48 protein-coding genes (2 of these 48 only partly in view) are annotated in these 57,671 nt (G+C 69.2%); 26 read left to right on the forward strand and 22 right to left on the reverse strand.

From position 1 onward, the window contains the following. From ACGH7X_RS32555 to ACGH7X_RS32565, 3 genes are all read left to right on the forward strand, one after another. A protein-coding gene (locus ACGH7X_RS32555; protein WP_399897490.1) for a carbohydrate ABC transporter permease crosses the window boundary here: on the forward strand, positions 1 to 116 show its 3' end. 724 nt of this gene lie to the left of the window's left edge; 116 of the gene's 840 nt are visible here — the last part of the coding sequence; the start codon falls outside the window, past its left edge; it ends in the stop codon at positions 114 to 116. Beyond that, positions 113 to 1,525 carry a GH1 family beta-glucosidase gene (locus ACGH7X_RS32560; RefSeq protein ID WP_399892041.1) on the forward strand — a complete coding sequence of 471 codons (1,413 nt, stop codon included), beginning with the start codon at positions 113 to 115 and terminating at the stop codon, positions 1,523 to 1,525. The genes ACGH7X_RS32555 and ACGH7X_RS32560 overlap by 4 nt, the downstream gene beginning before the upstream one ends. A 122-nt stretch (positions 1,526 to 1,647) precedes the next feature. After that, entirely contained in the window at positions 1,648 to 3,552 is a 1,905-nt protein-coding gene (locus ACGH7X_RS32565; protein ID WP_399892044.1) for a discoidin domain-containing protein, read from the forward strand. Positions 3,553 to 3,566: 14 nt separating this feature from the next. Here the strand turns inward: ACGH7X_RS32565 and ACGH7X_RS32570 are convergent, their stop codons facing one another. Beyond that, on the reverse strand, positions 3,567 to 4,385 hold the full coding sequence (locus ACGH7X_RS32570) for an SAM-dependent methyltransferase (protein ID WP_399892047.1): 819 nt from the start codon (positions 4,383 to 4,385) through the stop codon (positions 3,567 to 3,569). 166 nt (positions 4,386 to 4,551) lie between these two features. On the opposite strand from ACGH7X_RS32570, the gene ACGH7X_RS32575 reads away from it, so the two are divergent. The 3 genes from ACGH7X_RS32575 to ACGH7X_RS32585 all read left to right on the forward strand — a co-directional run bounded on the left by ACGH7X_RS32575 (position 4,552) and on the right by ACGH7X_RS32585 (position 8,191). Further along, positions 4,552 to 5,337 (forward strand): SAM-dependent methyltransferase, encoded by a 786-nt coding sequence (locus tag ACGH7X_RS32575; protein ID WP_399892049.1) that lies wholly within the window; start codon positions 4,552 to 4,554, stop codon positions 5,335 to 5,337. 102 nt (positions 5,338 to 5,439) lie between these two features. Continuing rightward, complete coding sequence (locus ACGH7X_RS32580) at positions 5,440 to 7,083, forward strand: phosphodiester glycosidase family protein (protein ID WP_399892052.1); 1,644 nt, start codon at positions 5,440 to 5,442, stop codon at positions 7,081 to 7,083. A gap of 85 nt (positions 7,084 to 7,168) precedes the next feature. Then, positions 7,169 to 8,191 carry an alpha/beta hydrolase gene (locus ACGH7X_RS32585; RefSeq protein WP_399892055.1) on the forward strand — a complete coding sequence of 341 codons (1,023 nt, stop codon included), beginning with the start codon at positions 7,169 to 7,171 and terminating at the stop codon, positions 8,189 to 8,191. 94 nt (positions 8,192 to 8,285) lie between these two features. On the opposite strand, the gene ACGH7X_RS32590 is transcribed toward ACGH7X_RS32585, so the two are convergent. Together ACGH7X_RS32590 and ACGH7X_RS32595 are read right to left on the reverse strand one after the other, a co-directional pair. After that, the gene (locus tag ACGH7X_RS32590; RefSeq protein ID WP_399892057.1) at positions 8,286 to 9,383 is read right to left on the reverse strand and encodes a tetratricopeptide repeat protein; all 1,098 of its coding nucleotides are present in this window, start codon (positions 9,381 to 9,383) and stop codon (positions 8,286 to 8,288) included. 49 nt (positions 9,384 to 9,432) lie between these two features. Then, a complete protein-coding gene (locus ACGH7X_RS32595) occupies positions 9,433 to 12,312 on the reverse strand; it encodes a CHAT domain-containing protein (RefSeq protein WP_399892060.1) in 2,880 nt (959 codons plus the stop codon). A gap of 21 nt (positions 12,313 to 12,333) precedes the next feature. Here ACGH7X_RS32595 and ACGH7X_RS32600 point away from each other — a divergent pair, with 21 nt between their 5' ends. The 3 genes from ACGH7X_RS32600 to ACGH7X_RS32610 are packed head-to-tail and all read left to right on the forward strand — an operon-like array spanning position 12,334 to position 14,143. Next, positions 12,334 to 12,702 (forward strand): hypothetical protein, encoded by a 369-nt coding sequence (locus ACGH7X_RS32600; RefSeq protein ID WP_399892063.1) that lies wholly within the window; start codon positions 12,334 to 12,336, stop codon positions 12,700 to 12,702. Continuing rightward, on the forward strand, positions 12,699 to 13,619 hold the full coding sequence (locus ACGH7X_RS32605; protein WP_399892066.1) for a hypothetical protein: 921 nt from the start codon (positions 12,699 to 12,701) through the stop codon (positions 13,617 to 13,619). The genes ACGH7X_RS32600 and ACGH7X_RS32605 overlap by 4 nt, the downstream gene beginning before the upstream one ends. Continuing rightward, positions 13,616 to 14,143: a hypothetical protein gene (locus tag ACGH7X_RS32610; RefSeq protein WP_399892069.1), complete on the forward strand. Its 528-nt coding sequence runs from the start codon at positions 13,616 to 13,618 to the stop codon at positions 14,141 to 14,143. Before ACGH7X_RS32605 ends, ACGH7X_RS32610 begins: the two co-directional genes overlap by 4 nt. 105 nt (positions 14,144 to 14,248) lie before the next feature. Here ACGH7X_RS32610 and ACGH7X_RS32615 read toward each other — a convergent pair whose 3' ends face one another. Together ACGH7X_RS32615 and ACGH7X_RS32620 are read right to left on the reverse strand one after the other, a co-directional pair. Further along, positions 14,249 to 14,809, reverse strand: a complete 561-nt coding sequence (locus ACGH7X_RS32615) for a pyridoxamine 5'-phosphate oxidase family protein (RefSeq protein ID WP_399892072.1) — start codon at positions 14,807 to 14,809, stop codon at positions 14,249 to 14,251. A 51-nt stretch (positions 14,810 to 14,860) separates the two neighbouring features. After that, positions 14,861 to 15,751, reverse strand: coding sequence for an alpha/beta fold hydrolase (locus tag ACGH7X_RS32620; protein WP_399892075.1), 891 nt, complete (start codon positions 15,749 to 15,751; stop codon positions 14,861 to 14,863). Positions 15,752 to 15,895: 144 nt separating this feature from the next. Between ACGH7X_RS32620 and ACGH7X_RS32625 the strand changes: the two genes are divergently transcribed. Continuing rightward, complete coding sequence (locus ACGH7X_RS32625) at positions 15,896 to 16,294, forward strand: winged helix-turn-helix transcriptional regulator (protein ID WP_399892077.1); 399 nt, start codon at positions 15,896 to 15,898, stop codon at positions 16,292 to 16,294. 5 nt (positions 16,295 to 16,299) lie between these two features. Here ACGH7X_RS32625 and ACGH7X_RS32630 read toward each other — a convergent pair whose 3' ends face one another. Both ACGH7X_RS32630 and ACGH7X_RS32635 read right to left on the reverse strand, forming a co-directional pair. Then, positions 16,300 to 18,120, reverse strand: coding sequence for an SMI1/KNR4 family protein (locus tag ACGH7X_RS32630; RefSeq protein ID WP_399892080.1), 1,821 nt, complete (start codon positions 18,118 to 18,120; stop codon positions 16,300 to 16,302). Between the two features lie 129 nt (positions 18,121 to 18,249). Next, the gene (locus ACGH7X_RS32635; protein ID WP_399892083.1) at positions 18,250 to 18,639 is read right to left on the reverse strand and encodes a nuclear transport factor 2 family protein; all 390 of its coding nucleotides are present in this window, start codon (positions 18,637 to 18,639) and stop codon (positions 18,250 to 18,252) included. An 86-nt stretch (positions 18,640 to 18,725) separates the two neighbouring features. Between ACGH7X_RS32635 and ACGH7X_RS32640 the strand changes: the two genes are divergently transcribed. From ACGH7X_RS32640 to ACGH7X_RS32650, 3 genes are all read left to right on the forward strand, one after another. Next, positions 18,726 to 19,544 (forward strand): helix-turn-helix domain-containing protein, encoded by an 819-nt coding sequence (locus ACGH7X_RS32640; protein ID WP_399892086.1) that lies wholly within the window; start codon positions 18,726 to 18,728, stop codon positions 19,542 to 19,544. 699 nt (positions 19,545 to 20,243) lie between these two features. Next, a complete protein-coding gene (locus ACGH7X_RS32645; protein ID WP_399892089.1) occupies positions 20,244 to 21,386 on the forward strand; it encodes a hypothetical protein in 1,143 nt (380 codons plus the stop codon). 101 nt (positions 21,387 to 21,487) lie between these two features. Next, a complete protein-coding gene (locus tag ACGH7X_RS32650) occupies positions 21,488 to 22,600 on the forward strand; it encodes a hypothetical protein (RefSeq protein ID WP_399892092.1) in 1,113 nt (370 codons plus the stop codon). A 363-nt stretch (positions 22,601 to 22,963) separates the two neighbouring features. Here the strand turns inward: ACGH7X_RS32650 and ACGH7X_RS32655 are convergent, their stop codons facing one another. Both ACGH7X_RS32655 and ACGH7X_RS32660 read right to left on the reverse strand, forming a co-directional pair. After that, positions 22,964 to 23,320 (reverse strand): hypothetical protein, encoded by a 357-nt coding sequence (locus ACGH7X_RS32655; protein WP_399892095.1) that lies wholly within the window; start codon positions 23,318 to 23,320, stop codon positions 22,964 to 22,966. 171 nt (positions 23,321 to 23,491) lie between these two features. Next, positions 23,492 to 24,322 carry an SDR family NAD(P)-dependent oxidoreductase gene (locus tag ACGH7X_RS32660; protein WP_399892098.1) on the reverse strand — a complete coding sequence of 277 codons (831 nt, stop codon included), beginning with the start codon at positions 24,320 to 24,322 and terminating at the stop codon, positions 23,492 to 23,494. A 127-nt stretch (positions 24,323 to 24,449) separates the two neighbouring features. Between ACGH7X_RS32660 and ACGH7X_RS32665 the strand changes: the two genes are divergently transcribed. The 3 genes from ACGH7X_RS32665 (at position 24,450) to ACGH7X_RS32675 (ending at position 28,284) form a co-directional block, all read left to right on the forward strand. Continuing rightward, positions 24,450 to 24,881, forward strand: coding sequence for a MarR family winged helix-turn-helix transcriptional regulator (locus ACGH7X_RS32665; RefSeq protein WP_399892101.1), 432 nt, complete (start codon positions 24,450 to 24,452; stop codon positions 24,879 to 24,881). Between the two features lie 220 nt (positions 24,882 to 25,101). Continuing rightward, the gene (locus ACGH7X_RS32670; protein WP_399892104.1) at positions 25,102 to 26,382 is read left to right on the forward strand and encodes a PQQ-binding-like beta-propeller repeat protein; all 1,281 of its coding nucleotides are present in this window, start codon (positions 25,102 to 25,104) and stop codon (positions 26,380 to 26,382) included. A gap of 276 nt (positions 26,383 to 26,658) precedes the next feature. Continuing rightward, positions 26,659 to 28,284 (forward strand): class I SAM-dependent DNA methyltransferase, encoded by a 1,626-nt coding sequence (locus tag ACGH7X_RS32675; protein WP_399897493.1) that lies wholly within the window; start codon positions 26,659 to 26,661, stop codon positions 28,282 to 28,284. A 7-nt stretch (positions 28,285 to 28,291) separates the two neighbouring features. On the opposite strand, the gene ACGH7X_RS32680 is transcribed toward ACGH7X_RS32675, so the two are convergent. From ACGH7X_RS32680 to ACGH7X_RS32700, 5 genes are all read right to left on the reverse strand, one after another. Beyond that, positions 28,292 to 30,430, reverse strand: a complete 2,139-nt coding sequence (locus ACGH7X_RS32680; RefSeq protein WP_399892107.1) for a UvrD-helicase domain-containing protein — start codon at positions 30,428 to 30,430, stop codon at positions 28,292 to 28,294. An 80-nt stretch (positions 30,431 to 30,510) separates the two neighbouring features. Beyond that, a complete protein-coding gene (locus ACGH7X_RS32685; protein ID WP_399892109.1) occupies positions 30,511 to 31,767 on the reverse strand; it encodes an McrC family protein in 1,257 nt (418 codons plus the stop codon). Next, positions 31,764 to 33,560 (reverse strand): DUF4357 domain-containing protein, encoded by a 1,797-nt coding sequence (locus ACGH7X_RS32690; RefSeq protein WP_399892112.1) that lies wholly within the window; start codon positions 33,558 to 33,560, stop codon positions 31,764 to 31,766. Before ACGH7X_RS32690 ends, ACGH7X_RS32685 begins: the two co-directional genes overlap by 4 nt. Before the next feature lie 76 nt (positions 33,561 to 33,636). Continuing rightward, positions 33,637 to 34,035 carry a hypothetical protein gene (locus ACGH7X_RS32695; RefSeq protein WP_399892115.1) on the reverse strand — a complete coding sequence of 133 codons (399 nt, stop codon included), beginning with the start codon at positions 34,033 to 34,035 and terminating at the stop codon, positions 33,637 to 33,639. Then, entirely contained in the window at positions 34,032 to 36,500 is a 2,469-nt protein-coding gene (locus ACGH7X_RS32700) for an AAA family ATPase (RefSeq protein WP_399892117.1), read from the reverse strand. The genes ACGH7X_RS32695 and ACGH7X_RS32700 overlap by 4 nt, the downstream gene beginning before the upstream one ends. A gap of 152 nt (positions 36,501 to 36,652) precedes the next feature. Here ACGH7X_RS32700 and ACGH7X_RS32705 point away from each other — a divergent pair, with 152 nt between their 5' ends. Both ACGH7X_RS32705 and ACGH7X_RS32710 read left to right on the forward strand, forming a co-directional pair. Then, the gene (locus ACGH7X_RS32705) at positions 36,653 to 38,851 is read left to right on the forward strand and encodes a PrsW family glutamic-type intramembrane protease (protein WP_399892120.1); all 2,199 of its coding nucleotides are present in this window, start codon (positions 36,653 to 36,655) and stop codon (positions 38,849 to 38,851) included. A gap of 6 nt (positions 38,852 to 38,857) precedes the next feature. Beyond that, complete coding sequence (locus tag ACGH7X_RS32710; RefSeq protein WP_399892123.1) at positions 38,858 to 39,448, forward strand: hypothetical protein; 591 nt, start codon at positions 38,858 to 38,860, stop codon at positions 39,446 to 39,448. A gap of 168 nt (positions 39,449 to 39,616) precedes the next feature. Here the strand turns inward: ACGH7X_RS32710 and ACGH7X_RS32715 are convergent, their stop codons facing one another. Continuing rightward, positions 39,617 to 40,135, reverse strand: coding sequence for an ATP-binding protein (locus ACGH7X_RS32715; protein WP_399892126.1), 519 nt, complete (start codon positions 40,133 to 40,135; stop codon positions 39,617 to 39,619). A 319-nt stretch (positions 40,136 to 40,454) separates the two neighbouring features. On the opposite strand from ACGH7X_RS32715, the gene tgmA reads away from it, so the two are divergent. The 5 genes from tgmA to ACGH7X_RS32740 all read left to right on the forward strand — a co-directional run bounded on the left by tgmA (position 40,455) and on the right by ACGH7X_RS32740 (position 43,179). Then, on the forward strand, positions 40,455 to 40,706 hold the full coding sequence (gene tgmA, locus ACGH7X_RS32720; RefSeq protein ID WP_399892129.1) for a putative ATP-grasp-modified RiPP: 252 nt from the start codon (positions 40,455 to 40,457) through the stop codon (positions 40,704 to 40,706). Then, on the forward strand, positions 40,703 to 41,251 hold the full coding sequence (locus tag ACGH7X_RS32725; protein WP_399892131.1) for an MvdC/MvdD family ATP grasp protein: 549 nt from the start codon (positions 40,703 to 40,705) through the stop codon (positions 41,249 to 41,251). Before tgmA ends, ACGH7X_RS32725 begins: the two co-directional genes overlap by 4 nt. Next, positions 41,155 to 41,586, forward strand: coding sequence for a hypothetical protein (locus tag ACGH7X_RS32730; RefSeq protein ID WP_399897781.1), 432 nt, complete (start codon positions 41,155 to 41,157; stop codon positions 41,584 to 41,586). The genes ACGH7X_RS32725 and ACGH7X_RS32730 overlap by 97 nt, the downstream gene beginning before the upstream one ends. 69 nt (positions 41,587 to 41,655) lie before the next feature. After that, on the forward strand, positions 41,656 to 42,798 hold the full coding sequence (gene tgmC / locus ACGH7X_RS32735; RefSeq protein WP_399892134.1) for an ATP-grasp peptide maturase system methyltransferase: 1,143 nt from the start codon (positions 41,656 to 41,658) through the stop codon (positions 42,796 to 42,798). 165 nt (positions 42,799 to 42,963) lie between these two features. Beyond that, entirely contained in the window at positions 42,964 to 43,179 is a 216-nt protein-coding gene (locus tag ACGH7X_RS32740; RefSeq protein ID WP_399892137.1) for a hypothetical protein, read from the forward strand. Between the two features lie 68 nt (positions 43,180 to 43,247). Here ACGH7X_RS32740 and ACGH7X_RS32745 read toward each other — a convergent pair whose 3' ends face one another. Further along, positions 43,248 to 44,108 carry an NAD(P)H-binding protein gene (locus ACGH7X_RS32745; RefSeq protein ID WP_399892138.1) on the reverse strand — a complete coding sequence of 287 codons (861 nt, stop codon included), beginning with the start codon at positions 44,106 to 44,108 and terminating at the stop codon, positions 43,248 to 43,250. A gap of 114 nt (positions 44,109 to 44,222) precedes the next feature. Here ACGH7X_RS32745 and ACGH7X_RS32750 point away from each other — a divergent pair, with 114 nt between their 5' ends. Continuing rightward, on the forward strand, positions 44,223 to 44,822 hold the full coding sequence (locus tag ACGH7X_RS32750) for a TetR/AcrR family transcriptional regulator (RefSeq protein ID WP_399892141.1): 600 nt from the start codon (positions 44,223 to 44,225) through the stop codon (positions 44,820 to 44,822). Between the two features lie 132 nt (positions 44,823 to 44,954). On the opposite strand, the gene ACGH7X_RS32755 is transcribed toward ACGH7X_RS32750, so the two are convergent. Beyond that, positions 44,955 to 46,049: a PASTA domain-containing protein gene (locus tag ACGH7X_RS32755; protein ID WP_399892144.1), complete on the reverse strand. Its 1,095-nt coding sequence runs from the start codon at positions 46,047 to 46,049 to the stop codon at positions 44,955 to 44,957. A 235-nt stretch (positions 46,050 to 46,284) separates the two neighbouring features. On the opposite strand from ACGH7X_RS32755, the gene ACGH7X_RS32760 reads away from it, so the two are divergent. Both ACGH7X_RS32760 and ACGH7X_RS32765 read left to right on the forward strand, forming a co-directional pair. Beyond that, the gene (locus ACGH7X_RS32760) at positions 46,285 to 47,148 is read left to right on the forward strand and encodes a Scr1 family TA system antitoxin-like transcriptional regulator (protein WP_399892147.1); all 864 of its coding nucleotides are present in this window, start codon (positions 46,285 to 46,287) and stop codon (positions 47,146 to 47,148) included. Beyond that, on the forward strand, positions 47,145 to 47,330 hold the full coding sequence (locus tag ACGH7X_RS32765; protein WP_399892149.1) for a DUF397 domain-containing protein: 186 nt from the start codon (positions 47,145 to 47,147) through the stop codon (positions 47,328 to 47,330). Before ACGH7X_RS32760 ends, ACGH7X_RS32765 begins: the two co-directional genes overlap by 4 nt. Positions 47,331 to 47,379: 49 nt before the next feature. Here ACGH7X_RS32765 and ACGH7X_RS32770 read toward each other — a convergent pair whose 3' ends face one another. The 5 genes from ACGH7X_RS32770 to ACGH7X_RS32790 form a co-directional block, all read right to left on the reverse strand. After that, complete coding sequence (locus tag ACGH7X_RS32770) at positions 47,380 to 49,026, reverse strand: hypothetical protein (protein WP_399892151.1); 1,647 nt, start codon at positions 49,024 to 49,026, stop codon at positions 47,380 to 47,382. 287 nt (positions 49,027 to 49,313) lie between these two features. Continuing rightward, the gene (locus tag ACGH7X_RS32775; protein WP_399892154.1) at positions 49,314 to 50,441 is read right to left on the reverse strand and encodes an EcsC family protein; all 1,128 of its coding nucleotides are present in this window, start codon (positions 50,439 to 50,441) and stop codon (positions 49,314 to 49,316) included. A gap of 45 nt (positions 50,442 to 50,486) precedes the next feature. Continuing rightward, a complete protein-coding gene (locus ACGH7X_RS32780) occupies positions 50,487 to 54,566 on the reverse strand; it encodes an Eco57I restriction-modification methylase domain-containing protein (protein WP_399892157.1) in 4,080 nt (1,359 codons plus the stop codon). Then, positions 54,566 to 57,532 (reverse strand): helicase-related protein, encoded by a 2,967-nt coding sequence (locus tag ACGH7X_RS32785; protein WP_399892160.1) that lies wholly within the window; start codon positions 57,530 to 57,532, stop codon positions 54,566 to 54,568. Before ACGH7X_RS32785 ends, ACGH7X_RS32780 begins: the two co-directional genes overlap by 1 nt. Before the next feature lie 38 nt (positions 57,533 to 57,570). Then, on the reverse strand, positions 57,571 to 57,671 hold the end of the coding sequence (locus ACGH7X_RS32790) for a protein kinase (protein WP_399892163.1). Its footprint extends 6,217 nt past the window's final position; only the last 101 of its 6,318 coding nucleotides appear in the window; its start codon lies beyond the right edge, outside the window; its stop codon occupies positions 57,571 to 57,573.

Consider the following 57,671-nt stretch of genomic DNA (forward strand, 5'->3'; position numbering starts at 1 on the left):
TGTACTGGAACCAGATCATGGCCGCCTCCCTGGTGGTGAGCGTCCCCGTGGTCGCGGGCTTCCTGCTCCTCCAGCGCTACCTGGTGGCGGGCCTGACGGCCGGAGCCGTCAAATGACCCGCATCCCCCCACCCGCTCCTGCCCAACCCGAAAGGACCTTCGTGACCATCGACTTCGCCGCACTCCCGGACGACTTCCTGTGGGGCACGGCCACATCGGCGTACCAGATCGAGGGAGCCGTGGCGGAGGACGGACGTTCGCCGTCGATCTGGGACACCTTCTCGCACACCCCCGGGAAGATCGACAACAACGACCACGGCGACGTCGCCTGCGACCACTACCACCGCACTCACGAGGACATCGGGCTGATGCGGCGACTGGGCACCAACGCCTACCGCCTCTCCGTCGCCTGGCCACGCGTCCTGCCGGGCGGCGACGGCCCCGTCAACGCCAAGGGCCTGGCCTTCTACGACCGGCTGGTCGACGACCTGCTGGCGGCCGGCATCACCCCCTCCGTCACCCTCTACCACTGGGACCTGCCGCAGGTGCTCCAGGACCGCGGCGGCTGGCCCGAACGCGCGACCGCCGAGCACTTCGCGTCGTACGCCTCCGTCGTCGCCGAACGCCTCGGCGACCGCGTCGACCACTGGGCCACCCTCAACGAGCCCCTGTGCTCTGCCTGGATCGGCCACCTGGAGGGCAAGATGGCCCCCGGCTGGACCGACCTCACGGCCGCCGTCCGCTCCTCCTACCACCTGCTCCTCGGCCACGGCCTGGCGATGGAGGCCATCCGTGCGGCGGCCCCGAACGCCCAGGTGGGCATCGTCAACAACCTCTCCACCATCCACGCCGCCACCGACCGCGACGAGGACCTCGCCGCCGCCCGCCGCATGGACGGCCACACCAACCGCTGGTGGCTCGACCCCGTCCACGGCCGCGGCTTCCCCGAGGACATGCGCGAGGTCTACGGCGTCGAACTCCCCGAGCAGCCGGGCGACATGGACCTCATCGGCGGCCGGCTGGACTGGCTGGGCCTGAACTACTACTTCCCCCAGACCGTCGCCGCCGATCCCACGGGACCGGCCCCCCACGTCCGCACCGTCCGCCGCCTCGGCGTCCCGCGTACCGGCATGGACTGGGAGATCGACGCCGGCGGCATCGAGGACCTGCTGCTGCGCCTGACCGAGGAGTACGGGGCGCGCAAGCTGTACGTCACCGAGAACGGCTCGTCGTTCCCCGACGTGATCCGCCCCGACGGCACGATCGACGACCCCGAGCGCCAGGAGTACCTGACGGCCCACCTCGCGGCCTGCGCCTCCGCGGCCCGCAGGGGAGCGCCGCTGGCCGGCTACTTCGCCTGGTCGCTGCTGGACAACTTCGAGTGGGCGTACGGCTACGACAAGCGTTTCGGCCTGGTGCACGTGGACTACGACACCCAGGTCCGCACGGTCAAGGGCAGCGGACGGCACTACGCCGACCTCATCCGCGAGGCCCGGGAGCGGGCGGGGGAGCGCGAGGCCGCCTGATCGCCCGGTGGGCGCGGACGCGGGAGTCCGCGCCCACCAGGGCGCGCGTTGCAGGTAAGTGACTGACAGGTGCATGACAGCAAGCGTCCGTCAACGGATCCCAACGTCCGGAGGAGAGCCGCATGACACCCCGCATCCCCCACATCCCCCGCACGCCCCGCACAGTCCTGACCGCTCTGACCGCGCTCGCCCTGCTCGCGGCGGGCCCGGTCCTCACCACCCCCGCCGCCGCCGAACCGTCCGCCGCGGCGGCAGCGGCCTGGGACACCGACCGCGCGGCCTCCGCGTACACCGCGAACCCCGCCGCGGTCACCGCCTCGGCCAGCGAGAACGCCGGCACCGCTCCCGGCCTGGCCTTCGACGGCAACGGCGGCACCCGCTGGTCCAGCGACTTCACCGACGGCGCGTGGATCCGCGTCGACCTCGGTGCGACGATCCGCGTCGACCGCGTGACACTGGACTGGGAGGCCGCCTACGGCAAGAGATACGTCCTGGAGGCCTCGAAGAACGGCACCGACTGGACCCCCTTCTACACGGAGACCGCGGGCACGGGCGGCTCGGTCACGGCGCACACCTACCCGCAGGAGGTGACGGCCCGCTACGTCCGCATGCGCGGCATCGAACGCGCCACCCCCTACGGCTACTCCCTCTACTCCTTCAAGGTCTACGGCGGCGAACCGGCCCCCGCGTCCACCACCCGCACCAACCTCGCCCTCAACCACCCGGCGTACACGAACGTCTACCAACACGCCGGCAACTCACCGGCGTTCGTCACCGACGGCGGCTGGCCGGCCGGCCTGAAGACCGACGCGACCCGCTGGTCCAGCGACTGGAACGCGGACCGCTGGGTCTCCGTCGACCTCGGCGCGACCTCGACCATCGACACGGTGGACCTGTACTGGGAGGCCGCCTACGCGGTCGACTACGAACTCCAGGTGTCGGACGACAACCGCACCTGGCGCACCGTGTACCGGCCCTCGGCGGACGAGGCCGCCGCCCGCCGGGCCGACGTGAAGTCCCCGGGCGAGGCGACGGGCCGGCACGACAGCGTCCGCCTTCCCCAGCCGGCCACCGGCCGCTACGTCCGCATGCTCGGCAAGGAACGCCGCTCCTTCTACAACCCGGCCCCGGCGACCGCCCAGTTCGGCTACTCCCTCTACGAGTTCCAGGTGTGGGGCACGGGAGGCAGCGCGGCGGCGGCGTACCCGGCGCTGCCGGGCGAGCAGTCCGGCGCGTACCGGACCACGTTCTTCGACGACTTCACGTCCGGATCGCTGGACCGCGGCAAATGGCGGGTCGTACGCACCGGCACGGAGATGGGCTCCGTCAACGGCGAGTCACAGGCGTACGTCGACTCCGCCGACAACATCCGCCTCGAGAACGGCGCCCTCGTCCTGCGCGCCAAGTACTGCAAGGGCTGCACCACCCCGGCAGGCGGCGGCACCTACGACTTCACGTCCGGCCGCATCGACACCAACACCAAGTTCGACTTCACGTACGGCAAGGTCAGCGCCCGCATGAAGTTGCCGGTCGGCGACGGCTTCTGGCCCGCGTTCTGGCTCCTGGGCAGCAACGTGGACGACCCCTCGGTGTCCTGGCCCGCCTCGGGCGAGACCGACATCATGGAGAACATCGGCTACGGCGACTGGACCAGCACCGCCCTGCACGGCCCGGGCTACTCGGCGGACGGCAACATCGGGGCGCGCCAGGTGTACCCGGGAGGCGGCCGGGCCGACCAGTGGCACACCTACGCGGTGGAGTGGACTCCGACCGGCATGAAGTTCTACGTCGACGACCAACTGGTCCAGGAGACGACGCGCAACAAGCTGGAGTCGACGCGCGGCGCATGGGTCTTCGACCACGACCAGTACGTGATCCTCAACCTCGCGCTGGGCGGCGCGTACCCCGCCGGCTGGAACCAGGTCACCAGCCCCTACTGGGGGCTGCCGCAGTCCAGCGTGGACCGGATCGCCGGCGGGGGAGTACAGGCCGAGGTGGACTGGGTGCGGGTGGAACAGAAGGGGTAGCCACCCGCCGCCCGTCAGGCGCCCTTCCGCCCCACCGCGCCGTAGATGCCGATCGGCGGGGCGTCGGGCCGCCGCACCTCGTCCGGGCGCCAGTCGGTGACCCGGACCAGGCCGGGATCGACCAGGGTGAAGTCGCCGAAGAGGTCGAGGACCTCGGCGTGCGGGCGCAGGTTCATGGACGCGGTGGCGCTCTTGTAGACGGCCGCCGCGTCCTCGCGCCGGTCCTCGTGGACGTCGCCCGTCGCATGCGACAGCACGAGGTACGAGCCGGCGGGCAGCGCGTCGCGCAGGGTGGCGACGATGCCCGCCGGGTCCTCCGCGTCGGAGACGAAGTGCAGGACGGCCACCAGCAGCAGCGCCACCGGCCGGTCGAAGTCGATGACCCGGCGCACCTCGGGATGGTCGAGGATCGCACGCGGGTCGCGCAGGTCGGCCAGGACGACCGCGGTGTCGGGGTCGTCCGACAGCGCACTGGAGTGGGTGCTGACGATGGGGTCGTTGTCGACGTAGGCGACCCGGGTCCCCGGAGCGACGGCCCGCGCGATCTGGTGCACGTTGGGCTCGGTGGGCAGCCCCGTACCCACGTCGAGTATCTGGCGCACGCCGCCCTCGGCGACCACGTGCCGGACCGCGCGGTGCATGAAGTGCCGGTTGGCGAGGACACCCTCCCGCACCTCCGGAGCCGCCTTCATGAACTCTTCGGCGGCCCGCTGGTCGACCTCGTAGTTGTCCTTGCCGCCCAGGAAGTAGTCGTACATCCGGGCAGGGTGGGGCCTGCTCGTGTCGATCCGGTTCGGGTGGGCGGCGCTCTCGCCACCACTCAGGGAGGTCATGCAGCCTGACTCCGTCCTCAGCTCGCGGGCCACCCACGGCACAGGCGTGGCCGGTGACAGTCGGGACATCATCTTGGCATGCCCGCGGGCGCACCCCCACTGACCAGGGCGGGATCCGGTTAGGCTGGCGACCGCGCATGCCTTGACTGTTTCGGAGGAGGGTCCTGTGACCGCCGGTATACCCAGACCCCGCATCGACACCAGCAAGCCCCACCCCGCACGCGTCTACGACTGGCTGCTGGGCGGAAAGGACAACTACCCCGTCGACCAGCGGGTCGGCGAGACACTCCCCGAAGAGGCGCGGGGCAACGCGGCACGCAACCGGGCGTTCATGCACCGCGCGGCAGCCTGGCTGGCGCAGCGCGGTGTCGACCAGTTCCTCGACCTCGGCACGGGCATCCCCACCGAACCCAACCTGCACCAGATCGTCCAGGCGATCAGACCCGACGCCCGGATCGTCTACGCGGACAACGACCCGATCGTCCTGCGCCACGCGGAGGCGCTGCTGACCAGCAGCCCGGAGGGTGCGACCGACTTCCTCCACGCGGACGTGCGACAGCCCGCCGCCATCCTCGAACACGCCGGTGCAGTCCTGGACTTCGGCCGCCCCGTCGCCCTCTCCCTCATCGCCCTCCTGCACTTCCTGCCCGACGACGAGGACCCGTACGGCCTGGTGCGCACCCTGGTGCGGGCGCTCCCCTCCGGCAGCTTCCTGCTCCTCTCGCACGGCACCGCGGACCAGCACCCGGAGCTGAAGCGGGAGACCGAGGCCGCGTACAAGAAGGGCGCGATCCCGCTGCGGATGCGTACCCGCAGCGAGGTGGAGCCCTTCTTCGAGGGACTGGAACTCGTCGCACCCGGCCTGGTGTTCGCCACCGAGTGGTACCAGGAGGAACCGGCACCGGCGCGGGAACGCAGCGGCTTCTACGTCGGCGTCGCCCGGGTCCCCTGAGCCGCCGCGGCCCGGAGACCGCCTTGACGCGAGCCGGAACCGGCCGATACTTGTGCGCAGCATGGGTCGGTCGGTGTCCGTGGTCGGCGCGAGGCGGGACAGATGAAGAAGAGACTGTGTGCCACGGGTGCCGTCCTCGGCGTCCTCACCACGCTGGCCGCGCTGCCGTCGGTCGCCCAGGCGTCGTCCGCGCCCCCTGGTTCGCACCCGTCGTCGGTCCGGCCGACCCTCCCGCTGGGCCCCACAGGCCTCCCCGAGAGACGCACGACGACCACCCTCCAGCGGGGCGTCACCCTCACCCGCATCGTGCGCGGCATCACCGACGACCCGGCACTCCACTGGACCGTCGAGGTCTCCATCCCCGGCGGCGACACCTCACCGGACCCCGACGCCCCGCCGACGACCCTCAAGGACAGGGCGAGCGCCGACGAACTGGCCGCCGATCTGCGCGGCGACGGCTTCGACGCCCGCGTGGAGGAGGTGACGACACCGGCCACGGCCGACTACACCGGCGGCACCCTCGGCTGGCGGGTCCGCATCGGAACGTTCGACTCGCAGGCCACCGCGACGACCGAACGCACCCGCCTGAGGGCGGCCGGCTACACGGGAGCCGCCGTCTACACCGGCTGGGACGGCGAGGCCACCGACCGCGGCCCGTGGCACGTGGACGTCCTCACCATCGACCCGCGCGTCTTCCGCGGCAGCCTGGACGCGTCGTACGGCCCGGACCTGGAGAACCGCGAGACGACCACCCAGCTCTCGGCGTCCGCCGGCGCCACCGCCGCGGTCAACGCCGGCTTCTTCGTCCTCGACCCCAAGGCGGGCGCTCCGGGCGACCCGGCCGGAGTGGGCGTCTACGACGGACGCCTGCTGAGCGAACCGGTGGCCGGACGCCCCAGCCTCGTCGTCCACGACGACGGCCGCCGCACCCGGATCACCCGCCTCACCTGGCAGGGCCGGGTCACGGGCCGCACCGCCTCCCTGCACCTGAACGGCATCAACCGAGTACCGGGCCTGATCAGGAACTGCGGCGGCACCGAGGGCGACACCCCGACGTCCCTGCCGCTGCACGACATCACCTGCACCAACCCCGACGAGCTGGTCACCTTCACCCCGGCCTACGGCGGACACACACCCCAGGGCGAGGGCCTGGAAGCCGTACTGGACGCCCACGACCGGGTCGTGGAACTGCGCTCACCACGAGGCGGCACACTCCCGCCGGGCGGCAGCTCCGTCCAGGCGACGGGCGAACGCGTCGCCGACCTGACCGCCCAGGCACGCGTCGGCGACCGACTGCGCGTGCGCACGACCCTGCTGGACGAACGCGGCCACCGCGTCTCGCCCTCACCCCGCACCGACATCGTCAACGCCGGTCCCGAACTGGTCCGCGACGGCCGTGTCCACGTCACCCCCGCCACCGACGGCATGGTGCACCCCGACGACCCGAGCTGGTACTACGGCTGGGTCCACAAACGCAATCCACGCACCCTCGCCGGGGTCGACGCCGCGGGCCGCACCGTACTCGTCACCGCCGACGGACGCAGCACGGACTCCCTCGGCCTCAGCATCGGCGAGAGCGCCCGGGTCGCGAAGTCACTCGGCCTGCGCGAAGCGGTCAACCTGGACGGCGGCGGCTCCACGACGATGGTGGCCAACGGCGCCGTGCTCAACACACCGTCGGACGCCGCGGGCGAACGCCCGGTCGGCGACGCCCTGTTGATCCTGCCGCGCAGGCAGGCCCCCTGATCCGTGCGCGCCACCGACTGACGCACGACCCCGAAGTCCCCCGCACCACCGCGTGACGACCAGCAACCCACCCCAGGGAGCCGCCGTGTTCGCGAACGTGTCCACCGTCCTGGGCCCCCTGCGGGCCAGAGTCCTCCTCGTCCTGGCCCTGCTGCTGGCCGTCCTCACGCCCACCGCCCCCGCGGCACTGGCCGCGGGCAATCCGCACGCCGCCCGCCCCGGCGCCGAAGTCGTCGCCGTCACCCAGGTCGCGGACCGGCAGGTCGACCTGTCGGTGCGCTCGGCCGCCCTGGGCGGGCGTACGGTCGACGTGCGCCTGCTCACCCCCGACGGCTGGAACCCGCACGACCGGCGCCACCGACAGCACTGGCCCACCCTCTGGCTCCTGCACGGCTGCTGCGGCGACTACACGTCGTGGACGAGCATGACGGACGTGGCGGAGATCGCCGACCTGCGCGACGTCCTCGTCGTCATGCCCGAGGCGGGCTGGAACGGCTGGTACAGCGACTGGTGGAACCACGGCAAGGGCGGCGACCCGGCGTGGGAGACCTTCCACACGAAGGAACTGCGCCGCCTCCTGGAACGAGACTGGGGCGCGGGCAGCGACCGTGTCGTCGCCGGCCTGTCGATGGGCGGTCAGGGGGCCTTGTCGTACGCCGCCCGGCACCCCGGCATGTTCAAGGCGACGGCGGCCTACTCCGGCTCCGCCCACCCCCTCCTCAACGACGAGTCGGTCAACCGCATCATGGGCTTCTTCGCCGGCCAGGACACCGATCCGCTCCGCGTCTGGGGCGACCCGGTGGCCCAACGCCGGATCTGGGAGTCCCACGACCCCTTCCACCTCGCCAAACGACTCAGGTCGATCCCCGTCTACCTGTCCTGCGGCGACGGCACCACCGGCCCCCTGGACCCACCCGGCACCACCAGCGCCCTGGAGGCCGACTTCAACCGCCAGAACCACGCGCTGGCGGACGAACTGCGCCGCGTCGGCGCGCGGCACGTGACCACCAACTTCTACGGCCCGGGAACCCACGGCTGGGCGTACTGGGAACGGGAACTGCACGCGTCGCTGCCGATGCTGCTGGGGGCGCTCGGGAAGAACGGCTGAGCGGGACCGCCCCGTCGAGGCCGGTGGCCGCCGCTGCGGCGGCGGCCGTGAACGGGACCGGAACGAGCGGACCGTTGACGCGGCGAGGGCCGGGTCATCCACCCAACTGCACGAGGATGTCCGAGAGTTCGCGCACGCGTGGGTGGCTCGGCCCATGTGTGCTCCGGTAGCCGTCGATCGCGTCGCGCAGCAAGGGAACCGCCTCCTGGGGGCGGCCCTGGTTGGCCTTCGTCGCCGCCAGGTCGACCTGCACGCCGAGAGTCGTGGAGTGCCGGGGACCGAAGACCCGTCGGCAGCCCTCGAGCGCTTCGGTGAGCAGCCTCTCGGACTCGGTGACCCGGCCCAGCTTGCTGAGCACGGCGGCGTAGTTGCGTCTGGCCGTCCAGGTGCTCTGGTGATCGGCGCCCTGCTGCCGCGACCGGGCCTCGACCAGGTGGCCGTACATCTCCAACGCCTCGGCGTGTTTGCCCTGGTGGGTGAGTACGGCGGCGAGGTTGTGCCGCACGGTCATGCTCAGGTCGGTCGTGCCGTCGATGTCGGCCAGCATCGCCTGGTACATGCGTTCCGCCTCGGCGAGCCGGGCAGGGGAGCCCCGCAACGATCCCGCCAGGGTGTTCCTGCTGCTCAAGGTGTCCGGATGGGCGGCGCCGAGCGTGCGGGTACGGCGGAAGACCGTGTCCCGCATCAGCCCCTCCGCCTCCTCCCTGCGACCGAGGTCGAGCAGGACTCTCGCCAGGTTCGACGCGATCTGCAACGTCTGCGCGTCGTCCTGGCCGCGCAGCCGCTCCCACCCCGACAGGGCCTCGCGCAACCACTCTTCGGCGCGTGCGGGATTGCCGCCGTCCTGCAGAATTCTGGTCAGGTCGTTCAACGTCAGCAGCTTGTTCTCCTGGTCGTCCGCGCGGGCGGCGGCCAGCCACTCCAGCAGTTCGACGGCCTCGTCCTGTCTGCCGGGTTGCTCGCCCAGCGCCACCGCGTACACGTGCAGGGCGTGCAGGGTCTCCGGGTGGTTCGGGCCCAGTTCCTCGCGTTTGCGCTGGAAGTCGAGCCCGTGTGCGTACTCCGCCGTCACCGACAGCCTGATCTCGACCAGGGGCACATCACCTCGCCGCTCGGTCACATCGATCTCGGCGCTGCCGAAGTCCCCGACGTAGTGGTCGGTGGTCTTCGGCTTCTTCCTCCAGAACGGCATGTCTCTCCCTGCCTCGGTCGGTCGCATCCCGCCGCGGACACGTCGCCGGTCACCGACCGGAATGGAGGTACGCGGCCCACAGCGTCGGGGTCCTGTCGAAACGCTCGCGGCAGCGGTGTACCGCGTGGTGCAGCGCCGTCGCGACGTTCTCGCCCGCCGAGACGCCCTCGTGCAGGTCCACGGCGACCATCCGGGCGACGAGGTCGTTGACCTGCCACAGCGTGCCGACGACCTGCGGGTATCCGGCGAGTTGGAACGCCGACACCAGGTGCAGGCTCTCGTCGGGGACCCGGCGGGCGCCGAGGGACGTCTCGCACGCCGACAGCACCGCGAGCCGTACACCGGACAGGTCGAGCGCTGACACGTCCAGCACCGAGAGCGGCCCGTCGTGCAGCAGCAGATGACCGGCCGAGGGATCGTCGGGATCGCTCGCCGCGTGACAGGCGAAGTGCGCCGAGGTGTGGGACGTCAGTGCGGCGCGGACCGAGTCGGCCGTCGCCTTCGCGCCGTCCAACCGCGTGGCCCGGGTCAGTGCCGCGATCCTGCTCGCCTCCCGCCCCACACCGCGCAGTGGCCGCGCCCCCGCCGCGTCCTCCACCGCCACCACCACCAGATCGTCGCCCGCTCGCGTGTGCCGCGCCCTGGCATGCCGCAACGCCCGCAACGTCGGCGTGTACGACGACACCACCCGGTCGAGGACGGACGTGCCGTCCGGGAAGCGGCCGGCCGCGTGGACCGGGAGCAGCGCCAGCTGTCCCACCGGCGACCACCACAGACGCGGCCAGGCATCTGCCGGCGGGGACGTGTACCCGAGTCGCTGCAGCACGGGTCCGGTGACGAAGTCCCACAGCCATCCGAGCACTCCCTCGGCGGTGGCCTGGGCATCGGTCTCGCCCGCACCCGGCCGGGCGGAGTCGGCCAACGCGGTGCCGAAGACGGCTGCCTGGCCCGCCACGGAGTCCGGCGTCACTCCCGGCAACTCGACCACGGTGACCCCCGATGGACGGATGATCAACGCGTCACTGCGGTACCTACTCACGTTGATCAGTACCACCGGCCCCTCGGCGGCGCATTCCAGCAGCTCGTCGAGGTCCGGCGGAGCGAGGAAGTCCGCGAACCCCGGCAGCGCCCGCGCTTCGTCGAGCAACTGCCGCAACCGGACGTCCAGGTCGTGCCGTTCGTCCGCCGCGGCACCCATGAGGTGCCCGGCCGGAGGCAACCGGTCGAACGCGGCGCCCAGTCGTTCCGCGAGCTCGGGCGCCACCGCGTGCAGGCGGGATAGATCGCTGCGGCTCTGCAGCACCTGTCCGCCGAGCACACCGCGGCCGAGTTCGAGCAGACGCACCGCCGTCTCCGGATCATTCGCCTGCAAGGCGCTCGCGGCCGCGTCGGCGGCGAGCCCGTCGAGCTCCGCCAGCAACCGCTGCTGGTCCACGCGGGCAAGACGTCGCGGCGCCACGAGCGGCAGCAGGCCGACCGCCAACGCGTAGGCGTCCCGGGCCCGGTCCCACCGTCCCGCCTCGGCCTCGGTGTGTGCCCACAAGCGTGCGGCCCTGGTCCGCCCCAGAGGCTGAAGCGCCTCGATCTCCGCCGCCTCGCGGAAGGCGCGGCCCGCGGAGGCCAGAGTCCCGGGGTCCAGGGTGAGTTCGTACTGGGCGTACAGGACGCCGCCGTGGTTGAGCTGGGTCTCGCCGCGCTCCGTCGTGTCGGGAGCACTCGCCCGGGCAGCGCTGCCCAGCGCCGTGACGGACCGACGCAACGCCTCCGGGCTGCCCCTGAACTCGTACTCGGAGAACCAGACCCGGCCAAGGTTGCCCAGCGCCACCGCGTGGGTCCGTTCGCCGTACGGCACCGTCTCGACGACCTCGGTGTACGCGGCGATCGCCTGGCCCAGGTCACCCTCAAGCCCCGTGTGCAGGAACCGTTCGTTGTGCAGCAGCCCCAGCAGCAGAGGGATCATGCCCAGCCCGCCGCCCCCGCCACGCGTGGACCGGCCGATCTCCACGGCCTGGTCGAGCACGTCGATCTCGCCGGTCTGTGCGACGAGGTCCTGCACGGCGATCAGATAGTTCTCGCAGCGGTTCTCCCACACATGCTCATCGGGCCCCGTCGCCTCGAGCACCTCGCGCAACAGGGCCACGCCCTCCCGCAACGCGGCGACGTCACCGGTCTTCCTGCCGCGGTCCCGCAACGCGGCGGCGAGGTCGACCTTGTGGCCCAGCAGTGCGCGCGAGGCGCTCGGTGTGCGCGCCATCGCGTCCCGCAAGTGCCGGACGGCGGTCTCCCGCACCGCCTCGTCGCCGGTGTGTTCCGCGGATCGCTGCAGTACGTCGCCCAACTGGTTCAGCCGCACTGCGTAGTTCGGGTCGTCCACGGGCGTCGCGAGGACGCTTTCCTCCAGCACGCGGGCCGCGTCGACGAGTACGGCGTGGTCCTGGGTCAGCTCGTACCGGATGTGCAGGGCCTTGCCCAGCACGTACTGGGCAGCCGGTACGCGCGGCAGCCGTGCCGCCGACTCGACCGCCTGAGTCGCGTACGCGGGGTCGCGGGTGTGCTCGGCCAGAAGGATCAGCGTCTCCGCCCGCACCATCGCCGCCACCAGCCGGTTCTCCCCGTCCAGCAGCGGGATCGACGCGTCGCACCCGGCCAGGGACTCGTGCAGCGAGGACACGTCGCCGAAGTGCAGGAAGTGGTCGTGCAGCAATGAGCTCAGGCCGACCCGCAAGGGATGCCTGATCGGGTGATCCGGCACGTATCCGATGGCGGTCCGCAACTGCGCGATCCCTTCCAGCAGGTCGGCCGGATCACCGGTGTGCCGGTGGCGGTCGCGCAACGCCATGGCCAGGTCGTTCATCGCGTTCACCGAACCCCGCGCCGCCTGGCGCCTGTTCCGTTCGATCTCACTGTCGAAGGGTGTCGGGTTCGTCACTCCGCACGTATCCTCACTGCGATGACCGCAGACCAATTGGCCATACTCTGTCAACGTCTGGCCGACGATACCGACGCGGTACGTACCTCGCCAGAGGTCGGGGCGCTCGCCCAGTCGATCGTCGGCCGGGTGCGCGACGGCGTGGCACTCGACGAACTTGACGACGCCTTGGACGAGTTGGAGATGCGGCTGCTGAGGGCCGGGCACGCGGCGGGGCTGAGTCCGGTCCGTTCGTACGAGCGGTTTCCCGGCGCGGGCGACGGGCACCGCGTGCTCGAGGTGCTCGCGTGCCCCGCCGGTGTCTGTGCGCGACTCGAGGCGCCGGGCACGGAGCCGGTGGTCTGTGCGGCGCTCCGGCAGCCGATGGTGGTCACGAGGCTGCGGTCGTGACCAGGTTCCTCGAGGCACTGGGCGGGAAGCTGGCTGAGCGCTGGATCGCCCTGATGCTGGGGCCGAGTGTGCTGTTGATGAGCGTGGCCGCCGTCGGCGTGACGCTCGGACACCGGCGCTGGCACGACATCGGCCTGCTGCTCACCCGGCTCAACGAGTTGTCGGCCGAGCCCGCGTTGCGCAACACCGGAACGCTCGTCCTCCTCCTGGCCGGCCTGCTGGCCGCTTCGGCGGGTCTGGGGCTGGCCGCCACCGGGCTGGGCGTGACGGTGGAACGGCTGTGGCTCGCGACCCGGCCCCGTTGGCTCGCCGACCGGCGCCGACGGAGGTGGGACGACGCACACGCGGCGTTCAACGATGCCTTGCTGGAGGCCGCCAGGGCCGAGGGCACTCCCGGAGCGGCGGCACCGGCACCGGCAGCGGCGTCGGCAGTGGCAGCGGCAGCACGGGCCCGGGAGCTCAACGCCCGGCGCAACCGGATCGGTCTCACGGCGCCGGACCATCCCTTCTGGCTCGGCGACCGCATCGCCGCCGTCGACACACGCGTCTGGAGGGCCTACAGGCTCGACATCACCGTCGCGTGGCCTCGTATCTGGCTCCTTCTGGCCGAGGACGTGCGCGCCGAGATCGTCGCGTCCCGCGCGAGGCTCGCCGCGGCGGCGAGACTGATGGCGTGGGCCGTCGGATACGTCGCCGTGGGCGCCGTGTGGTGGCCGTCGGCGGTTGCCGGTGCCGTCGCGGCCGCCACCGCGTGGCGTCGGGCGCGGATCGCGGGCGTGGCGTTCGCGGAGCTGTCCGAGTCGGCCGTCGACCTGCACGGCCGACAGCTCGCGGAAGGCCTCGGCATCGCCTGCGAAGGGGCGCTCACCGAGGACGTGGGTGCTGAGATCACGACAGTGCTGAGGAAACAGACATGAGCTTGTTCCGCCGCACATCCGAGCCCACGCCGGCCGACGAGGCCGTCCTGGTGATCGACCAGCACGCGCTGCCCTACCGGTCCCCGCACTGGTACGGCGAGGCTAACTACCACATCCGGGTCTTCCGTCCCGGGAACGTACGGAGGCCGATCGTCGTCATGGGCGACCTGGCCAACGTCCCCATCGCCTCGATCTCCAACAAGTGCCCGGAGGTCACGGCCATCGTGGCGGACCTGGTGCTCGGCCGGCCCGGGGTTCACCCCAGCCGGCTGGACGACCTCGCTCGCTGGGTCACCTACTTTCCCGCCACCAAGTTCGGCGAGTCGTTCACCGAGGTGCACAGTTTCGACGTGGTGCCCGATTACGAGCCGCAGCTCGTCACCAACAGGCACAGACACCTGCGTCGCGAGGACGCCGAGGAGCTGGTCGGCGGGCCCCTCCGCGCGTGGCAGCAACGCCATTACACCGTCGCGAAGCTCCAGCGCCGTGGCGTCCGCGTGATGCGGGTGCACTCGGCCGGCTAGGCGCCCGTTGCGAAGGTGCCCGTTGCGAAGGTGCCCGTCCCAGGGGTGATGACGGAGGGTCCCGTGGGCACGGAGGGCCTCCTGCGCACGGAGGGCCTCCTGGGCTCAGAACACCCACCGCGTATGGCTGTAGACCCCGTCGTCCCGGCCGAAGCCGTACGCGGTTGCCGGGGCCACCGCGAAGAGCACCGCGTCTCCCCTCCGGATGGCGTCCCCGATCCCGTGGAAGGTGCCATCGGGCGAGGTGATGTGCGGCCCGGACTTCGCCTCGTACGCCGCGATCACCTCCTCCCGTACCGCCGGATCGCCGACCGGTTCGGCCTCGCCCTCGACGACCAGGTCGAACCCCTCGGTGAGTGCGTTCCCACCCGTGAGCAGCGCGCAGTGCGCATCGTGCGACAGGTTCCTCGCCTTCTGCTCACCCGGACCGGTGGAGAAGTACAGCACTCCGTCGTGCCACGCCGCGATCACCGGCGTGATGTGCGGTCTGCCGTCGGGCCGCACCGTGGACACCCAGAAGATCTCGGCCGCCTCCAGGTGCCGCTCGGCCTCGGCCCACTCGGTGGCCGTGACGTCCCCGGCGCCCGGCCGGGGATTGAGTGCGGAGCTGTAGCGGGCGTCGAGCTCGGTCGTGGGTTGCTCAGCGACCGGTCGCTGCATGGACATGGCAGACCTCCCTGCTCTCCTGCCCCTAACGACTTCCGGCCCGCTCCGAAATCATCGGTACGCCCGATCGGGTGTCGAGGACGCGCACGAGGGGGCGCCGGGGGCGCCCCGGCGGGCCGTGGCGAGGAACGGCTCCAGAAGCGCGAGCAGCCTTTCGGGCCGGTGCAGCGGGATGATGTGCCCGCAGTCCTCGATCACATGGCCGACGAGCTGATCGGTGACCGGCCGCAGCTGCCGTTCGAGGGCCCTGCCCACCGGATGGGCGCCGATCGCCATGGTCGGGACGGTCAACCGCCCCCCGGCGACAGCCTCCTGAATCTGCTCGCCGCTCGCGGGCAGTGCCCGGTAGTACGAGAAGGCACAGCGCAGCGCCTCGGCGCCGGTGTACGCGCGGACGAAGGCGTCCCGGACAGCGGGCCGCACGCCCTCCCCGAGAGATCCCGTGCCGAGAAACCAGTCGATGTACTGCGCCTCGTGCCCGGTCAGCACCGTCTCCGCGAGGCCGGGCACCCCATGGAAGCCGAACCACCAGGGCGCCCCCCGCGCGAGAAACTCCTCGGCTCCCGGCAGCCCGCCCAACAGCGACTCCATGACCACGAGCTGCCGGACGAGGTCGGGCCGGCGCATGCCGAGCAGAAACGCCGGAGGGGTCCCGGCGTCGATGCCCACGACAGCCGCCGAACGCTCACCGAGAGCGTCCAGCAACGCCTCGGCGTCGGACGCGAGCGTGCCGGCGTCGTACCCGTCCGTCGCGCGCGTGCTCGCCCCCGCTCCTCGCGCGTCCGGTGCGATCACTCGATGGTGCTCGGCAAGGCGGTCCATGACATGGGTCCACAGTTGCCAGGTGTGCGGGAAGCCGTGCAGCAGCAGCACCGCGGGACCCTCACCGCGAAGGGCCACGTTGAGATCGACACCGTTGACCGTGACGCGCCGCAGTTCCACCCCGGACGGGAGTGGATCGCAGGCATGATGCGAGGCGACGGGCAAAAGACCCTCCCTAGTGGTTACCAATGGTGACAGCAAAACGATAGGTAACTAGGGTGAGGGAGCCAAGACCGCACTTCTGCCACAGGTGGTGAGTTCCAGGTGACCTCCTCGACGTCACGCTCCCCGAAGGGTCCTCGGGGAGACCTGTTCGACCCGCAGTGCCCCACCCGCCGCCTGCTCGACCGGATCGGCACCAAATGGACCTCCATGGCCGTGAAGGTGCTGGCGGAGGCGTCCCCGGAGGAGGTGCGTTTCGCGGAACTGCAGCGCAGGATGACCGGCATCTCGCAGAAGATGCTGTCGGTCACCCTTCAGGGCCTCGCCCGCGACGGCCTGGTCGGCCGCCGGGTGGAGCCGACTGTCCCGCCGCGCGTGTACTACCGCCTCACCCCGCTCGGCCTGACCCTGGAAGAGCCGCTGGCCGCACTCCGCGAGTGGGCCGAGGCACACATGCCCGAGGTGGACCGCGCCCAGGCCGGGTACGACCACTCCTGTTGACGCGATCACCGCACCGCCAGATCCTCGGCCAGTTCGCCGCGCCAGTCGTCGCTGAGCCGGTGGTGCACGATCGTCGCCGCGGCGACGGGCAACGGCAGCTGGAGGAAGCGGCGCAGCGCGTCCGCCGCGTCGGCGCGGAGCTGCCAGGCATGGAAGTCGTCCCGGGTGGCGGGGAATTCGGGCGCGTCGCGGTCCCGCCGCCAGGACGGTTCCAGTGCCGGCCGGGCCGCCGCGGCCTCGGCCTGGAGCGTGCGCATGCGCAAGTCCAGTGCGCCGTCCTCGACGAACTCGGGGGTCTCACCGAGGTCGACGGCGTCCAGCGTCCGCGGCACCTCGGGGAAGGTGTCGAGCCCTGTCTCCGCGGCGAGTCTGCGCAGTTGCGCGGCCATCGCCGCACGCAACCGGGGTGCGGGCGTCCGCTCGACCAGGGCGCCCAGATCGAAGTGGCGTATGTGTGTGGGCGGACGCAACGACCACTCGGGAATGTCCTCCAGCACCGGCAGGACGAGGCCGCTGGGCAGTGACTCGTCGAGTGCGTGCTCGAGGGCGTCGAGGTCGAAGTCGATACCGAACCCGCCCCGCAGGGTGGCGAGCAGGTCCGCGTACGCGGCGATCGATCCCGGCCACGGATCGACACCGATCGACTGCACGTGCGTGCCGTCCGGCAGCCGTACGTAGTCCGTCCGCGGTGACGAGACAAGGCGGTCCTGGGCGCCCTGGGCGTACGGGACCCCGTCGGCGTACACCGTGAGGCGTACCTCCGGCCCCTGCTTGGTGAGGGCCACGATCCGGGTGTCCCGGGCCAACCTGCGCAGTACCTCCGGGCGGGTCAGCTGCTGGGTTCCGGCGCCCTGCATCAGCAATCCCCAGTCCCCGCACCGGCCCGCCCGCACCAACGGCCGGGAGGCCGCCCAGAGACTCGCCGCCGACCGCTCGGCCTGCGCGTGAGACCGCACGCGGATCGTCTCCCGCTGCACCACCCCCACACGCGACAGCAGTTCCTCCGCCGTCACGCCCTCGGCGAAGACCAGGTCCGGCCGGCGGGGCTCGGGTTCCCGGGGATCCACCAAGGTGAGCGTCGCGTACATGCCGCTCTTCGGCGGCTCCGGCTCCGGCTGCGGACGTACGGGTTCGGGCTCCGGCTCGGGCATCCGCGCGCCAAGGCCGAGCAACGATGCGGGGTCCGCCTTGACGGTGGGCGTGGCCTCCTCCCAGACCAGCGTTCCGTCGAACGCCAGCGGAACCCGGCCCGAGATCGGCAGCCGCCGTTCCAGAGCGTCGGCGAACGCCGACAGCACCGCACGCAGTGAGGCCCAGTCGGTGAACGAGGCGGCGTCCTCGTTGAAGTAGTGTCCGATGCGTCCGTAGTCGTCCCCCGCGCGGCACGTCAGAAACAGACCGTCCTGTGCGTCCCAGACGACACCGTGGGTGATCAGCAGCCACTCGTGACGCCAGTACGCGTTGAGTTCGTGGTCGTCCGCGTCCTCGTCGTCGTACAGATCCTCGACGTCCTCGCCGACGGACCGCAGGAACAGAGCGTTCGTCACGATGTCCGCCACGCCGGCGAACGGCCCGTCGAGCGCGAACACCGGCGCCCCCTCGCTCAGCTCGACACCGTCGTGGCAGCGCAGCGACGCCACCAGCTCGGGATGGAACGCCACCCCGAGCCGCTGCTCCGCGTCCGCTATCTCGCCAGGGGAAGCGGGCGGGCGCAGCAGTGCCCGGCTCACTGGGGCGTGCTCCGAGAGCCAGGCGTCGATACGCGCCCACGAGTCCTCGACGGTCGGCGACGGGGGCGGGTCGGCTGCGGAAGGGGGCGACGTCATGCGATCACGATAGGAGCGACCACTGACATCACCCGGTGGACGGGTGTGGACGGGTAGCACAGCGCCCCGACGAGGGCTCCGAAGGCCGCCGTGTTCGTCTCCAGCGAACTCGGCGTGATCTGCGGCCGGTCAGCGCCCGGCGGCCTCCCACCACACCAGATTGGCGGCCGCCTGGGCCACCGGCTCGATGATCTCCCAGGCCTCGGCGATCAGTCCGTCGTCGATCCGCCAGATGTCGACGACCGCGATCTCCGGCCCGGCATCGGGGAGTTGTCGGCGCGAGTGCATCACGACGTGATCTCCCTCGGCCAGCAGGTGGTGGACCTCGACCCGCATATCGGTGAGCGGGATGAGTGCCGCCTGCACGGCGGCGAGCCATTCCGTTTTGGTCGAGGAGATCGAGTCGGGCCTGTGATGGACGAAGTCATCGCTCAGCAACGGTTCGAGCCCGTCGACACTCCCCGTCTTGATCAGTTCTGCCAGTGCCTGTTGAACGACGCTCTTGGTGTCCGTGGTCATGGACGCAGTGTTTCCGGGGTCGCGACGGTTGTCGATGAAGTCCGACTTCATGGCGTGCGGGCCGGGGTTGAGTACTCTCGACAACCGTGCGAACGGTCGGGGAGCTCATACGGCAGTGGCGGCATCGCCGACGACTCAGCCAACTTGACCTCGCGCTCGCTGCCGACGTCTCGGCTCGTCACGTCAGTCTGATCGAGACAGGCAAGTCCAACCCGAGCGCCGACATGGTCCTCCGGCTCGCGGACCAGCTGGACGTGCCGCTGCGTGATCGCAACCGGCTCTTGCTCGCGGCCGGCTTCGCACCCCGGTATGCGGAGCGGCCCCTCGACGACGACGCGCTGTCGGCGGCCCGGGACGCGGTCGAGAGGGTGCTCCGCGCACATGAGCCCTACCCGGCGGTGGCCTTCGATCGCCGCTGGGACATCGTGATGACCAACCGCGCCCTCGAGCCGTTCTTCGCGGACGTCGATCCCGACCTGCTCAAGCCGCCGATGAACCTCGTACGGCTGGGACTGGATCCCCGCGGGTTCGCCCCTCTGGTCGTCAACCTGGCCGACGTGCGTGCGGTGTTCCGCTCCCGGATCAGGCGTCAGCTCGCCGTCGCTCCCGACGGCGAACTCACCGCGCTCTACGAGGAACTACTGGAGTCCAACTCCGAAGACACGTCGAGGCAATCCACCGAAACCGACGTCGTGATCCCGATGATCCTTCGCTTCGACGGACGAGAACTGCGGTTGTTCTCCACCATCACCACGTTCGGTACCCCGATGGACATCACGCTGGACGAGGTCGCGATCGAGTTGTACTACCCGGCGGACGCCGAGAGCGCCTCGTACTTCGAGGAGTCCAAGGCTGCGCTCGAGCAGCCACCTGCCGCCGACCGGCGCGGAACGGATGGCCCGTGATCTGCTCAGGAGATGACGCACATTGGAGCATGGTTTCGCCGGGGGCCGGGAGTCTCTCGTAGTCGCGGGCCACCAGGGACTGTCACCGCTGCGACTACCGCGAGGGTTTACCCCTTCCAAAACCAGGGACTGACGCTCGGATTCGTTGCTGAGGGAAGAATCCCGAGAGAACGACGTCACCGTGGCATCGACCGTCAAAAGGGGAAGTCTGTGAAGCGACGCGTACTCGGGCTGCTTGGCGCGGCCTTCAGCACGGTACCTGCCACGCCGACTCGGGCGGCACTCTCATCGAGTGCGAGGGGAAATGGCACTGCGGGCACGTTTTGACCCGACGGCCTTCGGCGGGTCGGTGGTCTGCTTGCCGAGCGTTACGCCCGGGACGACGGGCGCGGGGGTTTCCGGCCGCCGAGGCGACGGGTACGGGCCCGTTGAGCCGACCGGCAGCGTGAACGGGCAGACGTGGTTCGCCTGTTGCCATGGCCGTGTTGGGCGGGTAGTGGTGGGAGGGGGAGAAACGCGTGGCGCCGACGTCCCGACTGTGACCGGTGTGTCACCCGAGGTGACGCCGGTACGGCAGACTGCTGTACGTGACGGGTGAACCGGTACGTGACAAGGGATCAGGGCAGCTTCGAGCGGCCTGGTCGACACGGGCGTCATCGGCCCCGCAGACGGGACGCGACGCGTTGCAGGGGGACTGGCATGACGACGACCGCTTCACCGGACGGGACTCCGGAGCCGCAGCCTGAGGACGGCGGCGGAAGCCCCGCCGAGCCCACCGGGCAGCACGCGGACGCGGAATCGGACGCGGAATCGGACGCGGAATCGGACGCGAACACGACCCCACCGCCCGCCGACCCCGCGCCGCCCTCACCGCAGCCGCCCACCAACGGGGGAGACCGCCCCGACGGGACCCTCGAGGTGCTCGTCTCCGACGTGCTCGGGGTGGACCCCGAGGCTTCCCGGCGCAAGAAGCTCCGCTGGCTGCTGGTGAAGGCGGGTATCGGTCTCCTGGGCGTCATGGGCACGGTGTTGGTGGCGTACCTCATGATCAAGCCGAGCGCGATCAGGGAGAACGACACCAACACGGGTATCGACGCGGCCAAGACCCCGTTCACGGTGTCGGTGCGGCCGGAGGAGGGCGAGCCCCCGACGTGGGCGATGGTCCTCGACCGGGAACTGACCGCCGACGAGGCGCGGAAACTGACGACCGGCGACCCCGGTTCTGCCTTCTCCTACCTGAAGGGGCTGGGCGGCCGCCCGCTCGTGTACGCGTCCGTGATGGAACACGCCCCCGATCGGTACAAGCGTCACACTTCGGACGGCCGCCTGGAACTCACCGACGCGTTCAAGATGACAGTGCTGAGCACCCGGTCCTCCGCCGTCGTCATCGACGGCTGGAAAACCACCGACATCACGTGCCGCAAGAGCACCGCGCGGACCGTCGTCGCCCTTCCGCCGCAAGGCGGAGCCGCCTATCAGGGCATCCGGCTCCACCTTCCGCCCCGCGCCGACGAGCCCGTGCTCACCGACGACGCCGAGGGACAGGGCGAGTCCTACTTCGGCACCCACTACATCGAGGTCGGAGGCGGCCAGCCCTCCGGCGGCCTCAGGGTGGAGGCGATCGCAACACCGGGACAGTCGTGCGAGTGGGGTGTCAAGGTCCACTACAACGACTCCTACCAGAAGGGCGAGTGGCTCCAGCTGAAGGACGACGAGGGCAAGCCGCTGCGCATCCGTACAGAGTCCGTCCCGGCGAACCTCCGACAGAAGTGGGTCTTCGGTTCCGTCGCCTGGACGCCGTGTCACAAGAACCCCAAGGGGCCGTTGTGCGACCTGGTCTGACGCGCAAGGCGGTGGCTTGCCTCGCCCTGGTCGTTCTGTGCGTCCAGGGGTGCAGCGGTCAACCGGCCGAGGACGAGCCGGCCTCGAAATCCTCGGCACCCGTGGCGCCCTACCTGGGCAACCGGGGATACGCCCTCCCTGACAGCCCCTTCACCCGCGAAGACACGGTCGTCACCGCCACGTGCGGCATGGGCGCGCGCTACGCCGCCGTCACCCTCCGGGCCTGGGACGCCGAGTCGTGGCAACCGCGCGCCGAAAGGACGTTCCCCATTCCGAGCGACGCCGCCTTCACGAACTATGCGGGCGTGAAGGCGGTCAACAGTCCACTCGTAGACCTCTGCGGCATGAACCCGGACAACCCGTCCCCCTACAAGGTGGCCACCCTGGAGTACATGGCACCCCGGGTTCGTGCGCTCTTCGACCTGGCGTTCACGCGCATGGCAGTGGTCCTCCGCGACCCCGGCAACAAAGAGGTCTCTCACGTCGGTTACGTGGTGAGCGGCGCCGACCTCGACGAAGTCGTGCGGTTGAGCGACGCGACAGGTGACGACGAACAGAACGCGGTGATGTCGCCGGACGGGCGCAGCGTGTGGTTCACGTACAGCGCACCGGCCGGCGGGCAGAGGATCGGCTCCCGGTCCACCGAGGGCGCACACCGTCTGTCGGACGAAGGGCCGGCCGCCGGGCACGGACTGCCCCTGACCGTCATGGGCAAGCCCCCACGGGCCGTCCAGGCGGACACGGTCCACCTGGCACCGGGCGGCCGGCGGCTCACCGCCAAGGCACCGAAGGTCTTCGGGAACGTCTTCGACACCTGGAACTCCTCAGGAGCGCTCACCTCCCGCTCGGCGCACCGGGCCACCCTGCTCAGCGGGTGCGTCGGCGTCGTCGGCTGGACCGGCGACGACCGGGTGCTGTGCCGCACCTCGAGCGGCACCTTCCGGATCATGGACTCCCGTACCGGCCGCGCCTCGGACGCCCCGCTCAGCGTGGTCGGCCCGCAGGACGGGACCGTCGCGGAGGGGATGCTGGTGTCGCCGGACGGGAAGTATTTCCTCGTCGCCGTCCACCCGCCCAACGCCCGGCGGAGCGACGACGACTACGCGTATCGGAAGCCCGACCACAGGGTGGTGCCGACCACGGAGGAAGGGGCGGCGACCGGCGTGGTCAGCGATCTCCTGGACACCTACACGCTGTTCCTGAGCTGGTCGTAGAGATGGGTGCGGCTGGCGGATGCCTGCCCGGTGGCGGTCGGCCCTTTCGCGCGGCGCCGGGGCGCCGCGCGCCCCGCCACCAGACGCGCGAGGCCGTATCCACGAAGACCGGGGACCTACAGGGACTGCACGCTGATGGACGACGGCCCGTCCGAGCGGGCGTAGATGAGGCACGGTCCGGTCAACGGCGCCTCACGCCGCCATGGCCCGACGTGGTTGGCCAGCTCGTCGAGGAAACCGTCCCTACTCCCGCTCAAAGGTGTCGACGAGGAAACAGCCGCCGTCCTCGGACCGCGGGTCGCCCTCGTGGCAGAGCGAAGCAACCCCCGGGGGCCAGAGCGCTCGACACCGCGGTCGCCTCGATCACCCCCGGCCCGTCCGCCCGCACTCTGAGTGCCCGCACCGTCCGGTCGTCGGCGTTGACCAGAGCAGGCAGGCGAAAGGCCCGTCGGTGTAGACGAGTTGGCTTCGAGAGTGCAGGCCGGCGTCCAGGGCGTCCACGACGAAGTGGCCTCGTCCCTGATGGGTGATGTCCAGGATGACCGGCTCCGTAAGCGTCGTCATCCGTGCGACCTGGTCACTGTCGCCGCTGATCCGCTGCAGCACCGGGCCACCTGCGGTGAGCAGTCGAGGTGCCTGTTCGGGCAGGCTCTCACTCTTGGCGACGCCGGAGAGCGGCACCACACCTACGGGCCGCTGCCCCGATCCCGCTGGAACCATTTCATCGGCCCCCTGTTCACATCTGTGCGCAGTAGGCCACCCAGGATGGACGGGTCGTCTGGCCGCGGACAGCGAGCAGGGACGCCGATCGTCGCGTCACCGGGCGGTTGCCCAGGTTCGGCCGGCTGCTCCCTCCTCCATCCCGGCCTTCGTGATCCTGTTGGGTGGTCATCACCGCCCCGGCGCGGCGGCGGGGTCGAGATCGCTGACGTCGCGGAATCCCAGCCGGCGGTTGAGAGCGCCCGTGAGGCGCGTGACCGTGGTGCGGGGAAGCACCCTCGACGCCCAGACCCCGATGCGCTGGGACGCCCGCCCGGGGAAGGAGACGGCCCGGCCCCGGGCGAAGTCGTCGAGCGTCCTGGCGGCCACGTCGGCGGGGGCATCCGTGAACTTGGGGTTCATGGAAGCGGTCGTACGGTCGAAGAACCCGGTGGCGGTGGCTCCCGGGTGGGCCGCCATCACGCGTACGCCGGTGCCGCGGACCTCCTCGGCGAGCGCCTCGGTGAACGAGAGCACGAACGCCTTGGTCGCGGCGTAGCTCGCCTGGTACGGCATGGGCTGGAAGGCGGCGGTGGAGGCGATGTTGACGATGCCGCCACGGCCGCGTTCGACCATGCGGGCCCCCAGGAGGTGGACCAGCCCGACCAACGCGGTGACGTTCACGTCGACGGACTGGAGGTTGGGCGCGAGGGGCCGGCCGAGGAAAGGCCCCACGGCCCCCATCCCGGCGTTGTTGACCAGGAGATCCACGTCCAGACCGAGTCCGTCGACGGCGTCGACGACCCTCTGCGGCGACCGCCGGTCCGACAGGTCCGCGGCGATCACGTCGACGCGGACGGAATGCGTGGTCCGGATCTGTTCGGCAAGGGCGTGGAGCGCGTCTGCCGAGCGGGCGACCAGGAGCAACCGCGCGCCCCGAGCGGCCAGTTCTCGCGCGTAGGCCTGGCCCAACCCCTTCGAAGCGCCGGTGACCAGGGCGGTGGTGTTCGTGTAGTCGTGCATGGGTGAGTGCTTCCTGTTCGGCTGGATGCGGGCATGGAACGGCCCACGAAAGAATGCTTCGAGCCTCGAACCAATTGAGCCCAACATACACTTCGAGCCTCGAAGTAAATAGGCGTACGATGAGTCCATGACGCGAAGCACCCTCGAGGCGGCGGTGGCGGCGAACCACGAGCTCTTCATGCAGACCGGCGACCGGATCGAGGCCGTCCTGGCCGAGCACGGCCTGACCCCTGCGACCGCTCAGGCCCTGTGGGCCATCGACCCGGACCAGGCACCGCCCTCGATGAAGACCCTGGCCGGCCGCCTGTACTGCAACGCGCCCAACCTCAGCTTCGTCATGAACCAGCTCACCGACCGCGGCCTGGTCGAACGCTCCGCCGATCCCGCCGACCGCCGCTCCCGCGTCGTGGCCCTGACGGAGGACGGGCGTCGCGTGCGATCGGCCGTCATCAAGGCGACGCTGGAGCTGACGCCGTTCGCACGGCTTGGGGACGAGGAGCTGCGCCAGCTGGTGGATCTCCTGGGGAAGGCCCTCGACCCGGCCGCGGAGATGGCCTGAGGTCAAGGCGGGACGGCCGCCCGCGGCACCGTCGTGAGGGTGATCGTCGACGAGTCGTCTCGATTGCTTCACGGTGCTGTCGCGGTTGGGATCTGGAGGTGTGAGCGTCACGGGAGCCCGGCTAACGTTCCTGGTCGCAGAGGCGTACGTCCGTGTCTTCGGTACGGCGTGGGCCTTTCTGTTCGGGTTCCTGCACCGACGAATCACGGGGGTACGGCACATGGCCATGCGAGACAGCACGTCGGACGACAGAACACCCGGGGCGTCCGCTTCTTCCTCCCGGCGGCGTCTACTGCGGATGGCCGGCGGCGGTCTCGCGCTGGCGGTGCTGACCGCCGGCACGGTCGGCTGCGACGAGGACGCCGTCGACGCCAAGGAGCCGGGAAGCGCCGGCGATGCCGAGCCGAACGGCGGCGGCAAGGGCTCCGGCGACGGTGGCGGCACCGGCACCGGCAAGAAGGGACAGGTTCCCGAACCGCTGTGGACGGAGTCGACCTCGGCCGAGACCTACGGGGACAACGACGAGTTGGTGGCCGCGGGCGGCGCCGTGATCGCCAGCGGCAGTCCGCTGGCCGCCCTCGACGCCGCGACCGGCGGCCAGAAGTGGTCCCTGCCGGGCGGTGTGGTCCCCGGTGCCCCCTTGCTGCTCGGCGCGGACACCCTCTACTTGGCCAGCAGCGAGTACGACGGCTCCGTCATCGGATACGACCCGGCCTCCGGCAAGGAGACCTGGCGCAGCCGGCTTGGCAAGGAGTACCGGCAGCCGCGGCCGATCGCGGTGGACGAGGGACAGGTGTACGTCATCGCCGAGATCCTCGAGGACGACGGTTCGTCCAAGACCAACGTCATCGCCGCCCTCAACAGCACCACCGGCAGGGTCGCCTGGAAGGAACAGCGCGACATCGGCACTCAGCAGAACGGCATCCACGCCGCCGTCCGGGGCCGCCACCTCGTCTACACCGACTTCAAGAAGAACCTCACCGTGCGCGACACCGCGAGCGGCAGGCAGGTGTGGACGCACAAGACGACCAAGACGAACTACGGCTTCTTCACCGTCCACCAGGACCTGGTCATCGTCCCCCAGGGGAACGTGCTCCAGGCGTTCAACCTGGCCGACGGCAAGGAGAAGTGGTCCCTGGAAGCGTCGGACACGGCCCTCTTCAGGGAACCGGCGGTACTGGAGGACGTGCTGTACATCTCCGACAGCGCCAGGACAATGTGGGCCGTCGACCCGCAGACCGGCAAGCAGCTCTGGAAATCCCAGGCCCTCGCGGACGCGGGGCTCCAGGTGCCGAGGCAGTACGTCAAGGCGGGCGACACCCTCTACGGCGCCACGGACCTGGACAAGCAGGGCGGCATCATCGCCATGGACGCGAGGACCGGCGCGGTGCGCTGGACGTTCAACGACAAGTCGGGCGACTATCACGCCTGGCTGGTGGCAACCGACGGCAAACGCGTCTTCGCGCTGCACGGCAAGAGGCTGCACGCGCTGCCGGTGTGACGCGGGTCGAGCGGCAACGGAACGGTGACGGACGCCGGGCCCCGCCCGTAACGGCCACCGTGCGCTGCGGGGATGCATCGACTCGATGCCTGAGTCTCGAAGCGAACGGGCTAGCATCCCAGTCGTTCCGCTGCCTGTGCAGTCCGGCACGTATTTTACGAGTGGATCGCCCCAATGTGCCGTTAGCGTAGTCAACGAAAGGTTCATTGAACCGGCGGTAGGCGGTGTGTACGGTTACGGACTATGGTAGACACTCCCGCGGTCCCGGACGCCCCCATGGTCACCGGCTCCGAGATCGCTCGGCTCGCAGGCGTCACCCGTGCCGCAGTCTCCAATTGGAGGCGGCGCTACGAGGACTTTCCCGCGCCTGCCGGTGGAAGTGTGAACAGCCCGCTCTTCGCTCTGGCTGATGTGCAGACGTGGTTGAGCAAGCAGCGGAAGGGCCAGGACGTATCCGAGGAGGTACAGCTCTGGCAGGCGTTGCGGGCGACGTACGGCGAGGACATGGTCCGGGGGCTGGCGGCGGTGGCGCAGGTTCTCGCCGAGGGGAAGGCGCCGAAATCGTGCGAGCTGCCGGCAGAGGCCGTTCGTCTGGCGCGTGTCCTCGCCGAGAGGGGAGCGGCAAGCGACGTGGCGGAGGCTCTGGCGGAGCGCTTCACGGACTCCGTACGCAGGGCCGGGTCGGACCAGGTCACCTCACCGCGCATCGTCCGGGCCCTGCGTCACTTCGCGGGAGAGGTGGCGTCCGACGCCACCGTCCTCGATCCGGCGTGCGGCATCGGTACTCTGCTGCTCGCCGTCGGTCCGGACCGCGGGCCGCGGCGGCGAGGCCAGGAGAGCGAGCCTCACAGTGCTCGGTTCGCCCAGGTACGCGCGGATCTCGCGGGACGTACCGACGTGGACGTCGTTGCCGGAGACTCCCTGCGCGACGACAAGTGGCCGAGCCTCAAGGCGGACCTCGTTGTCTGCGACCCCCCGGTGGGAGACGCAGACTGGGGGCGGGAGGAACTGCTTCTCGACTCCCGCTGGGAGCTCGGAACACCCTCGCGCGCCGAAGGCGAGCTCGCCTGGCTCCAGCACGCGTACGCCCACACCGCCCCCGGTGGTCGGGTCGTCGTGGTCATGCCCGCGTCGGTCGCATACCGGAAGGCGGGCCGGCGCATCCGCGCCGAGCTGGTACGCCGCGGCGTCCTCACCCAGGTCGTCTCCCTGCCGGCGGGCAGCGCGGCCTCGCACGCCCTCCCCGTGCACCTGTGGCACCTGCGCCGCCCATCGACCGTGGGCGATGCCGCGACGAGCGTGCGCATGATCGACCTGGCCGCCAACGACCCGGACGGAGATCTGGAGCCGGCACCCGAGCAGATCGCGGACGTCCCGCTCATCGATCTCCTCGACGACACGGTCGACCTCACGCCCGGCCGCTACGTGGAGGAGTCGCACCGCGACTACGCGACCGAGTACGGGGCCATTCGGCAGGAACTGAGTGAGCAGGTGCGCCTGCTGGCCGAGTTGCTGCCGGAGCTGATCGCGGGCGAGGGCCCCGGTGCTCTGGACGGCTCCTCCGTGAGCGTGTCCGACCTGGCCCGTGCCGGTCTCGTCGAGTACGGCGGCCTGGAGCCCGTCTCGACCAGCGACCAGCTCGACACGGACTTCCTACGGGGTTTCCTGCGCAGCACGTCCAACACCCGGCGTTCCACGAGTGCCAGCGGGACCTTCCGGCTTGACGGAAAGGGAGCCCGCATTCCGCAGATGGACATTGCCGAGCAGCGCCATTACGGAACCGCGTTCCGCAGGCTGCAGGAGTTCGAGGAACGGGCGCGCCGGGTTGCCGAGCTGAGCAGGCAGGCCGGCGAACTGGCCCGTGACGGCATCGGCAACGGCGCGCTCCGACCGCGAGGGTGATGCCCCGTCACGACCCGCCGTCCGGTACGAACGGACTCCCCGCCCCGCTCCACGAGACCGCCAGCGCCTCACGCGCCCTGGTGCAGGCGACGAACAGAAGGCAGCGTTCACGCAACAGGTCGGAGTCGTGCTGCAACGCGTCCACGGCCGCGGGAGTCACCTCGCGGGCGAACGGCACCGCTCCCGCGGTCACCCCGAGCACGGCGACACAGCGGAACTCCAGCCCCTTCATGGCGTGCATCGTGGCCAGGCGCACCCCGTCCACGCCGGGCGCCGGCTGGTCCTTGACCCGAACCACCGGAACGCCGGCCGCCGTCAGCTTGTCGTAGGCCTTGTCCAGGAGCACGTTGAACCGGGCGCACACGCCGATCTCGGAGGGCTTGATGCCCTGCGCGATCCACTTGCGAACCTGCTCGACGAGCGCCGCGATCTCCGCGTGCTCCGAGCCGTGCCCTCCGACCTGTGGCCTGCGCCCGTGCAGCAGCGAACGGTAGCCAGCGAGCGTGTCGCTGCCCTCACCGCCCAGGTCGTCGACGGAGACAGGGCTGAGGATGCCCGTGGACCAGGCGAGGATCTCCTCGGTGCTGCGGTAGTTGATACGCAGCCGGTGGGTGCGTCCCGCCACCGCGATGCCGAGCGAACCGAGCGAGACCCTCGAATCGTAGATCCGCTGATGCGGGTCCCCGGTGAGGAACAGATCGTCACTGCCCGGTGCCACCGCGCCACGCAGCACACGCCACTGAGCCGGATGCAGGTCCTGCGCCTCGTCGACCACCACGTGGTCGTGCGTCGGCGCCGACGCCGCGAGCAGTTCGGCCGCCCGGGCACACACTTTGAGATGCGTCGTCGCCCTCTGGTCGCGCAACATCGACTCGAACATCTCGACTGCGGGCCACAATTGCTCCCTGCGGATCGGCGACAGCGCACTGCCACGACCACGCCGGGATGCGGCCCGGTACGCGTCCAGAGTGCGCAGGTCCTGGGCGAGGACGACATGCCGGTACTCCTGCGCCAGGAACTGCTCCGTCCACGGAAGTCCGAGCTTCTTGACGACCCGCTGCCACACCTGCCGCTCCTCCCGGTCACCGATGGGGGAGGACACCTTGCCGTCGTGACGGGCCACCACACCGTGCGCGTACGCGTTGACGGTCGTGACCTCGACCCGGCCGAGCAACGACTCGTCACCGTCCAGGAGGAGGACCAGGTTCTCGCGCAGCGAGGCGGCCAGCGCGTTGGTGTACGTGGTGAGCAGGACCCGGGTGTCGGGCGTCCGGGTCAGCAGATGCTTGACCCGATGCAGGGCGGCGACGGTCTTGCCGGTCCCGGGACCGCCGGTGACCTGCACCGGACCGCCGTAGGACACCCGGTAGGCGACCCGACGCTGTGAGGGATGCAGGAACACCCGCCAGGCCGCGAACGGCTTCTCCAGAATGTCGGCGAGTTCGTCCGGCCCGCTGACCAGCGTGATCCGGCTGGTCGTGTTCACGATGGCAGCGGCGAGGGTCTCGTCCGGGTCGGGCCCGGCGTCGACGGGACGACGTACGGCGACCACGTCCCGGTACACCTCCTCGGGCGGGAACCCCTCGGCGAGGTACTGCAACGCCTCGAACTGGTCCTCCGGCAGCAGCGTCCCGAAGGCCTCCAGCTGAGCCTTGTCGATAATCGTCCGCACCGCCCGCAGCACCTGATCGTCGATGCCCAGCTCGCGCAACACGGTGTCCGAGTACTTGGCGAACAGCAGCGACTCGGCCGCGGCGGCCGCCTTCTCGAGCTGCGGGGTCAGTTGCTCGATCGCCCTCACGTTGCGGACTTCCAGGGCCCGCGTCGCGGAGTTCGTCGTGTACAGCCGCTTGGCCGCCCAGGTGTAGGCGTCGTCGTGCGTCACCACGTTGACCAGCAGGAAGACATCACTGCCGTCGTCAGGGGCAAGCACGACGCCCCGCCAGAAGTCGTTGATGCGGATGGTCCGCATGCGGCGGTCGGCGGCCTTCTCGACCGACTCCAGGTGCAGTCCCTTGTCCTGCTGCAACTCTGGAACGGTGAGCTGCTGGAACTTCTGCATCGCCTTGCGAACGCCGTTCCTGACCGGCTTCTCGAGAGCGTCGTAGCTCTCCCAGAAACTGTTGGCAAACGCAAGCTGCGGCACGATGCGCACTCCCCACCCCGGACTGACACTGCGTGGTCGATCATACGGGCGCTGTGGCGGCGGGGACCGGCGCGGTCGCGTCAGCCGGCCCTCATCCGCCGCGCGACCTCAGCGATGTCTTCGAGCAGTCCCGCCGACCCCTGATCAAGGTCGAGCGCGTGCTGGTGGATCAGGATGCCGGCGTGACGTACCCGGTGGGCGGCGTGCGAGGCGTTGCCCTTCGCGTAGACCAGGTGCCCCTCACCCAAGCCGAGTGCGGTGCAGTAGGCCAGCATCTGGTAGAGGTCGGCATCCGGGTAGCCACCCCGCTTCTCCGCCTTGTACTTGGCATCCGCCACCGCGCACGGGGTGCCGTCCGGCCCGTACAGCACGAAGTCCGGCCGCATGCGGATGGCCGAGGCCTCGTCGAGGTGGTGGCTGTCCTGGAGTCGGGCCAACTGGCCCGAACCACGCAGGGCCTCGCGCAGCGCGACGGTCACGAAGTCCTCGAAGAGCTGGTTCATGTCGAACAGGAACCCGTCGAGGCGCAGCCCGCCGGGAGCGTGCTCAACCGAGGCACCGCCGAGGAGAACCTCGGCGAGACGCAGGGCGCTCTGGTACCGGGCGTTGAGCCGGGTCGGCTGCCAGCCGGGCATGGGCTGCCCCCGTACGATGGGCGTGACCTCGGCGAGCCGGGCACGCTGGTGCAGCAGTCGGCGCCGCACCTCGAGCGGGACACCGGGCAGCCGGAGCAACCGCTCGACGGCCGTGCGCAGGATGCGGTTCTCGGCGATGTCGGTGGTGAACTCGTCGTACGCCACTTCCACCGGCAGCATCGCACCGAACCGCCGCCGGATCTGCTCCGCCTCCCTGATCCGGCCGCGGACGACCAGGGAGCTCTCCTCGGCAGCCCGGTACCCCTGAAGCAGCCCCTGGCGCAGTGCACGGTCGACCTGGCGCTCCACGGCATGGGCGAGGGCGGGCATCACGTCCCGGTGCTCGGCCACGTCCACTTCCCTGTCGCGCCAGCCGCCCGTGGGATCGAGGCTGTAGCCGAGCAGGAAGAAGAGACGGGCGATGGGCACCTTGGGTCTCACTCGTACGGTGAAGGGTTCCCGTATGCCTGGCACGGCGATGTTCACAGCCCCGACCTTGCTGCCGGCCCGCACCGTCCAGCGGCCGGGCGTGTAGGGGTCGGGCGCCGCGTCGACGACGTCTCCGGCGGCCAGCACCTGCCCCACACCGTCGGGCAGGGCGAGGCCGGCGGCAGCAACGTACTCGACCAGCTCGACGCTGGACAGCACCTCCGCTGTCGCGGGTTTCGCTTCCGCGCGAGCACCGCCTCCGGCGACCGTCATGCCAGTGACTCTCGCAGCGCGGCCAGCCCGTACCGCGCCTCGATGTCCACACCCTCGCCGTAGTGGTGCTCCTCCAGCAGCGGAAGGATCTTCGTCCGCCAGGTCCGCTCCAGGCCGCCTTCCCGGAAGACGCCCTTCTTCATCAGATACGAGGGCCCGATGCGGAAGTCGGGATCGTCGATACGGGAGTTGAGCGCTTCGAGCAGGTCGGCGGGCTCAGGCTCCCTGCCCTCCCGCTCCAGCCAGCGACGCAGCAGCCCACTCGTCGGCTCGGTACGCGGCGACAACTCCACGAACGCGAACCGTCGTCGCATGGCCGCGTCGACGAGGGCGATCGAGCGGTCCGCGGTGTTCATCGTGCCGATGACGAACAGGTTGCGCGGCAGCGAGAAGTCGTCCCCGGAGTACGTCAGGCGTACCGACTTGTTCCGGTACTCCAGGAGGAAGTACAGCTCGCCGAAGACCTTGGCCAGGTTGGCGCGGTTGATCTCGTCGATGATCAGGAAGTGCGGGATGTGCCCGTTTCCCTCGCGGGAGGCGAGGTCGGCGAGTTCGCGCAGGGGGCCGGCGGTCAGCCGGAACGCCACCTGCCGGGTCTCCGTGTCCTCCTGTGGCCGGAACCCTTCGAAGAAGTCCTCGTAGGCGTACGACGGATGGAACTGCACCAGCTTGACCTGCTCCGGGCCGCCCCCCAGGAACTCGGCGAGCTTCAGTGCGAGGTAGGTCTTGCCGGTGCCGGGAGGACCGTAGAACACCAGTTGCCGCTCGTCGGCGAGCAGGTCACGCACCTCACGCAGCCACGCCATATCGTGGACGAGCAGTTCGGTGGCCAGTTCGTCCGTGGGCTCGGGCAATTCCGGGTCACGGCGGGCGACGATCGCCGGTACTTCCGTGGTGGGGTCCCGGTCTTCGGCCTCGGCCTCCTCGGCCAGCTCCTCGTCGCTTCGCCCGAGCCCGTCGATGAGGGGAAGCACGGTGGTGAGGTCCACGACGTCATGTTGCACGGACAGCTTCTGCTGGAGTGCCTCCGGCAACTCGTCGTAGGGCACATCACGCCGCCAGGTCACCTCCCGGCGCAGATTGGTGAGCCCGCCCTCGGACTCGACCTGCTCGGCCGCGCTGTCGACGAGTCCGACGTGGAGGCGTCCTCCGGAGATGGTGCAGACGATGTCGCCGGTACGCATCTGGGTGAGGAAGTAGTGCAGTTCGTCGACCATCACCTGCTTCTGACTGTAGGAGGCACTGGCGTCGTAGCCCTCTTGCACGTATCGGCGCAGGGCGCTCTTGGTGGGATCGTCCTCGCCGACCGGCGGCAGGTGTGTCGCTGCGAGCGTGACCATCCCGTCGGGCAGCCACAGCCGTCTCACCAGGTCGCGCCCCGCCACGTTCGATCCGCGCACCAGCCACGCCTTGCGGGGCAGACGCCACGAGTGCCCCAGATAGTCGACGAGCGGGAAGTCCTCCTCCGAACGCCACTCGGTGAGAGCGTCCGAGCCACGCCCGGCCACGATCGATGCCGCGGCCGACGGCGAGTTGCACTCGATGTCCCGGCCGGTCTCCAGATAACCGGGCCACCGCTGCGACTCCCGGATGGCCCCTTCCTCGATCAAAGCCTCCCGCTGCGCCGTCGCGTACGGCCCCGCGCCCGGCAGGACCTCCCTTCGTACCGGCGAACCGGCCAGCACCAGAAACTTCGGACTCCCGTTCATCCCCTTCAAGGGCAACACACGCCCCCGCGCGTAGGGCCCGCCGTTCGGCAGCCGCAGCCGGAACTCGGGATACTCGTCGGCCATGCGCCCCTCACCTGCTGATCCGATCCTTCACGCAGCGTACTGGCAGGCACCGACTGTGGGGCCTGCCGTCGCTCGGTCACGTCGATGTGCCGGACAGGCCATTGTCGTCGGGTGCCAGGGCCGCCAAAATGCCGTCGACCTCCTGCAACCGGGCATGGATCTCCACTGAGGCCGGGGGCAGTTCGTAGGAGCGGTAGTGGCAGGCGGCACTGAGCGCGGTCCAGGTGGTGCGGCACTGACGGGCGGTTTCGTGCCCCGCGTACCACTCGAGGCAGAGCATGCGGTGTTTGCCGACGTGTGTCATCGACGGGGTGACATTCAGCCAGTAGGCGTCCAGGGCCAGGTCGAGCGCCATGCGGAGCAGTACGGCGGCGGCACGGGCGCGCAGGCCGGGGGCCAGGCTCTGCACAGCCCCGGCCTCGGGCAACAGGAGACGGCGGGCGGCGGTCACCATGGCTTGGGGAGAGGCGCTCACCGAGTGCCTCCGGCCTGCCGGGCTCCAGCGCTACGAAGGATCGCGTTCGCGAGAGCTGTGGTGCGACGCACGAGGTCCTTCCGGTCGTCGACGCCCGGCAGAGGCGCGTGCGCACCGGCGTTGAAGGTGTTCACCAGCGCCCAGCCCCCGCTGTAGATCCGTTCGACGGCCTCACGGGCGGACTGCTGCTCGTCTCCGAGAAGGGCGAGGGACACGTAGGACTTCGTACGGTCCAGGGACGCGATGCGCTCCTCGACCGTTCGCAGGCTCAACCCTCGCTCGTCACGGAGCCTGCGCCGCGCGGTCTGAAGACAGGCGGCCTCTACTGCCACCCGGCACATCGCGGGCAGCACGTGCTCGGCCACGTCTTGAGGCAGGCCGGGGTCGAGGGAGACGGCGCGCGCTTCCGAGAGCGCCTGATCCACCGGGTCGGTGAGAGTCTCCACGCCCACCACCGAGTCGGTCTGCCGGGTGACGCGTAGAACGGTGGCTTTGATGCCGAGGTGCGCGATGGCCTGCTGGAGGCGAGTGTCGTGGGTGAAGACAAGCACTTGGCGGTCCCTGGCGCAGGCGTCCAGGACCCGGGCCAGCCCCTCGACCTTCTCCGGATCCATCGACTGAACCGGGTCGTCGATGACGAGGAAGCCGAACGGACTGGCTGCATGGGTGGCGCGCGGCAGGAACAGGGAGAGCGCAAGGGAGTGCAGCTCACCCTGGCTCATCACGCTGTATGCGGGAGCGTCCATGTCGTCCACCGAGACACCGAGTTCAACCTTGCCGCGTCCAGGGGTCCCCGAGAGTGTGACGGATCCGAGCATGACACTGCTGTGCTCGCACAACTTCTGCCACACCTCCTGAGACCTCTGCGCGAAGGGGCGCAGGCGTTCGTCGCGCAGCTCGTCGATGATCGGCCGCAGCCACGTCCGCGCCTTGCGCGCGTGCTTGCGACGGTCGCGCGCTGTCTCGGCGGCCTCGGCCGCGCCCAACCACTCCGCGAGCCGCACGGCCGTCGGCCGCCAGGCACCGTCGTGCTCCGACAGCCGCTGTGCGGCCTCCTCCCGCACCTGCCGGCAGGCGTCGTCGAGCAGGGCCGCGGCGCGCTCGATACGGTCCGCGAGCTCCCTGGGATGCGTGATGTCCCGGCACTGGGCCCATTCCTGCCAGAGGGACGCGAGCGGAGACGTCTCACCACGCAGCCACACCGGAACCGGCTGAACGAGGTCGTGGACGGCCCGCACCGCGACCGTCCCGTCCTTGCGCGCGGCCTCGGCCACCACGGCCTCCCTCTGGAGCCGCTCGACCTCCGCCCGTGCCTGCTCCGCCCACGCCCGGTCGAGCCGGTTCTCCGTGCCGCAGACCGGGCAGTCCGCGTTCCCGGACCGGCGTTGGTGCTCCAGTGCCGACTCCAGCAACCGGGCCAGGCGGCGGGCCTCCTCGGCGCTGCTGTACCTGGCCTCCTCGGCAGCGGTGGCCGCCGCGCGCAGCCGGGAGACCGCCCCACCCACCTCACGCAGATCCGGCCCGGCAAGGCTGGCACGCTGCCGTAGCTGGTTCAGCTCGGCCTCCGCGGCAGGAGTGCGGCTCTCCAGCAGCGCTCGCACCCTGCCGAGTTCGGGCCTGGCTGCCGTCAGTGCCTGTGCGGCCTCGCGAGCCCTCGGATCGTCGAGCGCGGCCAGCTCGTCAAGCAATGGCGCGGTGAGTGAGTCCGCGTGCTTGATGGCCTTGTCGCACTCATTCGCGGCGGCTTTGACCCGGCCGTCGAACTCCGCGAGCAGTTCGAGTCCGAGGAGTTTGAAGAAGGCGTCGTGGAGGCCACCGAGTGTGCCGTTGATCATCGACCCGAGCTCGCTGTACGGCAGGAAGGGCCGGGCCAGGTCCAGGGCCTCGGGGTCGACGATCTCCGCCGGCTTCCGCTCCGAGCCGTCCGACGCCTCCGCCTCGGTCCGGGCCTCGTCGAGCTTGTTGCTCCGCCACGTCCGTCGCAAGGTCACGGTCTCACCGCGCTCGCCGACCGCCAACTCGACGCCGACCTCGGGCATGACCTCGGGGCTGTGCAGGTTGCGCCACCCCTTCTGCCAGTCACCGGCCCGCCGCCCTTCCCAGCGCGAGTTGTGCCCCGTCATCGCGGTCTCCGCCGCTTCGGCAAAGCTGGACTTGCCCGAGCCGTTCGGCCCGGCGACGACCACCAGGCCGGGGCCGGGTGGCAGTTCGAGAGTGGTCCGGGGACCAATGCCACGCCAGCCGGCGGCGGTGATGGACCGGAGCTGGATCGGCTCGGTCCGCACACCGCTCTTCCTCGCCTGCTCCTCCGGCAGCAACTCCCTCAGCAGAGCGAGAGCCTCCGGCCCGAGTCCGGAGTGACGCAGGCGGTCGAGCAGGAGGCTGCGTAGGGAGTCGGGGGAGTCGGGGGTGTCGATGGCTGAAGTGGTGCTGGGATCGGGCGAAATGGGCGGCTGCTCGGGCACGTTCTGCTCCTTGAGACATGGCTGCGTGACCGGCGTTGACAGAGAGCTGCCGGTGTTGGCGACACGAGCATGATGGAGTCACGTTAGCGATGTCAACAGATATCAAGACGCGTCGACATCTGTATTTGTGAGCTAACTTCGAACGTGCTTCCTTGTTGCCGCTCGCGGACCGGCCGGATTTCTTCTGTGATCGCGTCGACGACTCCCCTAGTCTGCGCATTCGCGATAGCAACGTGCTGACCTACGGGGGTACTCGGGTGTCGTTCATGATGGTCGCGGCGGCCGTCTACGGCGTGGTGCAACTATTCGTGCTCTCATCGCCCACTCGGTCGGTACGCCTGTCCACGGTGCTGCTGGCGATCGCCGTCGGCGTGTTCGCGTGCGGAACGGCTGTGGGGCTGCTGGAACTCACCTACACCCGCGTGATCGCGAACCAGACGGGGCGCTCGCTCGCACAGGTCGTGGACACCACCAGCCACACAGTGGCGCCGTGGCTGGAAGAGCTGGCCAAGGCGGCTCCGCTGGTGCTAGTCGGCTTATACGCGAAGGTGCGCCGACAGTGGTGCCTCACTGACTTCGTGGTGCTGGGTGCGGCTCTCGGCGCGGGTTTCGGGCTGCTGGAATCGCTGTTGCGCTACGCGCTGGACGCGGACCGCGCCCTCGCTCGCCCCGACGGCGGCTGGATCATCCCGGACAGCCTCTCGCCGCCGTACATACCCGGCCCTGGCCAAATCTTCGCCGCATGGATCCCCGCGCCGTCCGATTCTTTGGACCTCGGCCACACCGCCCCCACGGTGACAGCCACCTTCTCTCACCTGGTGTGGACGGCACTCGCCGGTCTGGGGGTGGGCCTGCTGTGGCGAATGCCGGCCTGGTGGAAGCCCATTGCCCTGGTACCGGCGGCCGTGGCGGTGGCGCACCACACACTGAACAACTACGTGGCAGAGAACGGGCGCCAAGGACAGCAGCGGGACTGGCTGGAAGGGCTCGACTCCCGCATGTGGATCATTTCCCTCGCAACGCTCATGCTCGCTATGGTCATCGACCTGCGGCAAGTACACCGCGGCAAGCAGAGCATGCCGGACGTGCTGCTGACCTCCGAGGTAACCGACGGCGACGGTATCGCGGCCCTCACCCGCTACGCGGCATGGCGCTTGCCGTGGAGCCTCCTGATCGCGCTCCGGTTCTCACGCCTGCGCCGATCTCTCTGCTACGCCCAAGCAGCCCATGCGCCCCCCTCTGACATCGATTCGCTACGCCGGACCGTCGTCGAGATCGCGCGTCGCATGGACGCCACCGACCACGAACGCCCCTGGCGTGCCGTCGACATACATGCTCATCTGCGGGTCGCGAGGGCTGCTGCGGGTAGCGTCGCAAGCAGATGGCTGCTGCTCGTACCTTGTCTGCTCGCGCTCCCGTCCGTCCTGTTCCTCGGAATCGGATCATTCAAGTCCACCGCATGGCTCCAGGAGTTCTTCGCAACAGGAGCAGGGCCCAATCTCCTCATGGGGTGCGCGATCGCCGCCCTGGCATGGATCGTCTGGCAACTGATGGCATTGACCTGGACCTGGCGCCAGACCGCCGCTCAGCCCTTCGGCGAGCAACTTGCCACGCACCGCCTTTGGTTCGGATCGGCCATCGGCTCGGTCACCGCGGGAGGGTTGCTCCTGTGGCGTGGCCTGGGCGACATCGGACCCGATGGACGGGCCATCCCCGCGGCCCACCTCCTGGAAGCGCTCGACAGATTCCTCGTCTACCTCGGCTTTGCCCTGATCCTGCTGTCGCTGCTCGCGCTCTTCCCACCGGGAGCAGGGCTGGCGTTCGCCGGTTCGGGGGCCGCCGCTGGGGCTGCGGCAGCGCAGGCAACGCTCGCCGCGGCGCGGCTGGGTATCGCAGGTGTTGTTCTCATGGCGGTGGGCGCGGGTGGTTCTTCGACGGAGCCACCGGGCGGCGGGGGAGGGGCGTCGTCCGGGCGACAGGGTCCGCACTCGACGGATCCCGTGCAGGCAGAGAAGGTCGGTGCCGCTCGTGAGCAAAAGGTCGCCGAGCTGACTGAGGGGACGATCCCTTCGGGTGCGCCGGGCAAGCCCGGACTCAAGGTCACCAAACCAGGAGCCGGCACCACCGACGTGGACGTGATCGGCAAAGACGGTTCGTACATCGCCGTCGGAGGACCGGCGAAGGCGAGGAATCTGGCGAAGTTCGGGGAGAAATGCCACATCCTCAAGTACGCGGCGGAGCAGCGGGGCGTACGGGCTCAGGTATACCTGGAAGACGGGACACCGGATTCGGCACTCGCGCTGGCCAGGAGGATTCTGGGCGATGCGAACGTGCACACGTTCACGAGGTGACATGGAATGAGTGACGGATTCTTCTTCTGGTACACCGAGCCGTTCGCCAGGGACGGTGTCGAACGCGTCCTGGGCGCCCTCGAGACGCAGGGTGTGCACCTTGCCCATCCCGGGTCGAACGCCATCACAGTCATCACCAACGGCCCGGATTCCTGGGGGAAGCAACTCCAGGTCTCACGCGCCGAACTGGTCGAGCTCCTCACACTGAGGGACCGGGCCGAGCTCAACTTTCAATTGTGGCTGAACGACGAGACGGACATGTTCACGAGGTTCCGGCGTGTGAGCGATCGGGGGCTGGTGGTCGAATTCGGTCTCGACGGTATGTGGCATGCAGAGCGTGAGGCGGCGATTCGGGCAGTCTCACTCGTCGTTGACGCCGAACGGGCCCGGACCTTCGGTGTAGTCGTCGATCGTCGCGGGCTCACGGAGGAGATGGACTGGGACGGTCTGGTACTGGGGCGGCCAGTCGTAGTCGCCGAGTGGCCAGACGTGTTGGAGGTGCGGCCTGAGGTGGCAGCGGAGCATGCCCAACTGCGGTCCGTTCACCGGAACGTGGAGCCCCCATTGGTGACCTACAGGAGTGGCGCGGACGACTGATCTCCGGCCCTGCGATGGTTCCCTGAGATGGCCGCTTCTGGTCCCACGGTCTCGGTCCACGGGACGGGGAGTTTCCTGCCCCGAGCTCCAGCTCTCCGCGATCACGCCCCAGCGGGTCGGGGCAGGTGGGCGGCGCACCGCCCGCCTACTGCCCCGCCCGCGCGCCAGCTATCGGCTGCTTACCTGCGGCGCGTTCCGCAGGGCACCCGTGACGAATTCCGTAGGACGCGACGGCACCGCGGTCGCCGACCGGTGGGACACCTCGGCCCAGACGGTCTTGCCGCCGGGTGGATACGGTTCCGTACCCCAGCTGTCGGCGAGTGCGGCGACGATGAGCAGGCCGCGGCCCGACTCGTTGTGGAGGGGTGTGACAAAGTCCGTCACCGGAGAGGGAGGCACGTCCCCGCGGGCGTCGGTCACGGCGATGCGGAGAACGCCGGCGGCGGCCAGGTCGTGAGTGAGGGAGAGGCGGAAATCCCGCCCTTGGACCCGGCCCTGCAGAGCCGCGTTGGCCGCGAGCTCCGCCACGATCTGCTCCGCACGGTCAGCGACGTCGGGTGACATCTGCCAGGTACGCAACTGCTCGTAGGTGAGCAGCCGGGCGAGGCGGGCGCCGCGACGAGTGGACGAGAACTGCTGCGTGAATGTCCGCACGGTGGCAGGAGACTGGGGCGTGGTTGCGCTCATGGGGCCACGATGACCGGCGATCGGGGCGCAATCCAGGAGTGCGGACCGTACGCAGAGTGAGCGTACGCACGGTATTTGTAGGCGGTACGCGGGCCGGGCGTCACGCTGGGTACAGATCAGCGACCGCTGCGGGCATGGAACGCGGCCTCGCAGTGACCTCCACGTACGGTGCGTCACCGTACGGGCATGTTCGGTGGATTGCGCGGGTTCGCGTCGGCGACGCTGGGTGCCGGCGATCGCTGGGAGACGGGGCGGGCACGAGGTGTGCCTGTGCGCCCACAGTGCTTGCCGCAGTGTTCACGTGAAAGGGGTGCTCTTGATGACGACGCCGATTCCGAGGCCGTGGGGCCTGACCCGGATGAAGCCGTTTCCCGCGACGGCCGTACTGGCCGCGGCGACGGTCGTACTGGACGCCGACCGCCAGGTCGGGCGGTGGATCGGACCGGACGGCATGGACGTTCCGGCTCTGGACCGGCACAAGCGCAGCGAGACCTCCAAGGAGACGAAGACGAAGACGTCCATGGACGGCACGCCGGACGAGGGAAGCGACCAGTCGGGAGACAGCGATTGAGCGCGGCGTCGCCCGTCCTCGTCGTCACGCGGCTGGACGACGCGACGGCGGACGTCGTCGTCGAGGAACTGGGCCGGCGTTCGGTGCCGGTCGTCCGACTCGACCCGGGCCACTTCCCGGCGACGACCACCGTCGCGGCGCGCGCGGAAGGCCCGCGGCTCACCGGTGAGGTGCGGACGGGAACGCGGAGCGTGGCGCTGGACGCAGTCCGATCCGTGTACTGGCGCCGTCCGCGCCCCTACTCCGCGCCCGACGGCCTGAAGGGACCGGACGCAGACTGGTGCGCACAGCAGGCACACCACGGCCTGGGCGGGATTCTGACCGCTCTTCCGGGAGCGCACTACGTCACCACCCGTGGCGCAACCGGGCTGCCGAGTACAAGCCGGCTCAGCACACTGCCGCCGCGCGGTGCGGGCTGCACGTACCACCGACACTGCTCACCAACGATGTGGAGCGGGCACGGCAGTTCATCCGTGATCACGGCCCGGCCGTCTACAAGCCGCTGTACAACGGCGAATACGTCGGCCCGGACGGCGAGGGCCTGACGGTGTGGGTCGAGGAAGTCGCGATGGCCGACGTCGACACGGGTGTCGCCCACACGATGCACCTGTTCCAGACCCGCGTGGACAAAGTCGCCGACGTACGGCTCACAGCGGTGGGGAACCAGCTGTTCGCCGTGCGGATCGACGGGTCCCCGGGACTGGACTGGCGCCGCCACTACGACGACCTCCACTACAGCCTCATCGACACGCCGCCCGACGTGGCGAAGGGCGTACACGAGTACCTTGCCGCGTTCGGCCTGGCTTACGGCGCCTTCGACTTCGGGCTCGACGCCGCCGTACGAGTGCAATCCCAACGGGCAGTTCGCATGGTTCCCTGACCCCATCACGGGCCGGATCACCGCAGCGCTCGCCGACCAGCTCCAGTACTCCTCAGACCGGGACGGCCGATGACCAGCACAACCAGCACAACCCATCTCCGCCAGGGCCTCGCCCGCGAGCTCGCCGCACGCGGCCTGCTCACTGACCCGGCACGACGCGCCGCAGTCGAGGCGGTGCTCCGCGAACTGTTCCTGGGAGACGTCGTATTCCGCTCCAACGGCACCCACTGGGAGCCTGCACGTCGTGAGCAGCTCGGCGAGGACGAGTGGCTCAGGATGGTCTACTCGGACACCACCTGGGTGACGCAGGTCGACGGCATCAGCGCCCAGGAAGCCGCAGGCCCCGTCTCAGGGCGGCCGACCTCCTCCAGCACGCTTCCCTCGCTCGTCGTGCGGATGCTCGAACTCGCTGATATCCGCGAGGGCGACAGGGTCCTTGAGATCGGCACGGGAACGGGCTACTCCACCGCCGTCCTCTGCCACCTCCTCGGGGACGAGGCGGTGTACTCCGTCGAGTACGACCAGGAGCTGGCAGCCACTGCCGCGCAGCACCTGCGAGCCGCCGGCCGCTCCCCGCACCTCGTCGTCGGTGACGGCCTGGGCGGTCACCAGGACGGCGCCGACTACGACACGGTGATCGCAACGTGTGCTGTGCGCACCATCCCTCCGTCGTGGCTGTGGCAGCTCCGCGACGGAGGCAGCATCACCACCACGATCAGCGGCTGGATGCTCGGCTCGGGCCTGATCCGTCTAGTCCTCGACGAAGAGGGCGTTGCACGCGGTCGCTTCGCCGCCGACCCGGTGTCGTACATGCTCGCCCGTCCGCACGAGCGGCCGCCCCGCCCCACCTTCTACGCCCACCCGGGCAGTACGCGAACAGCTCGGATGAGCCCGGACCTGCTGGACGACTGGACCGGCCTCTTCGTCGCGCAGCTGGGCGCGCCGTCCGCCGAGTTGGTTCGTACGGCGGCCGGTCCCGCTCTGGTCGACGCGGCGACCGGCTCCCAGGCCTGGACCGAGCCGGACGGCAACGGTTGGACGGTGCACCAGGACGGGCCGCTGAGGCTGTGGGACCAGGTCGAGGACGCGCTCGACGCGTGGCAGCAGGCGGGGGCGCCTGATCAGATGGCGTTCGGTATGACCGTCACGGAGTGGGACCAGGTCGTCTGGCTGGGCGCCCCGGAGGGACCCTGCTGGCGGCTGCCGGTCTGAAGGCCCCCCAAGCCGACGCGGCGTCTCTGGCTCCGGCCGGCTCCGGTGTTCGTCTCGGCGTACCCCCAGTCGCTCCGAACGGGAGGCTCGAACAGTCGGAGTCGAACGGACGGTAGCAACTACCCTGATGTTTCCTTGGGTTCGCGTTGATCTGGAGGCGTCCTCGTGGCGGGTGTCAGGTCTGTTGTGCGCAACAAGAAGGTCGCGGCCGTACTGGTGGTGGTCGGTGTCGTGGCGGTGGGCCTCGGGACGAGTGCGGCCGTGAACGCACCGGAGGACCCGGGGAGCCCTCTGGAGCACAGGTTCGACGAGCCTCCACAGGAACTGCGCGAGTACTGGACACCTGAGCGCATCAAGGAGGCGAAGCAGAACGGCCTGTGAGGCCCGTCGTTCCTCGCACGTCAGTCAAGGGCATGCCCAGATCAACGATCAGGCGATCGAAAAGAAGCTCAGCTTCGGGCGGCGACGTGGGCTGCGAGCCGTTCAGCGGCGGTGCGGGGCTTGCGGCCGAGCAGTTCGGCCAGCAGGGGGCCGACTTCGGTGAAATAGCCGGCGCGGGCAGCCTGGTACCAGGTGAGCATGAGCCGGGCCATCTGCTCCGGGACACCGATCGCGATCTGGTCGGCGATCCACTGTTCGTCGTCCAGGACGATGCGCTCAACAGGGCGACCGGTAAGGCCGGAGGCGATCTTGGCGACATCGTCGAAGGTGACGGCGTTCGGCGCGGTGAGGTTGACGGGGCCGTCGACGGAGCGGTCACCGGCGAGAATGACCGCCGTGGCCTCGGCTATGTCGGCACGGTCGGTGTACGGGACGGGGCCGTCCTGCGACTGGGCGATCACGCCGGTCCGCTGCCACGGGCCGAGCACCTGGTCAAGTGGGCCGTAGGCGCCGTTGCGCAGTGCGGTCCAGGCGACACCCGAGTCGTCGAGGATCGCCTCGGTGGCGATGTGGATGTCCGACGGCCGGTACGGGTTGCCGGGGACGGCGCCCTGCTGGCTGGTGTAGAGGATGCGCCGGGCGCCGGCCGCGACCGCGGCGTCGATGGCATTGCGGTGCAGGCTGACCATGTCGGCGTCCGGGTCGTTACCGGATACCAGAAGGACCTGCTCGGCACCGGCGAACGAGTTGCGTAGCGCGGCCGGATCCTCGTACGTGCCCTGCCGTACGCGTACGCCGCGGTCGGCGAAGTGCCGCGCCTTGGAGGTGTCGCGGACGCTGATGCCGATCTGGTCGGCGGGTATGCGCCTGAGGAGGTGCTCGACGGTGGTGCCGCCCAGCCCGCCGGTGGCGCCAGTCACAATGATCATGTTCTTGACCTCCCGGAATCACAAGTTGACCACATGGGTCAGTTTAGCTTCTGGCTACGACCGTAGGTAAACTGACCACATGGGTCAAATTGCGTCGACGGGTAGGAAGGGACGGTGAGTGCGGTGCCTTCGGGATCCCGGCTGCGCGCCGACGCCCGGCGCAATTCCGAGCAGATCCGCTCTGCCGCGATCGGCGCCTTCCAGGGGCAGGGCCTGACGGTGCCGCTGGAGGAGGTCGCCAGGGCGGCAGGGGTGAGCAAGGCCACGATCTTCAACCGGTTCGGCGGGCGGATCGGTCTCATCGAAGCCGTCATCGAAGAACTCGTGGCGAGTGAACTGTTCGCCGTCATCGACCACGCTCGGGCCATGGATGACGTGGGTGAGCGGATCAAGTACTACCTCACCGCGCTCCGTGACTTCCAATACCGCCAGCCCGCCTTCAACGACGTGCTGTTGCAGACGTATCCGCATTCGCAGCGGCTGATGGAGATCTGCCGGGTCGGAAGCGAGGCCAACGAGGAGCTCATCGCAGCGGCGCAGGCCTCCAATGCGCTGCGGCCGGAGTTCACGGCGGGCGACCTGCACGCACTCGTCGTGGACAACGCCCTCGCCCTCAAGCACGGCAAGCGGCCTCCCCGGGACGGCTACGACCGCCGCACCATCTACCTCCTGGACGGAATCCGAGGCCCCTTCCCCGCTTCTGGCGGACGATAGCTGCACCCTTGCCATGGTTGTCGCACGTCGCTCCGCGGAGTCGTCTCGCTCAGGCATAGCGCGAAGTCCGTGCAGCCGGATCACGGATGGATGACCCAGAAGCGAGATGCGCAGCGGATGGGGCGGAACAGGTCAGGAGGAGTGCCAGCGGTCGCGGCCGTCACTGCCGGGTCCGCAGACCATCGGGGTGCCCTTCTTGGTCACACCGGTCGCGCCGGCCGGGGAGCAGAACGAGCCGGGATGCACGACTCCGACGCCGCCGCCACCGGTCGAGCCACCTGACGACGTGGAGGAGTCGCCGCCGGTGGTGCTGTTGTCGTCGCTGTCACTGTGGCCCCCGTAGTTGGGGTCGCCGGCGGGGATCTTGTAGGTCGTGTCTTTCTTCGCCGGGCACTTCTGGACGACATCGGCGTCGGTCCACTCGCCCAGGTCGAGGTGAACCGTGGTGGTGGGGGTGACTTCGCTGTTCTCGTCGGGGCGTTGGAAACACACGCGCCACTCGTCGCCTTCCTCGGCGGCCTCGTCGGCCGTGGGCGCTTCGAGGTCCAGGTAGACGTCGTCGAGTGTGACGCTGTCGAGGTCGATGCCGGCCTGGTCCAGCGCCTTGACCGCCGTGTTGTAGGTGTCACCGACGACATCCGGCATCGTCGGCCAGGGGAGCGGGGCGCCGTCCTTCGTGGGGCAGGGCTCGCCGTCCTTCACGGCGGCGAAGACGACGGACTTCGCAGTGGTGTCGGCCGTCTGGAAACACACCGTCCACGCCGACCGCACGACGATCGCGCGGTCTCCCGGGGACGCGTCATGTCGGCCGGGTGTGAAGTCGGCCGCACGGGCGCCCTTCTCCGCCTCGGCGAGTGACTTGCCCGTGTAGTCGGTGAGCTCAGGGACCTTCGCCTGGGTCGGGGAAGGCGTGGCTCCGACGGCCTTGTCGTCCGTGTCCTGTGCGCCGGCTACGGACTTGTCCGGCCCACTGTCGTCGAGTTGCCCGCTGACGCCCGCGCTGATCAACATCAGGAAGAAGGCACCGAACGTGGCGCCGAGCTTGGCGTACCAGCGCCATGCGGGCAGGGCCCACGCGGCCACCATGGCGCCGATCATCACGAGGAAGCCGAGCGGGAAGCTCACCGCGCTGAGTACGGCCACGAGGGCCAGGAGACCGAGCAGGGCGGGGGTGGTCTTCCACCAGGGCCGGGAGGACGGGGGTGGAGTGGTGTTGTACGGGTTCACGGGTGTTCTCTTGCTCCGGTGTTCAATCTGGGTCGGGTGGACCTTGACTCTCGTCAGGGGCAAGGCGTTCAACAGCCGTGGCCGCGTTGTTGTTACGCGAGCGACCTGATCCGTACGCTACGTAAGCGTACGGGCACATTCCGTGGACGGTACGTCGTCGGATCCGTCAAGCTGGGCTTCTGTCGATCGTGGGGGCCGACGGGCGACGTACAGAGGCAAGCGGAGGTGGGCGCGTATGGCAGCTGGCGCGGGTGTGGGCGGCGAGACGGCGGCCTGCGAGGCGGAACGGGAGCCGGACCCGTCGGACAGTCTCCGGACGTTCGGGGCCGTCGTCCAGGCGCTGCGCGAGCACGCGGGGCTGAGCAGGGCGCAGTTCGGGGAGCTGGTGCGGTTCTCCAAGCACACGGTCGAGTCGGTGGAGTTGGGGCGGCGGATGCCGGATGCGTCCTTCGTGGAGCGGGCGGAGGAAGCGCTGGGGAACACGGGGGCGCTGCGGCATTCGGCGCGGTTTCTGACGCGGGGGGAGGCGGGGCTGGCGGCTTGGTTTCGGCGGTGGGCGAAGCTGGAGCGTGAGGCGGAAAGTCTGTGCACGTACGAGTGCCGGTTGGTGCCGGGGTTGTTGCAGTCGGAGGGGTACGCACGGGCACTCTTCGAGCACCGGATTCCGCTGCTGACGGATGAGCAGTTGGAGGCCCAGGTCGCGGCGAGGATGGAGCGGAAGCAGATGCTGTATGAGCGTCCAACAGTTCCGTTCCACTTCATCGTTGAAGAAGCCGTCTTGCGTCGCAGGCTGGGTGGAGCGGAGGTGCGGCGCGAGCAGCTGAACCACATCTTGGAGCACACGCTGCCACGCAATGTGACGTTGCAGCTCATGCCGCTGGAAGCTGAGTACCACTCGTGCGTGGATGGGCCTCTGCGCCTACTGGAGACCCCGGAGGGGCGTCGACTTGCCTACTCGGAGGGCCAGGAGAGCGGGCGGCTGATTGGTGACCCGAAAGAGGTGAGAGTTCTCCAGCAGCGTTATGACACACTGCGGTCGCAGGCCCTGCACCCCAAAGAATCCCGGGCCTTGCTGGAGCGACTGCGAGGAGAGACATGAGCACGACGGAACTCGCCTGGTTCAAGTCAAGCTATAGCGGTAGCTCGGGCGACGACTGTGTGGAGGTTGCCGTCACCGAGCAGGCCATCCACGTACGGGACTCCAAGGATGTGACACGAAGGCCGTTCGCCGTGGGGCGTGAGGGTTGGGCGTACTTCGTGGGCTTCGCGGCGAGGGACTGACAGAGGGACCACGTGGTGGCGGACGCAGCCGTCCGCCACCACCGGGCCCTCAGGTCAGAGTGTTACGCAGGTGGGGGCCGAGGTAGCCCACGTACACCCGGCCGGAGTTCGGGCCGTCGTCATAGAAGTGCAGGCGCGGGGCGATGGTGTTGCCGGAGCCGATGCGCAGGTGAGCCTGCATGAATACCACCCCGTCGGGATGCACGGACTCCGGCACGGGGAGCATGCGCTCCCTCCGGAGCTTGTCCTTCCGGGCAACGGTGTCCGACTCACGCATCGCGACCTTTGCCGCAGGGAATGGGTACGCTTGCGATTCTTCGCTCTTGCACCAGCTGAGGAAGTCGCCGCCCGCGGTGCCTTCCGCCGATGCGCGTGCGAAGTGATGGAGAGCGAGCAAGGCATCCCAGGCAACGCGTAGCCAGTTGTCGACCGACTGGCTGTCCAGGTCCCGGGTGGTCTTCTCCCGGCCAGTGAAGCACAGATATGGAAGCTCGTTGAGCCGCTCCAGCAGGCCAGCGAAAGTTTCTGGGTACGTGATGGCAGGGGCCGACGGTTCACAGTTGGCGGCCTCGTACTCGCCGGCCTTCCTGAGCTCTTCCTGCATGAAGCGGACGCGACGTTGTGCGACCTGGAACTGCTCGTACAGTTCCTCGTTTTCGCCACGTAGCTCGTACGCCGATCGATCTGTCGTTTCCAGGTCTGCGTTGAGCTCTTCGATCTCTTTCGAGCGCCTGGCCTCGATCTGCTCGGCCTCGCTAAGGAGCGCGTATAGCGCTTTGATCTCGCCGGACAGCTTTTCAACGTCGGAGCCGTGAACCTGCTGGCGAGGCCTGGCGCGCTGGATCGGCAGAGTGGCCAGGGCGGCTGGCAGCGGCTGACGCAGAGCATGGCGCTGGGGAAGGACCGCGAGAGTGCGGGCAGCACGGCGAACATCCGCTTCCAGCGTTCGCCGTGACATCACAGGGTGGCGTTGGGCATCCGGTTTCCATGCGGGGTCGACGCCAGGCATGTAGGTGCGGATGCCGCCGCCGAAGATGCGGTGGAACTCCAACTCCTTGTTGAAGGTTGTGTGGGCTTCTGGTGTGAGGATGTAGAGGATGGCGAGGCCGGAGAGGTGCCTGTACGCATGCTCGACTGTCCCGTCGGCCCATACGTCGGCGTCCACACCATGCGGAACGCTGGCTATAACGATGGGAAGGCGGCGTTGCTCGTCGCAGAGTTCCTCTATGACCTCTTGGACGTCTTCCGGTTCGATGAAAGCTGCCTTGGCCTTCACTGCCGCGAGTCCGTCATGGGCGCTGAGAGAGTCGAGGAGCAGACCAGCGATCCCTGGTGTGTTGGCGCGTGTGGGTGCCCTGCCGGGCGACGAGGGCATGTGCTCGATATCGACCTGAAGCCAGGTACGGTCCGCGTTGTCCCTGTGGTCCCGGCGGACGGTGAGAGTGGACTGCCAGGTACCGATCTCGGGTGAGGGGGTTTCCCGCACGCGCCAACGGGTGTACGCACCTTGGCGACCTGACGACGAGTCGCGGTCGAGTGTGACGTTCGGTGCGATGTCGTTGCGGCCGTCGTCCAACGCGGAGGCGTCGTAATGCTTTGCTTCCAGCCAGGTGTAGAGCTGACGTTCGGCGAGCGCGGAAGCTGTGACGAAGTCCTGTCGGGTCGATATGACCATGCGGTAACCGCGAGGTTCCATGGGGTGATCCTTTCGAGACGTCCGATCTACGCTGACCGGCTACTCGTTCGTGCCCCTGTGTGGGACGGATCAGTTCCCGGGGTGACGGCGCCATGGCCCTGGAGCGGACGGAGGGGATGTGTAGTTCTAGCCGTCCTTGAGGGACTTATCAGGAGGAAGGGGTAGGCGGGCAGCTCCGCATGCAGGTTTGCTCTCCGCTACTCGTTTCAGCGGAAACGGCCGACCGTCGCCATCCAAGTCGTGTGATGGCGCTTGCCGTCAAACACCAGGGACGCCGGGTACTTGGGCTAGCGGAGGTCGGGGCCGCCCTCCTCGACGATCTCGTCGAGGACGCTGATCTTCTCGTCGGCGTCGTCCGAGACGTCCGTGTCGGTGAACGTCACGAACGCCTCCTCGTCGGCAAGGTACGGGTACTTCTCCAGGAGGAACCGGCGCCGGTACGCCATCTCGGCCGCGTCGACGATCCCCTCCAGCGTCGCCCAGTTGAGGGTGGAGCCGACGACGATGCCGAAGGCGGGCACGGCCTTGCCGAGGCTCTTCTTGGTGAGGCGGACGCCGAACGCCTTCGCGAACTTCTCGGCGACCTTGGTGACGAAGGAGTTGCTGAGGATGTCCCACGTCTTGCCGCGGAAGAGCGCCTGGGTGAGCTTCGAGATGTCGGCCATCGCCGCGTTCTTGGCGGTCGCCGAACTCGCGGTCCCCAAGTTAACGACGGACATGATGAAGAGCTTCTCGGACGGCTCTTCGGGGTCGTATCCGTAGGACAGGGAGACCTGGCCGACGGCCCGGGACGAGAGTCCGAGTACGACTGCGGTATCGGCGGTGAACGCGCCCGCGATCGCACCGACCGAAGGCGCCGCCGCGGCACCGGCGGAGGCGGTGATGGCGAGCTGCCCTCCGGTGATCGCAAGCCCCGCACCCGCCCCCGAGAGCGCTGCCGCGGCAGGATAGTACCAGCTCGCTCCCCGACCGCGCACATTCTCGATTAGTTCGAGGTCGAGTTGGCGCACGTCGGAGAGGGAGGCGACTTCGTGTCCGCGCTTGTTGTGGAGTGCCACCACCCGCTTGGGAGAAAGCCCCGCGCGCGAAAGCTTCCCCACCGTCTTCCGCACGGACTGCACGGCCGTGCCGCCCCATTCCGGCATGTTCTCGGCGGCGTTGCGCGCCTTCGCGCCGGCCTTGGAGGCGCCCTTGGCGACGAACTCCTGTCCCCGCGACACCGCCGACGCGGCGCGCGGGTGCTTCTCCAACTGCTTCGCCGCCTGCTTACCGAGTCGCGTGACGCCGTTGGCCACGTGCTCGCCGGCGTTCTGCATCGCGTGTGACAGTGGGCGGCCCTTGAACTGCTGGATGGAGTCCCACACCTCGAGTTCGTACTTCGAGGGCGTCGGATCGGGCTGCTGCGGGTTGCTCATGGTCCCCCCTGGGATGTCGATGGTGAGCGCGCGCGGGTGTTGTGGTCAGGCGGGGTGGCGCGGGCCGTGGCCTGGGCGTGGGGTGAGGGCGGACGTGTAGTTCTCGCCGTCCACGAGGGGGTTCTCCAGGGTCAGGCCAGCGACGGCCATGCGGTCGTACTCGGCGAGAATCAGTTCCTTGGTGCGGTACGTGCCGTACTTGGCCTCGTCCTTGCGGCGGACGATGGGAAAGGTGTTGAGGATGTAGTCGACGTCTTCACGGGATACGCCGTAGAGATGGAAAAAGAGGGCGTCAAGTTCGGCACGGATGTGCTGACGGCGGGTTTCGTCCCAGCGGAATGGGGCACCGGTGTCTCCAGCATCAGAGGCAACGCTGCTCATGTCTACTGTTGTGTAAGCGAGTTCGAGGATGCGAGCGGTGATGAACGACTCATGTGGGGTCAGTTGAGTGGGAGTCGGTACCGGGAGTTGCTTCATGATGAAGAAGTTCAAGTTGACACCGCCAATATTCTGACGGGCGGCGTAGTCGAAGGCGAAGGATGACCACGTAGCGCAAAGCAATAGAGGTGAGCGGGAGAATGCCAGAAGAAACTTGTTGCCAACGCCCACAGCTGGCATCAAAGCGCTGATCATCGTTCTCTCGTTGGCCACCTTTGCTACGTCGCGCCAACCCAGCAGCCAGTTATGGCCCCATCCCTTACTGGAGAGGCGATTCTTGACTCCCGGCTTAGTTCTGTCGTCGCCGTTCCTGTCGCACTTGCCTGATGGAGTGTCATTCTCCGCGACCCAGTAGCGGGGCAGAACAAGGCTGTCGCAGCGATCCTTTTCCTCTAGCGAGAGGGGGCGAGTCTCGTCCCCGGCATCGTATGTAGCCCACCGGTGGTCGTAGTGGTGCAGCATCTTGGCCTCGTACAGGGGGAGCATTCGTTCCTCCCCTCTAATGAAGACATTGCCGTCGAGGGTCCATCCGGATGCCACGAGTTCCTCACGGAGGTGCAAAAGAACTGAGTCGTGACTCATGTCGTACATGCGCAGGAAAGAAATCTCCCACGGATTTCCATCCTGTGCAGCCTCTTGCCAAAGTACGGGCATTCGCTGGTACATAGCCAGCGTGATCTCGGCATCTCTTCTGGACCTGAAGACGGGAAGCGTTCCCGTGTTCGGGTTGAGAATTTTGATCTCCTCCGGTGTGAGCTCGTACGAGTTGCGTAGATCCTCGAGCTCTTCCACGCCTAGGAGGTCGAAGGCGAACCGGGATCGTTCCTCGCGAAGCCCCCGGCCCGTGAGGCTGAAGAGGCAGAACTTGAAGGTGTTGTGTCCGATACCGGACCAGAGGTTCGGGTTCGTAACGAGGCCGATCAGTGAACGGATCGCCCCCCGCTCGACCAAATCCCGGAAGAAGTACTGAGTTCGCGCGTCCGTTGCGATCCCAGTCGGGACGATGATTCCTGCACGTCCTCGTGGATCGAGCAGTATGACGTCGGTCTCGGCGAAAATTGCGTACGTGTTGAGGTTGCCTTGACCTGTCAACGGAACCCGCCCCGACCGGCGCAGAAAGTGACTCTCGGCATAGACCTTCCGCTTCGCAACCTCGAATTCTTCGTATAGGGGCAGCGCGTCGGGCGAGTCCTTGAGCGCCTCGATCATCCTTTTCCGTACGGCCGTACGGGACGCCTCCACGATCTCCGGTGCCCTGTGCGCGAAGAACTCCTGCTCGCGGAACTCCACGCTCTCCCACGGCGGATTCCCCACCACACAGTCGAAGCCCCCGGCCCACCCGGTCGCCGACGACACACCCCGCCCGTTCTCCGGCACCGAGAACACCTCAGGGAACTCCAAGTGCCAGTGAAAGAAGGAAAACTGCTCCCGCAGCCTCCGGATCTCAGCTTCGGTCTCCGCAGCCACCTCCTGGCCGCTCGGATCCTCCAGAGCCTTGAAAACGGTATGCGTCACTGGCCGCGGAGCTTCCGGCGTCTTCAGCCATACGAACGCCGCACACCAGGCGTCCGCGACGAGCTGAGCGCGCTGGTATTCTGAGGACGCCGTCCACTCCCCGTATGCGCCCTCCTGCCGACGTACATCGGTCAGCTCCTCGGCCGCGACGAGCGTGATGGATCGCAGGCGCTTAGCGAATGTCGTGTTGGCGACCTTGACCGACTCACTGGCCAGGTCGAACAGGCTGCCCTGGCCCGCCCGTTCCTGCTGGTTGATCTTTTCTAGGGCTTTCGCGTGCTTCTTGTCGTCGCCCTCCGTTGCGATGAACGCCTCGTCGGGGATGCCACCTTGGAGGAGCTTGGGCGTGCTGCCGATCAAGCCGTTGCCCTGCTTTACGTGGGCGTCCAGGAAGCCCAGCGGCTTACCGGGCTCCAGAGCCTCCAGCCACAGCGAGACCTTCGCCAGGTCCACAGCCATCGGGTTGAGGTCCACGCCGTAGATGCAGCGGGCCACGACTTCGTGCAGTGCATGACGGACCGCGTTCAACGTCGGCTCGGGGTTACGCTCCCGTACCGCCGCGACCCGCTTGGCGATACGACGGGCCGCCGCCACGAGGAAGTGCCCGGAACCGCACGCAGGGTCGCAGACTGTCAACGACAGCAACTCGCTCACGATCGCGTCCGACGGGTCGGTCGCACCCGACTGCGCGGCTGCTTCCTCGCCGCGCTTCATGGCGTCCTCTACCACCGGGTCCAGGCTGGAGTTCAGCAAGCACTCGATGAGGGACGACGGCGTGTAGTAACTACCCGTCGTCTTCCGGGTGTTGCCCGCCACCTCGATCAGCGTGAACGTACGGTCGCCCGCGCTGTACTTCGGCTCCAGCTCCAGCAGGGACTCGTACACCGATCCCAGCTCCTCGGCGTCGAGGTGCCGGTAGTCCACCGCGCGCCAGCGGCCCGAGCTGCCGTCCCGTACCTGGGACAGGTGCCGTACAGCAGTCAGCAGCGCCTCGTTGGAAAGTTTCAGGCCGCGCAGCGGGGCGTCCGTGTCCGTGTCGTTGAACAGGCCGCCGAGGCCGGGGAGGCCAAGCTCGGGGCGGCCCTTCTCGTCGCCGAGGGCAGTCAGAACGATGCGCAGGGCCTCGTACAGGTCACCGTGAGCCGTTCCGCGCCGCTTCCGGGCATGGGCGCGGAGCCGGGCCGACGAGAAGTAGTTCTCGTACCGCTCGCGCGCGATCCCGTCAGCGCCTGGCGACAGCAGCGCGTCCCGGTCCTCCGCTACGAAGACGAACAGGAGCCGGTACACCAGGCGCAGCAGCGCTTTCTGCAAGGGCTTCGGGCGAACATCTTCGCGCAGCGAGCCGTTCTCCGGGTGCCGCAGGAAGCCCGTGCCCAGCGCCGTGATCGCCTCCTGCACACCCTTCCGCAACTGGTCCAGCGCTCGCGTACCGCTTGCGATCGCCTCCGCACGCCACTTCTCCAGCCAGCACGTGGACGGCGCCGCCCCCTCCGCGACCTCGAACCGCGACACGTGCAGCAGCCGGTACAGCAGCACGAACTCGCTGAACAGCTCACCGTCGAAGATCGCCTCCAGGTCGAACTCGACGTACGAAGCCGTGGCCAGCGCGCTGGAGTCACGCAGCAGCCGCACCTGGCGGCCGTTCGTCAGGACGCCCCACAGGTGGGCCTCCGTCCGGTTCAGGCACTCCTGGAGCATCGACTGGGGCGGGACCGTGCCCGCGCCGGCCGGGCGCTTGTCCAGCTCGGCGTTCCACGCCGTCTGGTGGATTAGAGCGTGACCCCAGCGGTAGGAGACCGGGAACTTCTTCTCCGTGTCCGAGTCGGCCGCGATGCCTGCTGGGCCCACAGCCGTCAGCCGGCCGAAGCCCAGCTCCCGCCACAGCGGCGCCAGCCAGTCGGTGTCAGCACGCCCCGTCGGGTCACCCGCCGGGACGCCCGTCTCCACGTCCTCGGGCAGGTGCTTGCGCAGGTCGCGCCAGAGGGGCTTCAGGTACTCCCAGCTGCGCTCGGCCTCGTCCCGTACCGAGCGCGACGATGGCATGCCGTAGTCGGCGGGCTTGGAGGCGGGGACGTCCTTGCCTTCGGAGATGCGGACCAGCATGTCGGCCGGCAGCAGGCCGCCGACGGTGTGGACGGCGGTGAACACCTGGTTGCGAGTGGTGGCGGACATCAGTCGGACACTCCAGCGGAAGCAGAGACAGTGGAGGAAGCTGCGGGCAGGTAGACGTAGGTGCCGAGGATGTCGGCGGGCTTCTGGGCCGTGACCGACAGGCCTCGGACGATCTCGCCGGAAGCGGTCCTTACTCGGCGGTGGGAGGCGTCCAGCTCTGCGGCGAGTTCGGCGCCGTAGGACTCCAAGTGGGCCGTCGCGTCACCCAGTTCACCGAGAATGCGCTTCATCGTGCGCTCCCCGGACGCCGCCGCCGTATTCTCCGTCGCGTGCGCCTCCAGCAGCTCCACCGCCCGGTCCTGGGGCAACCACACCGCGTTCCTCGGGGCACCTTCGAAGGCCAGCAGGCGGGCGTCCTCCGCCACCACCTGCTTCTCGCCGTTGCGGGACGGCAACGTCAGGTGGAAGCGGTAGCGGACCAGCAGCAGCGTCGTACGCGTCGTCACCGCGTCCGTCGTCACCACGCCACACCGGCGTGCCGGGCGGACGCCGTCCGCCTGGGTGTCCAGGGCCGCGTTCAGGACGTGCGACGCCAGCGCGCCCACCACCGGGTCCGTGCGGACCAGGGCTGCCTCGCCGCGCGCCACCGCCGGAGTCGAGCGGAACGGGATCGGGCGGTCCCGCTCGACCGTCTCCGCCCCCACCACCGGCGCCAGCGCGTCCCGCAGACCCACCGGCGTGCCCCCGACCTGCGCCGTGAAGCCCGTGACGGAGGCGCCGGAGTCATCGGAGTCACGGAGCACCGCGCCCAGTGCGTTCAGCGACTCCCGTACGAACGTGTCGACCTCGCCCGCGCCGCCCAGTGCCTCCCGAACAGCGGCGACCTCCCTCGCCACCTCCTCCGGGTGGATGGAGCGCTGTGCGAAGCGCGACCGGGACGCCTTCTCCCTGTCGGCCGCCGAGTTCCAGTCCTGCTCCAGGTCTGCGAAGCTCTGCTGGAAGGAGTCCGACTCGAAGAGCGCCTCCTGTTCGCCCTGCCGGCCGCGCAACAGCAGCCACTCCACGATCGCGTCCGTCACGCCCGTCGACATCTCGTCCGGGACCGAGACCGAGATGCCCAGGTCCTTCTTGATCTGGCGGTGCTTCTTGATCAGCACCTCCAGGACCTTGCCGTCGATGCCGTTGTCGTCGCCGTACAGCGTGATGACGCGGACCTCGTCGCGCTTCTGGCCGTACCGGTCTACGCGGCCCTCGCGCTGGTCGTGGCGGGTGGGGTTCCACGCCAGGTCGTAATGAAGTACGGCGTCGAAGTGGTGCTGGAGGTTCACGCCCTCCGAGAGGCAGTCGGTGGCGATCAGGACCCTGCGCGCGGCGGCATCCTCGCCGGCCTCTGCCGCCAGCTCCTCGATGCGTTCGATGCGCTGCTGGGGAGAGAGCGTGCCCGTTACCGCCTTCACCACCGTCTTCGCCCCGAGCGGGCCGCGCTTCTTCGTCTCCGGGTCGTTGGAGAGCTGCTCGGCCAGGTACTCGGCGGTCGGGATGTAGCGACAGAAGACGATCGGGTTGTAGCCGTCGGCCAGCAGGGCCTTGAGATGCTTGATGAGCGCCTTCAGCTTCAGGTCTTGTGCCGGGCCCTCCAACGCCTGCGCACGCTCGGCGAGGTCGGCCAGGCGCGAGCCCGCGTTCTCCTCCGTCTCCGCGCCCGGGGCCACGTCCATGCCCTCCAGCGCGTCGCTGTCTGCCGAGTCGCTGGTCAGCGGGGCGCCGAGCCGGTCCGCCTCCTCCGCCGACGCGGCTACCGCCGCCGCGGACCTGGTGCGCAGGGTCTGTGCCGCCGCCCTTGGCGACGACACCATGGAGCGCAGCAGCGCGATCGCCGACCACCAGGCGATACGGGCCTCGCGTCGGCCCTGGCCGTCCGCCTCCTCCACGCGCTCACTCGCGTACGCGATCGCGTCGTCGAGCAGTGCCCGGTACTCGGGGGACAGCTTGTACGTCTCGTCCTTGAAGTAGCGGTCTGACGGGAACGCCGTGCGCTCGGCGAGGGAGTCGTCGGCCAGGCCGTCCTCCTTGGTGAGGTACTGGCGTACGTCCGCCCGCTTGCGGGCCACGAAGTGCTGAGAGAGGAGCTTGCGGCCGGACTGCGAATCCAGGTCGACGTGGGCGAGTTCCGGCTTGACCAGGCCCAGTAGGTTGCGGAACGCCGACTCCTTGCCGCTGTGCGGGGTAGCCGTTACGAGGAGCAGGTGTCGCTCAGTGTCTTCTGCCACGCGGCGCAGCAACTTGTAGCGCAGTTGGTTCTGCGTGCCGGTCTTTGTGTCATCGTCGGTCACGCACGTGTGAGCCTCATCGACGATCACCAGGTCAGGGCAGTACTTGATGAAATCCTCGTGGTGGCGTGGCGACTTGATGAAGTCCGTCGACACGATCACGTGCGGGTACTTGTCGAACAGCGACTGGCCCAGGCCCAGGCCCCGTTCCAGGCGCGACACCGTCGACGACAACACCAGCTCCGCGTCGATGCCGAACTTCGTGCGCAGCTCCTGCTGCCACTGCTCGGCCAGCGCGGGGGAGCACAGCACCGCCAGGCCCGTCGCCTCGCCCTGGGACAGAAACTCGCTCGCGATCAGGCCCGCTTCCACCGTCTTGCCGATGCCCACGTCGTCGGAGATCAGCATGCGTACTGTCTTCTGGCGCAGCGCCATCAGCAGCGGGACGAGTTGGTACGCGCGCGGTTCGACCGCGATGCCCGCCAGCGAGCGGAACGGGCCTGCGCCCGAGCGGAAGCCGACGCGCAGCGCGGTGCGCAGCAGGCCGGCGGCACGCTGGTCGCCGAGGTCGTCGGGTTCCGGCGGCGCGAACTCGGCGCCCTTCACCGTCTCGAAGGCCGGGAACACCGCCGCGATGTCGTCGTCCGAGCCGCCCAGCGGGCGCAGCACCAGCAGGTCGGGCTCGCTCTCGGGGAGTACGACCCATTCCCGGCCGCGTGCGGTGACCAGCGAGCCTGCGGAGTACGTGAGTGCCATGTCAGTCGTCAGATCCTCGAAAAGGCCTAGGCAAGCGGTCAGTTGGTCGTGGGGGAGCCGAAGCAGTCGGCGTAGGACTCGGCGAGCGCGTCCCAGTCGTCGCCGGGGCGGAAGCGGACGTACTCCCAGCCGGCGTCGA

Source organism: Streptomyces sp. BBFR51, assembly GCF_044591655.1.
In the GTDB taxonomy this organism is placed as follows: Bacteria; Actinomycetota; Actinomycetes; order Streptomycetales; family Streptomycetaceae; genus Streptomyces.

Coding starts and splice junctions, on each gene's coding strand:
- ACGH7X_RS32630 (WP_399892080.1), bottom strand. CDS start 18,120: ATGACGTCGCCCCCTTCCGCAGCCGACCCGCCCCCGTCGCCGACCGTC.
- ACGH7X_RS32665 (WP_399892101.1), top strand. CDS start 24,450: ATGACGCGAAGCACCCTCGAGGCGGCGGTGGCGGCGAACCACGAGCTC.
- ACGH7X_RS32565 (WP_399892044.1), top strand. CDS start 1,648: ATGACACCCCGCATCCCCCACATCCCCCGCACGCCCCGCACAGTCCTG.
- ACGH7X_RS32685 (WP_399892109.1), bottom strand. CDS start 31,767: ATGACGGTCGCCGGAGGCGGTGCTCGCGCGGAAGCGAAACCCGCGACA.
- ACGH7X_RS32635 (WP_399892083.1), bottom strand. CDS start 18,639: ATGACCACGGACACCAAGAGCGTCGTTCAACAGGCACTGGCAGAACTG.
- ACGH7X_RS32600 (WP_399892063.1), top strand. CDS start 12,334: ATGACCGCAGACCAATTGGCCATACTCTGTCAACGTCTGGCCGACGAT.
- ACGH7X_RS32760 (WP_399892147.1), top strand. CDS start 46,285: ATGGCAGCTGGCGCGGGTGTGGGCGGCGAGACGGCGGCCTGCGAGGCG.
- ACGH7X_RS32645 (WP_399892089.1), top strand. CDS start 20,244: ATGACGACGACCGCTTCACCGGACGGGACTCCGGAGCCGCAGCCTGAG.
- ACGH7X_RS32610 (WP_399892069.1), top strand. CDS start 13,616: ATGAGCTTGTTCCGCCGCACATCCGAGCCCACGCCGGCCGACGAGGCC.
- ACGH7X_RS32615 (WP_399892072.1), bottom strand. CDS start 14,809: ATGTCCATGCAGCGACCGGTCGCTGAGCAACCCACGACCGAGCTCGAC.
- ACGH7X_RS32785 (WP_399892160.1), bottom strand. CDS start 57,532: ATGGCACTCACGTACTCCGCAGGCTCGCTGGTCACCGCACGCGGCCGG.
- ACGH7X_RS32570 (WP_399892047.1), bottom strand. CDS start 4,385: ATGACCTCCCTGAGTGGTGGCGAGAGCGCCGCCCACCCGAACCGGATC.
- ACGH7X_RS32775 (WP_399892154.1), bottom strand. CDS start 50,441: ATGAGCAACCCGCAGCAGCCCGATCCGACGCCCTCGAAGTACGAACTC.
- ACGH7X_RS32765 (WP_399892149.1), top strand. CDS start 47,145: ATGAGCACGACGGAACTCGCCTGGTTCAAGTCAAGCTATAGCGGTAGC.
- ACGH7X_RS32770 (WP_399892151.1), bottom strand. CDS start 49,026: ATGGAACCTCGCGGTTACCGCATGGTCATATCGACCCGACAGGACTTC.
- tgmC (WP_399892134.1), top strand. CDS start 41,656: ATGACCAGCACAACCAGCACAACCCATCTCCGCCAGGGCCTCGCCCGC.
- ACGH7X_RS32715 (WP_399892126.1), bottom strand. CDS start 40,135: ATGAGCGCAACCACGCCCCAGTCTCCTGCCACCGTGCGGACATTCACG.
- ACGH7X_RS32780 (WP_399892157.1), bottom strand. CDS start 54,566: ATGTCCGCCACCACTCGCAACCAGGTGTTCACCGCCGTCCACACCGTC.
- ACGH7X_RS32690 (WP_399892112.1), bottom strand. CDS start 33,560: ATGGCCGACGAGTATCCCGAGTTCCGGCTGCGGCTGCCGAACGGCGGG.
- ACGH7X_RS32660 (WP_399892098.1), bottom strand. CDS start 24,322: ATGCACGACTACACGAACACCACCGCCCTGGTCACCGGCGCTTCGAAG.
- ACGH7X_RS32590 (WP_399892057.1), bottom strand. CDS start 9,383: ATGCCGTTCTGGAGGAAGAAGCCGAAGACCACCGACCACTACGTCGGG.
- ACGH7X_RS32560 (WP_399892041.1), top strand. CDS start 113: ATGACCCGCATCCCCCCACCCGCTCCTGCCCAACCCGAAAGGACCTTC.
- ACGH7X_RS32675 (WP_399897493.1), top strand. CDS start 26,659: ATGGTCACCGGCTCCGAGATCGCTCGGCTCGCAGGCGTCACCCGTGCC.
- ACGH7X_RS32670 (WP_399892104.1), top strand. CDS start 25,102: ATGGCCATGCGAGACAGCACGTCGGACGACAGAACACCCGGGGCGTCC.
- tgmA (WP_399892129.1), top strand. CDS start 40,455: ATGACGACGCCGATTCCGAGGCCGTGGGGCCTGACCCGGATGAAGCCG.
- ACGH7X_RS32710 (WP_399892123.1), top strand. CDS start 38,858: ATGAGTGACGGATTCTTCTTCTGGTACACCGAGCCGTTCGCCAGGGAC.
- ACGH7X_RS32745 (WP_399892138.1), bottom strand. CDS start 44,108: ATGATCATTGTGACTGGCGCCACCGGCGGGCTGGGCGGCACCACCGTC.
- ACGH7X_RS32655 (WP_399892095.1), bottom strand. CDS start 23,320: ATGGTTCCAGCGGGATCGGGGCAGCGGCCCGTAGGTGTGGTGCCGCTC.
- ACGH7X_RS32580 (WP_399892052.1), top strand. CDS start 5,440: ATGAAGAAGAGACTGTGTGCCACGGGTGCCGTCCTCGGCGTCCTCACC.